The sequence below is a fragment of the Solihabitans fulvus genome, from assembly GCF_008386585.1.
Lineage (GTDB): Bacteria > Actinomycetota > Actinomycetes > Mycobacteriales > Pseudonocardiaceae > Solihabitans > Solihabitans fulvus.
In genome coordinates this window covers 285,125-341,777 of record NZ_VUOB01000022.1, presented here as the reverse complement: position 1 = coordinate 341,777, position 56,653 = coordinate 285,125, and the positions used below count along the sequence as shown (strand labels likewise).

Below are 56,653 nucleotides of genomic sequence, written 5' to 3'. Positions count from 1 at the left end.
CGGCCGCGCAGGCGGCACTCACGCGGCTGATCCCCGACCACCTGATGGGCGCCGGCTACAGCGTGGCGCGGTCCGGGCTGCGCGTGACCCAGGCCCTTGCGGCGGCAGGCGCCGGGCTCGCCGCGCAGCTCAGCCACACCGCAGGTGGGACAATCGCGGCGATCGGCGTGTTCGGGGTGCTTGTCGCGGTGCCGGTCGCGGTGGCAGTGCGTCGCGCCCGGTTCGCGGTGGCGGAGGTGTCGAACCAATGACGCCTTCAGCGCCGCAGCAAGTCGCCGCCGCCTGGTCTGCCGACGACCGGGGTCGCGTTGGTCTTCTTGCCCATGGGGAATCGCCTCCATCGATGACGGCGGGAGGACCGGAGACATGATCGAGTCGACCGGGGGTGGCCCGGCAGCCGAACACGGACCTCTCGCAGCTACGGTCGGTCGCGCTCACGGCGGACCGATGGAATCGGCCCGGCCGCTGCGAGTGGGACCGGTTTCAGTTTTGATTGGGCACAGTGTGACCTCAGTGCGCCGTGTCGCGCACTGGCTATGGTCGGGTGTCTCGCGGGGTGGTCGGGCAGTCGCGGTCGGCGCGCGCCATCCGCGCAGGTGGGAGCTGTGGTCGCAGCGGCCGATGGCCGTCGCCTACATGCTTGTTGTCGATCTCACCGTCCTGCTCGGACTGGCAGGCGCAGTCCTGTGGTCGGATCCGATCAGCGGCACGGCCTGGGCGAGCGCCGGGGTTCTGCTTGCCGCCACCGCAGGCCACATCGCGGCCTCCGCCCAGATCGAGGAGCGTCGCCGACACCGCACCGGCGACACCACGACCCACAACACTGATCTGGCGATGACGTGGCCGGTGGTTGCGGCGCTGCTGGCCCTGCCGATACCGCTGGCCCTTGCGGTCATCCTCGGAATCCGCGCCCTGCGATGGCCGAGTGCCCGCAAGAGCGCCTTCCGGTACACGTTCTCCACCATGACGTTCCTGCCGGCGGCAGTGGCCGCACGGATGCTCTGGGACCTCACCGGCCCGCACATGTGGACCGGCCTGACCGTCTGGACCTCTGCGGTGCAAGTCGTGCTGGCGATCGCCTGCGGTGAGGTGTTCGGCATCGTTCAGAACCTGATCATCACGGCCGCGAGGGCGCTCAACCTGCCGCCGGGCGAACGCCTCGACAGCTGGTCCCCGATCGGCCCGTGGCGCGACGAGGCGCTCAGCGCGGCCGGCATGGTGCTCGGCACGCTGGCCGCCGTCTCCCTGACGCACGTGCCGATCGCGGTGCTGGCCGTCGCGGCGGTCGGCGCGGGCATCCACTGGGCGCTGAGCCACCAGTCCGAGCTGGAGCAGACCCGCGCGCAGGCGCGCACCGACCCCAAGACCGGCACGCTGAACAGCTTCGGCTGGCAGGAGCAGGCCACCAGGCAGGTCGCCAGGGCCAGGGGCAACCATCGGCCGATCTCGCTGCTGATGATCGACGCGGACCACTTCAAGCTCATCAACGACGCCTGGGGCCACCCGACCGGCGACGCCGTGCTGCGGCTGATCGGCGACACGTTGCGGTCGGTGACCAGGCCGGGTGACGTGGTGGCGCGGTTCGGCGGCGAGGAGTTCGTGGTGCTGCTGCCCGACACGGGCGCGGCCGAGGCGTTCCGGGTGGCCGAGCGGATCCGCGCCACGCTCGGCGCGAGCGCGCTGCCGGCGACCGACCGGCGCGGCGGCGAGATCGTGCTGAAGGGCCGGGACGCGCCGCCGCCGCGCGGCCCCGGCGACCAGATCCTGCTGACCGCCTCGGGCGGATACGTCGACGCCGACTACCGCGCGATCAGCGCGTCGGTCGGCGTGGCGGCCAGCTGCGGGCAGACGGCCGACCTGCGGCAGCTGATGGAGCGGGCCGACGCCGCCATGTATCGGGCCAAGAAGCGGGGCCGCAACACGGTGTGGCTGGACACTGTCCGGCTCGGTAGCGCGGGCGACCCCGATCGCAGGTGATCCGGAACTCATCCGTCCCGAGACTGCTACAATAGCGTCCGGTTCGATGACTCTCAGTGATGTTTTCGCGTCACCGCTAGGCCGAACGGGTGTTGGTCGTCCTCGATCTGCGACGGCACGAACCACACCTCATCCACCCGACCTGCTGGCGTACCGTGTTGCGCGTCCCGCAGGCCCGCCCGCACCCACGAGCAACGGATCCCCGACGAGATGACCGCCGATAACAAGCGCCCCAACAGCGGTGCGCTCTCCCACTTCTTCGACCTCGCCAAGGGCGTCGTCCCCCCGATGCACCCGGCAGGACGCCCGTTCGTCCTCGGTGCGGCGGTGGTCACCTTCCTGCTGCGGCGGTTCTCCCGCCGTGCCGGGGTGCTCGGCGCGGTCGTGACGGCGTGGTGCGCCTGGTTCTACCGCGTGCCCAAGCGCGTGACGCCGACCAGGCCGGGCATCGCGGTCGCGCCGGCCGACGGCACCGTGTCGCACGTCGTCGAGGCGGCCCCGCCGGCCGAACTCGGCCTCGGCACCGAGCCGATGCTGCGGATCAGCGTCTTCCTGACGATCTTCGACGTGCACGTCCAGCGCATCCCCGCCGACGGCGAGATCAGGCAGGTCTCCTACCGGCCGGGCAAGTTCCTCTCCGCCGACCTGGACAAGGCCAGCGAGGACAACGAGCGCAACACCCTGCTGCTGCGCACCACCTCCGGCCACGAGCTGGTCGTCGTGCAGATCGCGGGCCTGATCGCCAGGCGGATCGTCTGCCACGTCAACGAGGGCGAGAAGGTCGACGCCGGCCAGACCTACGGCCTGATCCGGTTCGGCTCGCGGGTGGACCTCTACGTTCCGCTCGGCAGCCGCGCGCTGGTCGAGGCCGGACAGCGCACCATCGGCGGGGAGACAGTGCTCGCCGAACTCCCGAAGGGCTGAGCATGCCGACCACCGGGCCAGGGGTCCGACTGCTGCCGAACGCGATCACGGTCCTCGCCATGTGCGCGGGGCTGTCCGCCGTGCAGTTCGCGCTCGGCGCGCACTGGGACCTGGCGATCGCGTCGATCGGCGTCGCCGCCGTGCTGGACAGCCTCGACGGCCGCATCGCCAGGCTGCTCGACGCCACCAGCAAGATGGGCGCCGAGCTGGACTCGCTGTCCGACGCGATCTCCTTCGGCGTCGCGCCAGCCCTGGTGGTCTACGTGTGGAAGCTGCGGCTGGAGGAGAACCGCATCGGCTGGGTCGTCGCACTCGTCTTTGCGGTGTGCATGATCCTTCGCCTTGCGCGCTTCAACACGCTGCTGGAGGACACCGAGCAGCCGCCGTACGCCAAGGAGTTCTTCGTCGGCGTGCCGGCCCCGGCGGGCGGCCTGCTGATCCTGCTGCCGCTGATCATCACCGAGCAGATCGGCCGCGACGGCTGGTGGTCCTCGCCCGGCCTGCTGATGGTGTGGACCGTCGCGGTCGCGGTGCTGCTGATCAGCCGGATCCCGACGCTGTCGGTGAAGACCGTGAAGGTGCCGCCGCGCGCGGTCGCGCCGCTGCTGGTGCTCGTCGGACTGCTCGCGGCGGCCATCATCACCTTCCCGCTGGTGGCGCTCGCCACCGCGATGATCGTCTACCTCGGCCACCTGCCCTACGCGGTGCGCCGGTACCGCTGGCTGGCCAAGCACCCCGAGGCGTGGAGCGTGCCGGCCGCCGACCGCAGGGCCATCCGCAGGGCGCACGGCGTCGCGGCCCGCAGGCTCGGCCTGCGGCAGCCGTTGCGCGGCCGGGTGGCCGGCGCGGCCATGCGCGCGGTGCGGCTGCCCCGGCGCAACGGCCAGGTCAGCGACGGCGGCGGACACGTCGGCCCCGGCAGGCGACGCGGCTGGCGGCAGATCGGCCTGCGCCGCAACCAGGGCCCCAAGGAACCCCAGCCGCCGCGCCGCACGCCGTAGTCGAGGGCGGGGTCGAGCGCCGCATTAAGCTCGGGCGCTGTGATCACGCTGACGGCACGGCTGGCCTCTTCCGCCCTGGACACCAGGCGCGGCGTCGTCCGACTGCATCCCGAGGTGCTCGACGCCCTCGGCCTGCGCGCCTGGGACGCGGTGCGGCTGACCGGGGCGCGCGTCAGCGCGGCGCTGGCGGCCTCGGGTGACGGCGCTGGCTCGCCGGGCATCGTGCTGGTCGACGACGTCACGCTGTCCAACCTCGGGATCGCCGAGGGCGCGGAGATCGTGGTCGCGCCGGTGCAGGTGACCGCGGCGCGCGCCGTCACCGTCAGCGGCTCGCGGCTGGCCACCACCTCGCTCACCCCGGAGACGCTGCGGCTCGCGCTCACCGGGAAGGTGCTCACGGTCGGCGACGCCGTCTCGCTGCTGCCCCAGGACCTCAACCCCCTGCCCGGCACGGATCTCGCCGCCACCCGCAGCAGGCTCGCCGCCGCCATCGGCATGACCTGGACCAACGAACTGCTGACCGTCACCGCGACCGAGCCGCCCGGCCCTGTCGCGGTCGGGCCCTCGACCGTGGTCGGCTGGCGGGACGGCGCGCGGACCGGGGACACCGGCGGCCAGCTCGTGCCGGTCATCGCGACGCGGACCCCCGCCCCGGTCGCGCCCGCCAGGCTCGAACTGCCCGCCGCCGAGGAGCGGCCCGTGCCGCCGCTGACCGACCTGGTCGGCCACCGGGACGCGGCGCGGAAGCTGACCGAGTGGCTCGACCTGAGCTTCCGCAGGCCCGAGCTGCTGACCAGGCTCGGCGCGACGGCGCGGCTCGGCGTCCTGCTCGGCGGGCCGGAGGGCGTCGGCAAGACCACCCTGGTGCGATCGGTCGCGCGCAGCCTCGGCGCGGAGGTCGTCGAGCTGGCCGCGCCGAGCGTCGCAGTGCTTGAGGCCGGGGCCGCCGCCCAGCGGGTGGCCGACGCGGTGACGGCCGCCGCGACGCTGGCCGACCAGGACGGCCCGTGCCTGCTGCTGGTGACCGACGTCGACGCGCTGCTGCCGATGACCACTCCGCCGCCCGTCGCCACCGTCGTGCTGGAGACGCTGCGCGCGGCCGTCGGGTTCCCGCAGCTCGCGCTGGTGGTCACCAGCTCGCACCCGGAGGCCGTCGACCCGAGGCTGCGCTCCCCCGAACTGGTCGACCGCGAGCTGACCCTGGCCCCGCCGGACGGCCCCGGCCGCACCGAGCTGCTGCGGGTGCTGCTGCGCGACGTGCCGATGGAGTCCACTGTGGACCTCGGCCCGATCGCCGACCGGACTCCTGGCTTCGTCGCCGCCGACCTGGTCGCGCTGCGCCGGGAGGCGGCCGTGCGGTCGGCGCTGCGGCAACAGGACTCCGACGAGCCGCGCATCGGCCAGGAGGACCTGCTCGGCGCGCTGGACACCGTGCGGCCGACCTCGATGTCCACTTCGGACATTCTGCGCACCGGCGGCCTGACGCTGGACGACGTCGGCGCGATGGCCGAGGTGAAGCAGGCGCTCACCGAGTCGGCGCTGTGGCCGTTGCAGTACCCGGATTCCTTTGCCCGCCTCGGTGTCGCGCCGCCGCGCGGGGTGCTGCTGTACGGGCCGCCGGGGTGCGGCAAGACGTTCCTGGTGCGCGCGCTGGCCGGCACCGGGCAACTGAACGTGCTGTCGGTCAAGGGCGCCGAGCTGATGGACAAGTTCGTCGGCGAGTCGGAGCGCGCGGTGCGGGAGCTGTTCCGCCGCGCCGCCGAGGCCGCGCCGGCCATGGTGTTCCTCGACGAGGTGGACGCGTTGGCGCCGAGGCGCGGGCAGTCCTCTGACTCGGGTGTCGCGGACCGGGTGGTCGCCGCGCTGCTGACCGAGCTGGACGGCGTCGAGCCGCTGCGCGATGTGGTGGTGCTCGCCGCGACGAACCGGCCGGAGCTGGTCGACCCGGCGCTGCTGCGGCCTGGCCGCCTTGAGCGGCTGGTGTACGTGCCGCCGCCGAGCGCCACCGACCGCGCGGCGATCCTGCGGGCCGCGGCGAAGAACACGCCGCTGGCCGGGGATGTGGACGTGGACGAGCTGGCCGTGTCGCTGGAGGGCTACTCGGCGGCGGACTGCGCCGCGCTGGTCCGCGAGGCCGCGCTGACCGCCATGCGGGAGTCGCTGGACGCCGCCGAGGTCACCGCGGCGCACCTGGCCGCCGCGCGCGGGGCCGTGCGCCCGTCGCTGGATCCCGCGCAGCTGGCCGCGCTCGCCGCCTACGCCGAGACGCGCGGCTGACGAGCCGAGCCGGCGCCGTGGCCCGGCCACGGCGCCAGTGGCTCGGCTACTTCATGCCCTTGTAGTCGTTGGTGACGATGAAGATGATGCCTGGGCTGGCGGAGGCGATGCCGTCGAAGCGGGGCTCGACGCGGGCGCCGACCCTGGCCCCGAGCCGGTTGGCCGCGTCCTGCTCACTGGTGCCCGGCCGGAAGTAGACCGTGGTGGTCGGGATCTGCCCCTGCGAGTAGTTGCCGACGTCGATCACGTCCCAGCCGGCGCCGCGCAGGTCGTCGGCGGCCATGGCGGCCAGGCGCGGGATGGTGCTGTTGTTGTAGACCCGCACCGGCGATGCGGCGATGGGCGGCGGGTTCCCCGGCTGGCTCTGGTTCGCCGTCGGGGGCTGCGTGGTCGGCCCACCGGTGGTCGGCGCAGGCGCGCTCGTGGTCGGGGCCGTCGAGTCCGGGGCGCTGGTGGTCGGCGGCTGCGCCGAGGTCGGCGCCGTGCTGGCGCTCGTGCCGGGATCGGCGGACGAGGAACCCGACGCGGTGCCGGTCTGGGACGCCGGGGTGTTGTTGCCGCTCGCGACCGGGGATGGACCCCAGCCGAACAGCGAGACCACACCGATGACGGCGGCGATCGCGGCGACGGCGATCAGCGCGAGCCCGGCGACCCGCGCCGGACGGGATGGACTTGGGTCCACGGAACTCATCTCGGTTCGATGCCCAGGCGACGCGCTGACCGCGCTCGCTGCCTACCTGCCCTGAGCCTACGGAGTCTCTTGATCAACATGGGATCGGCCGCCAGGGCCTCCTGCTTGTCGATCAGGGCGTTGAGGAGCTGGTAGTACCGCGTGCCCGACATGTCGAACAGCTCGCGGATCGCCTGTTCCTTCGCGCCCGCGTACTTCCACCACTGCCGTTCGAACGCGAGGATCTCTCGCTCCCGGCTGGTCAGGCCGTCATCCGGCTCCTCGGCCGGCGCCAGGGCCTCTGCGGCGTCCATCTGGCTCCTCGCCTCGCGGTGGGGATCCCTGCGGTCGCAGGAACCACGCCCCCGTGATTCCCAGACGCTATTACATCACGTGATCATCGTCGCCGTGCCGCGATCGCCCGGCGCGTCCGTTCCCGAGTCAGATTAATCTGCCTCCCATGGCAGTTCACCCGATCCGCATCGTGGGCGACCCCGTCCTGCACAACCCGACCCGCAAGGTCGAGGCGTTCGACGACGAGCTGCGGACCCTGCTCAACGACATGTTCGAGACGATGGCCGCGGCCAACGGCGTCGGGCTCGCCGCCAACCAGATCGGCGTCGACCTGCGCGTGTTCGTCTACGACTGCCCCGACGACGAGGGCGTCCGGCACCGCGGCCTCGTGGTCAACCCGGTGCTGTCGACGTCCGAGGTGCCCGAGGGCATGCCCGACCCAGACGACGACTTCGAGGGCTGCCTCTCGGTGCCCGGCGAGACGTTCCCCACCGGCCGCGCCACCTGGGCCAAGGTCACCGGGCAGGACGAGCGGGGCGAGCCGGTCGAGGTCGAGGGCACCGGCTTCTTCGCCAGGTGCCTCCAGCACGAGACCGACCACCTCGACGGCTTCCTCTACCTCGACCGGCTGGTCGGCAGGAACAAGCGCGAGGCCAAGCGAATGCTCAGGCAGAACGAATGGGGCAAGCCGGGTCTGTCCTGGGACCCGGCGACGGCCGAGGACCCGTTCGCCGACGACGAGTAGCAGGTCGACGCAGCAGATCCGACGAGTAGTCAGGTCTCAGACCAGTCGTTCGGCGGCGGCCAGCACCGGGTCGCCGTCGTCCGGCCGCATGGCTGGGACGCGCAGGTCGACCGGGATGCCGGCGCCCTCGACGCAGTGGCCGGCACGGTCGTAGGTCAGGACCGTGCTGATGGCGAGCTGCCAGCCGGGGAACACGTCCAGGACGCGAGGCCGGCCACTGCCGCCGCCGCTGCGCTCGCCGACGACCCGCACGTGCGGCAACCCCTGCAAGCCGAGCAGGAAGTCCTCGCTGGCCGAGTAGGTGAGGGCGTCGGTGAGCACGATCAGCCGCCCCGGCCAGCGCCGTACTCCCTCGGTCGGGCGGGCGATGATCGGCACCGGCGCGGACAGCCCGCGCCCGACCGAGTACCGCACGGCGCCCATGGCCGTGCCGCCCGCGCCCCTCCCGTCGACGCGCACATCCGTGTCCCGCACACCTGTGCCCCGCACATCCGTGTCCCGCACACCTGTGCCCCGCACATCCGTGTCCCGCACACCTGTGCCCCGCACGTGTGTGTCCCACACATCTGTGCCGCCCACGTCTGTGCGGCACACATCCGCACCGCACACGTGTGTGTCCTGCACATGTGTGCGACCCATGATCGTGTCGTCCCGCACGAAGCGATCTCTGGTGGCCAGGCCGAGCAGGTAGTTCCCTCCGACGTTGCCGCGCAGGTCGAGCACGAGGGCCGGGCAACCGGCCAGGTCGGCGAGCGCCGCGTCGACCGCGTCCTCGATGCCGGCGCCCGCCAGCCAGAGCTGTATCCGCAGGTAGCCTGCCCCGGACGGCAGCCGTCGCCAGGACACCAGGTCGCCGTGCGGCAGCCCGGTCGGCGTCTCCGCCCAGTGCACCACCGCTCCGCCCGGCCCGAACGCGGTGAGCCGCCTCGACACGCCCGGCGACGAGGACAACAGGCGTCGACCGGCGGCGTACGGGCGCATGTGCGGCGGCGCGCAGGTGCGCCGGAACACGTCGGCGGGGTCGTCGGCGGCGAGCCGCCAGCCGGGCCGGACACCGGCCAGCCAGGCCCCGCTGCCCTCGGGCACCCGCAGCAACCGCGCGCGCCCGCCAGCCCCACCGCCGGCCGGCGGCCCGGCGACCTCCGCGACGTAGGGCAGCGGCACCGGCCTGGGCACCGGGTGCAGGGCGGTGTGCGCGTCCCCGAGTTCCGCGATCCACTCCTGGGCGGCGGCGAGCGGATCGGCGGCGGCCAGCACGCGCGGACCGTGCTCGGCGCAGGTCCGCGCCCAGTCCAGCCCGCGCAACTCGAAACCGGGGAAGGTGAACCCCACCTCTGCCGCGATCCTGACCACGGCGCCGGCCAGGTTCGTCGCCGGTTCGGCGCGCACGTCGGCCTTGGTGCGCAGCCAGGTGTGCCGGAGGCTGAGCGTGCCCCACAGCTCCCGGTGCGTCGCGGCGACCGACTCGATCAGCTCGCCGTCGGCGCGGATAAGCGCGGGACCGTCGTGCGCCGGGTCCAGCAGGAACACCCAGCGGTGGCCGACGCCAGGATCGGCGCGCAGCACGCGCGCCTCGACGCCGAACTCGGCTTCGATGGCGGCCCGCTCCTGGTGCAGCAGCCTGGCGTGCTGGTCGAACTCCGCCCCCTGCGGCCAGACCAGCGCCAACTCCATGGTCCAGACCCTACGAGGTGCGCCGCCACGGCAGTTCCGGCAGCCCGGCCATCGCCGCGTAGCTGGCGCACTCGGCGAGGTCCGCGTAGCGGCCGGCCAGCACGTGCGCCCTGATCCGCTGCGCCTGGCCGGTCGTGGTCAGCTCCCCGACCAGCAGGAACGGCATGGTCAGCTGCCAGCTCTGCACGATCGTCGGGCGCTGCCGGTGCGGGGCGCGCAGCACGGCCCGGCAGACCCGCAGGGCGTGTTCGTTGCCGGTCATCGCGCCGGGGTGACCGAGGTGGTCCCAGGCCCACCGGTTGGTGTCGGCGATCGTGCAGCGCACGCAGCCCAGCGGGCCAGCGCCGAGCTCCGAACCGCACTGGCCGCAGGTCAGCAGCGCGAGCGCCCAGTCGGTGCAGGTCCAGGGGTGCCGGCCGACCTCGTCGGCGAGCACCCGTTCGGCGAGCTCCCGCTCCCCCTCCGCGCCCGGCTCGACCCCCTCGGCGGCCAGCAGCGCCTGCCAGTCCGGCCGCCACAGCGCGTCGACCGCGTCGGCGCAGGACGAGCAGGCCGGATACCCCCTGCCGAGCAGGTCACCGCAGTCCGCGCACGGCAAGGCGGCGGCGGGGCGCTTGGCCCGGCGCGCGCCTGGCGGATAGGGCTGATCCTCAGCCACGCCGAGAACCGTAGCCGTATGCCGACCGGTCTGCCCTTGGCAGTCCACCGGTGGGGTGGTTATGGTCGGGCCGACAACTCAACACAACGCGGGAGCTCGCGCCATAGCGGGCTGAGAGGGCGGCTGGAGTCGAGAAGCGACCCGGTGCCGCCGACCGCCTGAACCTGACCGGGTAATGCCGGCGTAGGGAGGAATGTCGTGACGGCTCTTGACGACCGCTCTGTCCGCCCCAGTGTGACCACCGGGCCGATCTCCGGCTCGCGGAAGGTGTACCGCGACGCCGGTGACGGCGTGCGGGTCCCCTTCCGCAGGGTCGAACTGACCAACGGCGAGCACGTCGACCTATACGACACTTCCGGTCCATATACCGACGAGAGCGCGACCATCGACGTCCACAGTGGACTTCCGGCGCTGCGAGAGGACTGGATCGCGGGCCGCGAGCCGATCGGCGGCGCGGTGACCCAGCTGGCCTACGCGAAGGCCGGCGTCATCACGGCCGAGATGCGGTTCTGCGCCGAGCGCGAGGGTGTCGACCCCGAGCTGGTGCGCTCGGAGGTGGCGATCGGCCGGGCCGTGATCCCGGCCAACCGCCGCCACCCCGAGGCCGAGCCGATGGTCATCGGCAAGAAGTTCCTGGTGAAGATCAACGCCAACATCGGGAACTCGGCGGTGTCCTCCTCGATCGAGGAGGAGGTGGACAAGATGGTGTGGGCGTCCCGCTGGGGCGCGGACACGCTGATGGACCTGTCCACCGGCAAGCGGATCCACGAGACCCGCGAGTGGATCATGCGCAACGCGCCGATCCCGGTCGGCACCGTGCCGATCTACCAGGCGCTGGAGAAGGTCAACGGGGATCCGGCCGAGCTGTCCTGGGAGGTCTACCGGGACACCATCATCGAGCAGTGCGAGCAGGGCGTCGACTACATGACGGTGCACGCCGGCGTGCTGCTGCGCTACGTGCCGCTGACCGCCCGACGGGTCACCGGCATCGTGTCGCGGGGCGGCTCGATCATGGCCGCGTGGTGCCTTGCGCACCACAAGGAGAGCTTCCTCTACACGAACTTCGAGGAGCTGTGCGAGATCCTGCGCACCTACGACGTGACGTTCTCGCTCGGCGACGGGCTGCGGCCCGGGTCGATCGCGGACGCCAACGACGAGGCGCAGTTCGCGGAGCTGCGCACGTTGGGCGAGCTGACGCACATCGCCAGGGCGCACGACGTGCAGGTGATGATCGAGGGCCCCGGCCACGTGCCGATGCACAAGATCGCGGAGAACGTGCGGCTGGAGGAGGAGTGGTGCGGCGAGGCGCCGTTCTACACCCTCGGCCCGCTGGCCACGGACATCGCGCCCGCCTACGACCACATCACCTCGGCGATCGGCGCGGCGCAGATCGCCTGGCACGGCACGGCGATGCTCTGCTACGTCACGCCGAAGGAGCACCTCGGGCTGCCCAACCGGGACGACGTGAAGACGGGCGTGATCACCTACAAGATCGCGGCGCACTCGGCCGACCTGGCCAAGGGTCACCCGAGGGCGCAGGACTGGGACGACGCGTTGTCCAAGGCGCGCTTCGAGTTCCGCTGGAACGACCAGTTCAACCTGTCGCTCGACCCGGACACCGCTCGGTCCTTCCACGACGAGACGCTGCCGGTCGAGGCCGCGAAGACCGCACACTTCTGCTCGATGTGCGGGCCGAAGTTCTGCTCGATGAAGATCACGCAGGACGTCCGGAAGTACGCGGAGGAACGGGGCCTGTCGACCGTCGAGGCGATCGAGGCCGGTATGCAGGAGATGTCCACGGAGTTCGCCGACCACGGCAAGCAGGTCTATCTGCCAGTGGTGGAAAAGAGTTGAGTTGACCACAGCACCACCCGCCGTGCTCACCATCGCCGGATCCGACTCCGGCGGTGGTGCCGGCATCCAGGCCGACCTCCGCACGTTCTTCGCGTGCGGGGTGCACGGGATGACCGCGGTGACGGCCGTGACCGTGCAGAACACGTTGGGCGTCACCGGTTTCACCGAGCTGCCGCCGGAGGTGGTCGCCGCCCAGATCGAGGCGGTGGCCGCCGACATCGGTGTGCGCGCGGCGAAGACGGGCATGCTGGCCAGCGCGGGGATCATCGCCGCGGTGGCCGACGCGTGCGAGCGGGTCCACATCGGACGGTCCGGGTCGACGCCGTTCGTCGTCGACCCGGTCGCCGCGTCGATGCACGGCGACCCGCTGCTGCGTGAGGACGCGCTGGACGCGTTGCGGCGCAGGCTGTTCCCGATGGCGACGCTGGTCACGCCGAACCTCGACGAGGTCGCGCTGCTCACCGGGATCACCGTGACCGACCGGGCCAGCCAACGGAAGGCGGCCGAGGCGCTGCACGCGTTCGGGCCGCAGTGGGCGCTGGTCAAGGGCGGCCACCTGTGGACCGATCCGGAGTGCGTCGACCTGCTCTACGACGGCAGGCGGTTCGTCGAGCTGCCCGGCCCGAGGTACGACACGAAGCACACGCACGGCAGCGGCGACACCATCGCGTCGTCGATCACCTCGGCGCTGGCCAAGGGCGCGGACGTGCCGGAGGCGGTGCGGTTCGGCAAGGAGTTCGTGGTGCGGTCGGTCCGCGACGCCTATCCGCTCGGCGGCGGTGTCGGGCCGGTCTCGCCGTTCTGGCGGCTGGACGGCGCGCTGCCGGAACTGGAACTGCCGGAACTGGGGCTCTAGAGCCCTTAGAGCTCGTCGGTGCCGACGCCCAGCAGGGCGGTCAGGACTGCCGGAACTGGGGCTTTAGAGCCCTTAGAGCTCGTCGGTGCCGGCGCCCAGCAGGGCGGTCAGGGCCGTATCGAGCGCGGTCAGCAGGACGGCCTGGTCGTCCGGGTTGTAGAGCAACCGGACGGACAGGCCGTCCGACACCGCGATGAGCGCGTCGGCCACGGCGAACGGGTCGAGGTCCTGGCGGATCCGGCCGGCCGCGAGCGCCGCGCCGAGCAGCTCGGCCAGGTGGCCACGCACCTCGCGGTCGACCTCGGCGAGCACGGCTCCGAAGTCGGCGCGCAGCGCGCCACGGACCGCGAAGGCCGCCCACACCACGGCTTCGGCGCGGCGATCCTCGTCCAGCGGGAGCGTGGCCTCGACGTACCTGCGCAGCACGTCCTTCGTCGGCCCGGCGGGATCGACCCGTAGCAGCCGCTCGGTCGCCCGTTCGCCGGTCAGGTCGAGGGCGAAGCGCAGCAGCTCGTCCTTGCTGCTGAAGTACTTCTGCACCGCCCCGGCGGATCGGCCAGCCTCGGCCGCGACCGTGCGCACGCTGACCTCCTCAAGGCCCTCGCGCGCGAGCAGCCGAAGCAGGGCTGCGCCGATGTCCCTGCGCTGCTGCGCCCTGTCCACGACCTTCGGCATCGACTCACCTCGCTTTTGGGATACACTCGTATTCTAAACGGGGAGGAAGGCCATGACCGATCACGACCTGTCCGTCCGAGCCTCGGATGCAGACCGCGAGGCCGCGTGCGGGGTGCTCGGCGCCGCGCTGGCCGACGGCCGGCTCGACCTGGCCGAGTATGAGCGCAGGCTGGACCTCGCGGTGTCGGCGGGCACCACCGGCGAGCTGGTCGCGCTCACCGCCGACCTGCCGGCCACCCCGGCGCAACTGGCGGCCGAGCGCAAGCGCAGAGAGCTACGCGAGTGGGTCGACGAATGGTGGGCCTGGCTCGGCGGCGCGGTGATCATGGTCGGCATCTGGGGCGTGAGCAGCCTCGTCGCGGGCCACGCTCAGCACTTCTGGCCCGTCTGGCCGCTCGGCGCGTGGGCGCTCGTGCTGCTCGCCCTCGCGTTCGTCGACGGCGACCGGGACCGTTCCAAGGCCGCGGCCCGCCGGTAAGCCCTCGGCCGGCGGCCGACCACACCTTGGATCGGGGGACATCCGCTGCCGACGTCTCGCGGCGCGGGAACGCCGAGATCCCGGTCAGACCTCGGGATCCTCGGTGACGATCTCCTCAAGGGCCTCGAGCGCGGTGACGAGCGAGGCGAAGTGCCCAGGGTCGAGGCGCTCGATCCGGCGCTGCAACTCGTGCACGCGGGCGGACCGCACGCCGGACGCCATCCGCTCCCCCTCGGGGGTCGGCGAGGCCAGCCAGGCGCGGCCGTCCTGCGGATCGGGGTCGCGCTGCACGTAGCCGGCCTCCACCAGCGCCGCGACGATCCGCGACAGCGTCGGCGGGGCGACGCCCTCCTTGGCGGCGAGGTCGCCGAGCCGCATCGGACCACACCGCGCCAGCGTCGCCAGCGCGGACACCGCGCCGGGGCCGAGACCGGGCGAACCCGTGCGGCGCAACAACCTGGACAACCGGCCGATGGCGAGATAGAGCCGCGCGGTGGCGTCCTCGACCTCACCGGCCGTCGTGGCCGTCACGGCAGATTCGCCTCCTCCTGGGATGGAGGGGTACCGAAACCAGCACCCCGCCATCCATTGTGCAGGCTCGGCGCACCGACGGTCCGCAGTCCGGTGGCTTTGGCCCCGCAAGATGGAACGAAAGCGCTTCCCGGTGCGCCCGAACGTTCTACGGGTCGTTCTACAGGTCGTTCTACACGTCAGGATCGGGGCTGGACGCCTCGGCCCAAAAGCGCCGAGGAATCCGTCCCGCGAGCCGCGCCAGCCTGCCGGCCTCGACGCCGGCGCGCATCGCGGCGGCCATCCGCTCCGGGTCCTGCGCCCTGGTCACCGCCGTGGCCAACAACACCGCCGAGCAGCCCAGTTCCATCGCCAGTGCCGCGTCGGACGCGGTGCCGATGCCCGCGTCGAGGATCACCGGCACGGACGCGCGCGACACGATCAGCTCGATGTTGTGCGGGTTGCGGATGCCGAGCCCGGTGCCGATCGGCGAGCCGAGCGGCATCACCGCCGCGCAGCCGACCTGCTCCAGCCGCAGCGCGAGCACCGGATCGTCGTTGGTGTAGGGCAGCACGGTGAAACCGTCGTCGACCAACCGCTCCGCCGCGTCGAGGAGCTCGACGGGATCGGGCAGCAGCGTGCGGTCGTCGGCGATCACCTCCAACTTCACCCAACTGGTGCCGAGCGCCTCCCTGGCCAGCCGCGCGGTGAGCACCGCCTCGGCGGCGCCCCGACAGCCCGCGGTGTTGGGCAGCGGCTCGATCCCGAGGCGCCGCAACAACTCCAGCACGCCGGTGCCGCCCGAGCTGTCCATCCGGCGCATCGCCACCGTGGTCAGCTCGGTGCCCGAGGAGACGAGCGCGCGTTCGAGCACGGCCAGGTTCGCCGCGCCGCCGGTGCCCATCACCAGGCGCGAGCCGAACTCACGGCCGCCGATGATCAGTGGGTCGTCCATCGTGTCACCCTCCCTGCACGGCGGTCAGCACCTCGACCGCCGCGTCCTCGTGCAGCGGGGTGGTCGGCCACGCCGCGCGCGGCACGATCTCCCCGTCCACCGCGACGGCGACGCCGGACGGCGGCGCCCCGAGCTCGTCGAGGACCGCCGCCACGGTGATCCCCTCGGCCAGATCCCGGTGCTCGCCGTTGACCCGTGCCCTCATCCCGCCCCTCCTGTTCTCGTTGTCGTGGCCCGTTGTGCGAACCGTTCGGGGTCGGCCGCCGCGATCTCCTCGCACACCGGCCGGCCCGCCAGCAGGTCGAGCACCGCGTCGGCGGTGATCGGGGCGAGCAGCAGGCCGTTGCGGTGGTGGCCGGTCGCGGCGAGCACCCCGGGTTCCAACCAGCCGACCAGCGGCAGGTTGTCCGGGCTGCCGGCGCGGAACCCGGCGGCGCACTCGGCGAGCGCGTACTCCGCGACACCGGGCAGCACCAGTTCGGCGTCGGCGAGCAGGTCGCGCACCCCGCCGACGGTGACGTCCTGGTCGAAGCCGGCCTCGTACTCGGTGGCGCCGAGCACCAGCCCGTCATCCCGTGGCACCAGGTAGGCCGGCCGGCCGCGCACCAACGCGCGGACCGTGCGGGTCGGCGGCGGGAGCGCGCCGGGACGTGCCCGCAGCCGCAGGATCTCGCCCTTCACCGGGCGGATCACACCGCGCAGCGCGGGATGCAGCTCGCCGCTCCACGCGCCGGCTGTGATCACGACGACGTCACAGTCCACAATGGACTGATCGGTGAACTCGACCCGACCGGCCGACACGCGCGCGACGGGACGGATGTCGAAGCCGACGCCGTGCCACTCACACGCCACGCGCAACGCGGCGAGCAGCGCCCGGTTGTCCACGGAGACGTCCTGCGGCACCGACAGTCCACTTCGGACACTCGGACCGAGGCTCGGTTCGAGCGCGCGCACCTCCCGCCCGGTCAGGCGGGTCACCTGGCGGCCTGCCCCGGCGAGGTGCCCGGCCAACGCGTCGAGGACCTCGGCGTCCGCGCGGTCCAGCGCCACCGCGAGCGTGCCCTCCGCGCGCAGGCCCGGCGACATGCCGGAGTCCGCGCGCAGCCGGTCCGCGTAGGAGGGCCAGCCGACCTGCGCGGCGAGACCGAGCGCGAGCACCGGTTCCTCGCCGGGCCACGCCTCGGTCAGCGGGGCCAGCATGCCGCCGGCCACCCAGGACGCGCCGCCGCCGGGGTCGGGATCGAGCACCTCGACGGCGTACCCGGCCACGGCGGCACGCCACGCCACCGACAGCCCGATGACGCCGCCACCGACCACGGTGAGACGGCCACTAACACCCGCGAAAGACATCACCATCACGCTCCCTGCGCCGGCATGACCCGGATCAGGTTCGACGGTCGGGACTGGCAAGTCCCCTCTCAGCCCGGTTCCTCCAGGCTCCCGTGCGACCAGCCACCACCGTAGCGCACGAGGAGATCCACGCAATGCGCACTTTCCTTCGATCCCACGCGGCGGTTACGGTCGCCGCGTGCCGGGACTCGACGGAGATCAGATCAGGCGGCGGCTCGCCGACGCGCGGTTGTACCTGTGCACCGACGCACGGGCAGGCCGGGGCGACCTCGCAGAGTTCCTGGACGCGGCGCTGGCCGGTGGCGTCGACGTCGTCCAGCTGCGGGACAAGGCCGACGGCCCGCTCGAGGCGCGGCAGGAACTGGCGGCGCTCGAGGTGTTCGCGGAGGCGTGCGCGCGGCACGGCGCGCTGCTGTCGGTGAACGATCGTGCCGACGTGGCGCTCGCGGCCGGGGCGGACGTGCTGCACCTGGGCCAGGACGACCTGCCGGTGTCCGTCGCGCGACGGATCCTCGGCGAGGACGTGGTGATCGGCCGCTCCACGCACGACCGCGCGCAGGCGGCGGCCGCGGCCGGCGAGCCAGGCGTGGACTACTTCTGCGTCGGACCGTGCTGGCCGACGCCGACCAAGCCGGGCCGGACCGCGCCGGGACTGAGCCTGGTCCGGGACGCGGCGGCGCTCGACGGCGACCGGCCGTGGTTCGCCATCGGCGGGATCGACCACGGACGGCTGGACGAGGTGCTGGCCGCCGGGGCTGACCGGGTGGTGGTCGTCCGCGCGATCACCGAGGCGGCGGACCCGCTGGATGCGGCGCAACGGCTCGCCAAGCGTTTGCGCGGCTGAGGTTTGCGCGGCCAGTCGAGCGCGGCTAGGTCAGGCGCGGCTAGGTCAGGCGCGACTGAGTCGGGCGCTGCCGGGGCGGGCGCGACCGGGTCGGGTGCGACCGGGTCGGGCGCAGTTATCCACAAGGCGACTAGCTGTCCACAGCCCGCCGACTTTCGCGGGCCTCCGCCGATGGACGGCGATACCCTGGCCAGGGGGACAGCCCCCGAGGGAGGGTGGGCTGGCTCTTGGGGCGGGCCGGCTCCTAGGGCGGGCTGGCTCAGTGGCCTCTGTGGCGCGGTGTCCCGCGGAAGTCGTCAGCTCGCTGGCCGGGTCGGGCCCCGGTCGCGATTGGCAGTCGCGGTCAGACGTCGTAGCTGAGGTCGGTTGCGGTGAGGCTGGTGGGACGGACGCGGAGCCAGGCCGTGCCGCGGTCGGCTGGGTCGTCGTGGAGGTAGTGGCGGAACCGGGCGTCCCAGCGAGTCTCGTCGGGGCCGAGGTATCGGCTGAGTTTGCGCAGCCCCCTCGGCACGTCGAAGGGCAGCACTTCGGCGGGCCCTCGGGCGATGACCTGCCGGACGAGGCCGGTGGCCGGGTCGCAGACATCGACGGTGATGGCCAGGGCCGGGTCGGTGCGGACGCGGTCGAGCAGCTTGGCCCACGGGCCGGTGAGGATCCAGAACGCCTCGTCCTCCCACAGGTACCAGGTCGGTCGAACGGTGGGACCGTTGGTGGCGACGCGGGCGGTCAGGGGCTGGGCCAGGAAGGCGTCGATGTCGAAGTCGATCACCATGCCGATTGTGATCGACCGCGCCGGCGCGGCGTCGCCGCGCATCGGGCAACTCACACCGGAACGCCCGAACGCTCGTTGAAATCGTGCTGAACTGCTCGTACCTTTGAAGTTGAAAATTCAACCTTTGGAGGGCTCATGAGCACCTCGCTGGGCCGGATGCCCGCCCTGTACCTGGGTCACGGCGCGCCGCCGCTGGCCGACGACCCGTTGTGGACCGGGCAGCTCGCGGCCTGGTCGGCGGACCTGCCGAGGCCGAAGGCGATCCTGATCGTCTCGGCGCACTGGGAGGCCGAGCCGCTCACGCTCGGCGCGACCAGCACCGTCCCACTGGTCTACGACTTCTGGGGCTTCCCGGACCGCTTCTACCGGGTCACCTACCCCGCCCCCGGCGCGCCCGAGCTGGCCGCCACGGTCCGCAAACTGCTCAGCGGCCAGGGGCCGGTGCGGGACGAGCCCGGCCGCGGCCTCGACCACGGCGCCTACGTGCCGCTCGTGGAGATGTACCCCGATGCCGACATCCCGGTGCTCCAGATCTCCATGCCCAGCCTCGATCCGGCCGTGCTGCTTGAGGTCGGCAGGCGGCTCGCGCCGCTGCGGGACGAGGGCGTGCTGCTGATCGGCAGCGGGTTCCTGACCCACAACCTCGGCGAGATGAGCATGGCGGGCGGCGTCGACCAGCGGCCACCGTCGTGGTCGACCGAGTTCGACGACTGGGCGAACGACGCGCTGACGCGCCTGGACGTCGACGGGCTGCTGGATTTCCAGCACCGCGCGCCGGCCGCCGGACTCGCCCACCCGCGCACCGAGCACTTCGCGCCGCTGTTCGTCTCGCTCGGCGCGAGCCTGGCGCGCGAGACCGCGCCGAAGACGACCGTCGAGGGCTTCTGGTTCGGGCTGTCCAAGCGGTCCGTGCAGTTCGACTGAGCCGACCGAGCGGTCCCGCCGGCCGGATCCCGGACATGGGAGATGCCCCCGGGCCTTGGGGACGGGTGTAAGGCCCGGGGGCACCTCGTCAGGGTCTGTCCGTGGCGGAAGGGGGCCGCCTCGGACAGCCTGGGGCAGGGCCGGCAGGGAACGGCCCCGCCCGGCCAGCTAGCTCGTGACCAGGCGCAGGCCGAAGGACGACAGCGCCTTGTTGATCGGCTGGAAGAACGTCGTGCCGCCAGAGGTGCAGTTGCCGGAACCACCCGAGGTGATGCCCTGCGCCTGCGTGCCGGTGATCCAGGAGCCACCGGAGTCGCCCGGCTCGGCGCAGACGTTGGTCCTGGTCAGCCCGCGCACGGTGCGCTGCGGGTAGTTCACGGTCTGGTTCTTGGCCTGCACGGTGCCGCAGTGCCAGCCGGTGGTCGAGCCGGACCGGCAGATCGAGCCGCCGACCGCCGTCTCGGTCGAGCCCTTGACCGACACGTCCGCGCCGCCGTAGTGGTTGACCTTGCCGGTCAACGTCCACTGCGAGCTCGTGACATCGACCTTGCCGAAGTCACCGCCCGCGCCGAACGTGCTGCCGTTGATGGTGCCCTGGGCCACCTGGTTGTACCCGGAGGCCGCGCCGCCGCCCTCGGTGCAGTGACCCGCCGTGATGTAGTGCTTGCCGCCTCGGCTGTCGGTGGCGCTGAACGCCACCGAGCAGCGGAACCCCGGTCCGTACCAGGCGTCGCCGCCGCGCACGTTGTAGAGCGGCACCGGCACCGCGCCGACCTCGACGACGCTGACGGCGTCGGTCAGGGCCCGGGCGGCGTTCGCGAAGCGGTCGGCGGCCGCGTCGCGGGAGGCCGCGTTGACCTCGACCACGAGCCGGTTCGCCATCGTGTCCACGTACCAACCGGTAACCGAGGCCGGCGCCGCGAACTGGTCGAGTGCGGCCTTCGCCCCGTCGAGTGAACGCTGCGAATGCGCGACGATTTTCGCCTGCGCGCCGGCGGCGGTGACCTGGGCGACCTTCGCCGCGTCGGTGACGCCGACGACGAGCCTGTTACTGGCCGCGTCGTACCACGCGCCGCCGAAACTGCTGCTCAGCGCGCCGCTGAGCCGGGATTCCAGCTCGGTCGCGCGAGCCTGGCCCGCGACTCGGTCACGCGCCTGGTCGGCGGTGAGACCGAGGTCGCGCTGCATCGCGGCGAGGACTTCGGAGGAGGACGAATCGGATTGCGGCGAGCTTGCCGGCGCGGGGTCTGCGGTCGCCGGTACGCTTAGTGCTGTCGCGAGACCGAAGGCCAACGCAGCGGCTCCGACAAGGCGGACCGCACCTGTGCGGTTCATGAGGCGTCTCCCTCATCTTCGGGTGCAGGGAACCCGAGAGCATCGGTTGCAGGGACCCGCTCTCGGGGGAACCAGGGGGACGGGTGGTGGGGCGGCGGCAGGGGTCGCCCCACCCCTTAAATCTTCAGTTGTCGGCGTCCGAGCCCCGATGCTCTGACGGACCGTGGGTCGGTCACCCCGTTGGGTGACGTTATCTTTCTGTGATGTCACGGACGCTGTCACCAACGGCGGCCAAAGTGTGTCACAGCTCACGATTGATCAACTGCGCTGCGTAGTCGTTGACTGTTAACTCGCGCCCAAAGTAATGACAATGTCGACCCAAATCGTGTGAACGTGCACACGATTCGGGCGGACTTCGTGCTGACCGCTGTCACCCCGTAGTGGGCGACCGGTCATCGCGTCGTGGGCGGCGCCTGCCCCCGCTGCGGGGTCTGCTGGCCGGTCGGCGGCTGCGTCGTCGGCGGCTGACCGGTGGTCGGCGGCGGCGCGGTCGTGGTCACCGGTGGCGGGGTCGTGGTCGCCGGCGGGGTCGTCGTGGTCGGCGGTGTGGACGTGGCGGGCGGCTGGCCGCTGGTCGGTGGCGCGGTCGTGGTCGGCGCCGAGCCGGACGGGTGCTGTTGGTCGGCGCCCGACTCCGGCGGGGCCTTCGTGTCGCCGGTCGGGTCCTGCTGGTGCTGGGTCGGCTTTCCGCCGAGCCAGCCGACGGTGGTGCCCTGGTTGCCGCCGGACAGCGGGGAGCCGCGCAACAGCTCGATGCCGGTCACCACGCCCATGCCGAGCAGGAACGCCAGGACTGTCCCGCCGACCAGCACCTGCCAGCGCAGCCGCCGCGCCGGACGGTCACCGTCGGTCGACTCCCCCACCGGGCTGAGCAGCCGGGTCTCCTCGTCCGTGGCCGGGCGGAGCAGTCGGGTCTCTTCGTCCCCGGCAGCAAGGCCCTTGGCACCCGGCAGCGCGGGCCGGTGGAGCTTGACGGTCTCCGCGTCGCCGGCCCGCCAGCGCACGGTGCGGTGGTCGTCGCCCTGCCACCGCGCGGTCGGCGCGGGGCCGCCCTGCCGGCCGGTGGCGGGTCTCTGGCGGTGGACGGCGGGTCTCTGGAGGTCGGTGGCGCCCCGAGGACCCGCGTCGCGTTCCGGTCCGGCCGCCGCGTCGGCAGCGGGCCCGTCGGATTCGTCGGCGGATTTGACCACCCACGCCTTCGCGCCGACCTTGCGGACGCCTTCCTTGGTGCGTTCGAGCGAATGCTGGTAAAGCACGCCCCCGATGGTGCTCACGACGCTCGCCACGCCTGCGCCGACGACCGTGCCGGCCACGCCCAGCTTCGAGCCGAGGAAGGCCGCGGTCACCGCGGCAAGTGCTCCTCCCGCCACCTGCGTCGTCTTGATGTCCAGCTTGCGCGAACTCTTCTCCTGGCCCATGTCTCCCGCCGTTGCGCTGATCCCCTATGTGACTCCCAACGCGACAGACGGGCGGACAGATCCTTCGGTTGGCCAATCGTGAGCATCGACACCATTGACAGTCCACAGTGGACAGCTGTATGGAGTCTTCACACGTAAGGGAATTTCCGAACGCAGACGATCCACTTAGGACTGTGTGTGCTGCGCAGGCCGCACGTGCGTCGGCGGGCCCTCCACGCCGCAGTGCATGCACTCGCCAGGGTGCGGCCGGTCGTCCGGCGCGGCCTCCGCCTCGGGCGCCTGCTCGCCGCGCAGGGTGTTGTTGTCGACGCCGAGCGCGAGCAGCCCGCCGATCGCGGCCGCCGCGGCGCACACCAGCAGCGCCGTCCGCCAGCCCGCCGTGAGCACCGAAGGATCCTTGTACTGCGCGCCGCTCAGCCCGGCGACGGCCGGCAGGATGGCCACCGCGAGCAGGCTGCCCGTCCTCGCCACCGCGTTGTTCACCCCGGAGGCCACCCCGGCGTGTCGGTCCGGCGCGGCGGCCAGCACGGTCGCGGTGACCGGGGCGACCACGGCGGCCAGCCCGAGGCCGAACACCAGGACGCCGGGCAGCACCCCGGTCAGGTAGCTCGCGCCCGGCGCGGCCATCCGCAGCAGCAGCATGCCGGCCGCGATCAGCAGCGGGCCGACCACCAGCTGCCAGCGCGGCCCGACGCGCTGGGCCAGCCGTCCCGACCTGGCCGACAGCAGCAGCATGATGATCGTGATCGGCAGCCCGGCGAGGCCCGCCGCGGTCGGCGCGTAGCCGAGCGAGACCTGGAGCTGGAGCACGAGCAGCACCATGACCCCGCCGAGCGCCGCGTACACCAGGAACGTCAGCGCGTTGGCCAGCACGAACGTGCGATTGGCGAACAGCTCCGGCGGCACCGTCGGATCGGCGCCCTTCGCCTGGAGCAGCCCGAAGGAGATCAGCGCGAGCAGGCCGACACCGCCGGCCAGCAGCACGACGGGGTCGCCGATGCCGCGCGCGGGCGCCTCCACCAACGCGGCGGTCACCCCGGCCAGTCCGACGGCGCCGAGCACCGCGCCGAGCACGTCGGGGCGTCCGGTCATCTCCAGGTCGCGGGACTCGGGCACGTGCCGCCTGGTCAGCCACACGCAGAAGGCGGCGACCGGCAGGTTGACCAGGAACGCCAGCCGCCAGGACCACGCCTGCACCAGCAGGCCGCCGACCAGCGGGCCGATCGCGGCGGCGATGCCGGACAGCCCGGACCAGGCCCCGATGGCGCGCGCCCGGTCCTCCCTGACGAACGAGGACTGGAGGATGGCCAGCGAGCCGGGGGTGAGCAGCGCGCCGCCGACGCCCTGGAGCACGCGGGCGGCCACCAGCGTCTGCGTGTTCGGGGCGAGCCCGCACAGCAGGGACGCCGTGCCGAACCACATCACGCCGAACAGGAACACCCGTCGCCTGCCGTACCGGTCGCCGAGCGAGCCCGCGATGAGGATCAGCGACGCGAGCGACAGCAGGTAGCCGTCGAGAATCCACTGGAGTCCGGTGACCGAGGCCCCCAGCTCCGCGCCGATCCTGGGCAGCGCGACGTTGACGATCGTGCCGTCCAGCATGGCCATGCCCGAGCCGAGGATCGTCGCGGCCAGCACCCATCTGGCCCGCGGGCCGCCCCAGGGAACTACCTCGGTCACCGCTTGGTTCGCCACCCCCGCATTGTCGGTGCTCCGAGGTGAATACGCACGGACCTAGGAGGGCCGGTTGAGCGTGGCGACGAACTTGTAGCGGTCGCCCCGGTAGACCGAGCGGACCCACTCCACCGGGTTGCCCTCGGTGTCGAACGAGTGCCGGGACAGCAGCAGCATCGGCAGGCCGATGTCCGCGCCGAGCAGCTCGGCCTCCTCCGGGCTGGCCAGCGCGGTCTCGATGGTCTCCTCGGCGTGCCCCATCTCGACGCCGAAGCGCTCGCGCAGCACCTGGTAGAGCGACCCGCCAGCCACCACGTAGCGGCGCAGCCCCCGGAACCGGCCGAGCGCGAGGTGGGTGGACTCGATGGCCATCGGCTCGCCGTCGGCCAGCCGGAGCCGGTGCAGGCGGAGCACCTTGGCGCCTGCCCGCACGCCGAGCATCCTGGCCAGTTCGGCCTCGGCGGGCTGTTCGGAGGCCTCCAGCAGCCGTGAGGACGGCTGCCTGCCCTGGGCCCGCATGTCCTCGGTGTAGGAGGACAGCTGGAGCCGCTGGGCGACCTTGGGTTCGGCGGCGAAGGTGCCCTTGCCCTGCACGCGCAGTAGCCGGCCCTCCACCGTGAGTTCGGCAAGCGCTTGCCGAACGGTCGTCCGTGACACGTCGAAGTCGGCCGCGAGCGAGCGTTCCGTCGGGATCGGTGAGCCCGGCGGAAGGGCGCGCAGCAGATCGAGCAGGTGGCGCTTGAGCCCCCAGTACTTCGGCTCCCGCTGCGCGCGGGTCCTCGCGTCAACCACGCCTGCCGGCGTTGTCTCGAGCATGGCCTCCTCCTCGGGCTGCACCCATCTCCCCGGACCAGGATGCCCTGTCAGGCGCTCTTCGCGCGATCAGACCCCCCGACAAGTGGGCCGCCCAGTCATCGGATGACTTTGCAACGTCTTCGCAACCGTCTTGACAGGAGGGGTGCCGACGCCCACGCTGCTCCCCATTGGTCTACACCACTTTCACGTAATCCCGGCGATGGCGCCGGGCTGGGGAAAGGGCGAATTGCTGTGAAGGGCTGGAAGGGATTGGCAGTCGGCGTCACCGCGGTGGCGCTGGCGGTAGCCGGTTGTGGTTCAAAATCGGACTCGGGCTCCGGCAGCGGTGGGAACAAGACCCTCACCGTCTGGCTGATGACCGGGTCGGCTCCGACGACGCTGACAGACGCACTGAACAAGGAGTTCGCCGACGCCCACCCCGGCGTGAAGGTCGACTACCAGGTCCAGCAGTGGGACGGCATCCAGCAGAAGCTGACCACCGCGCTGGCCAGCAAGACCCCGCCGGACGTCATCGAGCTGGGCAACACGCAGACCGCCCAGTTCGCCGACCAGGGCACCCTGACCGACCTCTCGGGCTCGGTCAAGGACCTCAACGGCGACCAGTGGCTCGCCGGGCTCAAGGAGTCCGGCGCGTGGAAGGGCAAGCAGTACGGCTTCCCCTTCTACGCCGCCAACCGCACGGTGATCTACCGCAAGGACCTGTTCCAGGCGGCGGGCATCGCGCAGCCGCCGACGTCCAACGCCGAGTGGCTTGACGACATCGCCAAGCTCAAGGCCGCCAACGCGAGCGACCCCGAGTTCCAGTCGCTGTACCTGCCCGGTCAGTCCTGGTACTCGCTGCTGTCGTTCATCTGGGACAACGGCGGCGACGTCGCCACCAAGAGCGGCGACGCCTTCAAGGCCGCGCTGGACACCCCCGGCGCCAAGGCCGGCGTCAACTTCTACAAGCAGCTCGTCGACGCGTCGGGCACCAAGGCGCCGAAGGACACCGACGAGGCCAAGCCGCAGCAGTCCGACGTGTTCGGCAAGGGCAAGGTCGCGATGATGCTCGCGCTGCCATGGGAGGCGGCCGGCGCCATCAAGGCCGACCCGACCCTGAAGGACAAGGTCTCGGCCTTCCCGATCCCGTCCAAGGACGCCGGCAAGACCGCGCCCGTGTTCCTCGGCGGCTCGAACCTGTCGATCCCCGCGACCAGCCAGAACGCCGACCTGGCCAAGGACTACCTGAAGCTGCTCAGCAGCGCCAAGTACCAGGGCCAGCTCGCCAAGGGCGGCGCGGTGCCCGGCACCAGCACCGACGTGAGCGGCATGGACTCCGACCCGATCGCTTCGGCGATGGGCAAGGCTTCCAAGGCCGGCAAGGTCACCCCGATCACCCCGAAGTGGGGCCCGATCGAGGCCGGCCAGAACCCGCTGAAGAACATGCTCACCGCGGTGCTCACCGGCGCCAAGAGCGTGGACGACGCGCTGGCAGAGGCCAACGCGGCGATCAACAAGGCACTGAGCTGACCTCGCCGTAATGACTCGGAACACGAACACCGCGGTGCCGGCGGGGGTCTCCTCGCCGGCACCGCGTTCCGCAACGGTGGGAGGCGACACCGTCGGAAGTCGGCCTGCCGGCCCGGCCAAGCGCCGTGCCCGCAGGCCGCAGGCGTTGCCCTACCTGCTGCTCGCGCCAGCCGTGCTCGCGATCCTGGCGCTGTTGGGGTGGCCGGTCATCTCCGTGGCCATCACCAGCTTCCGCAAGCTCGACCTCGGTGAACTGGTCCGGGGCGAGGTCACCTGGGTCGGCCTGGACAACTACCGCGAGGTGCTCACCGACTCCGACTTCTGGTCCATCACGCTGCGCACCGTCGTGTTCACCGGCTGCTGTGTTGCCGGGATCGTGCTCGGCGGACTGGTCGTCTCACTGCTGATGCGGCACGTCCCGCCCGCCGTGCGGGTGGTGTTGCAGCTGAGCATGGTGCTCGCCTGGGCCATGCCGATCGTCGCGGCGACGACCGTGTTCCAGTGGATCTTCGACCAGAACTACGGGATCCTGAACAAGACCCTGGTGAAGTTCGGGTTCGACAGCTTCGCCGGCCACGCGTGGTTCACCACCGGCTTCAGCACGATGACCGTGATCGTGGTCCTGATCGCCTGGCAGGGCATCCCGTTCGCCGCGTTCACGCTGTACGCCGGCATGCTCAGCGTGCCGGGCGACCTTTACGAGGCCGCCGGGATCGACGGCGCCAACCCGTGGCAGACCTTCCGCGCGGTGACCTGGCCAGCCATCCGGCCGCTGGTGACGCTGACCAGCTTCCTGTCCCTGTTGTGGGACTTCAAGGTCTTCACGCAGGTGTGGGCGATGAAGGAGGGCGGGCCGAACGGCGAGAGCACGACGTTGCCGGTGCTCCAGTACCTCAAGGGCATCGCCGGCAACCACTTCGGCGTCGCCGCCGCGGTGAGCGTGCTGATGATCATCGTGTTGGTCCTGGTGACCGCGCAGTACCTGCGGTTGCTGCTGCGCTCGCAGGAGGTGGAGCTGTGAGGACGAAGAAGATCGTCATCTCGATCGTCGCGGTGGTGGTCGCGGTCGTGTTCGCCTTCCCCACCTACTGGATGGTGACCAGCGCGCTCAAGCCGAGCAAGGACCTGCTGTCCACCGGCTACGACCTGCTGCCGACCAGCATCACCCTCCAGCACGTGCTCGACGCGGTCGGCAAGCCGAACTTCGCCAAGATGCTCGGCAACAGCCTGTTCGTCTCGATCGGCGCTGTGCTCTGCTCGCTGGTCGCCGGGCTGCTCGCCGCGGTGCCGCTGGCGCGGTTGAAGTTCCGTGGCCGCAAGGGTTTCGTGCTGCTGTTGCTGGTCGCGCAGATGGCCCCGTTCGAGGCGCTGCTGATCCCGATGTTCCTGCTGATGCGGGATCTCGACCTGCTCGACCAGCTGCCCTCGCTGGTGCTCATCTACTTCGCGGCGACGCTGCCGTTCACCGCGTGGACGCTGCGCGGGTTCGTCCAGGGCATCCCGGTCGACCTCGAGGAGGCCGCGATGGTCGACGGCTGCGGCCGCTGGGGTGCCTTCCGCAGGGTGACGCTGCCGCTGCTCGGCCCCGGCCTGGTGGCGACCTCGATCTTCGGCTTCATCACCGCGTGGAACGAGTTCCTCTACGCCTTCACGTTCATGAAGACCGACACCAACTACACGCTGCCGGTGTGGCTGTCCTCGTTCCAGACCAACTTCGGCACCGACTGGGGCGGCACGATGGCCGCCTCGGCGCTGTTCACCGTCCCGGTGCTGATCTTCTTCCTCTTCGTGCAACGCAACCTCGTCGCCGGCGTGACCTCCGGCGCCGTGAAGGGATAACCGCATGTCCACAGTGGACGGTTCGCTGCGGCGACTGGCGGCTTCGGTGCTGCTGCCGGGCTTCGAGGGCACCACCGCTCCGGACTGGCTGCTGCGGAGAGTCGGCGACGGCCTCGGCGGCGTGGTGTTGTTCGGCCGCAACGTGGTGAACGACGAACAGGTCACCGCGCTCACCGCGAGTCTGCGCGCCGCCCGGCCCGGCGTGGTGATCGGCATCGACGAGGAGGGCGGCGACGTCACCCGCCTCGACGCCGGCCGGGGCTCGGACGTGCCGGGCAGCCACGCGCTCGGCGCGGCCGACGACGTCGACCTGACCCGCGCGGTGGCCGCGGCGATGGGCGCGCGGCTGTCGGCCTGCGGCATCACCGTCGACCTCGCGCCGTCGGCCGACCTGAACCTGACCCTGGACGACCCGGTGATCGGGGTGCGGGCCTTCGGCTCCAACCCGACGGCGGCCGCGCGGCACGTCGCCGCGTTCGTCGAGGGCCTCCAGTCCAGCGGCGTCGCGGCGTGCGCGAAGCACTTCCCCGGCCACGGCGCGTCCGCGGTGGACTCGCACCTCGCGCTGCCGGTGCTGCCGCGCACCGAGGACGAGCTGCGCGCGGTCGAGCTGGTGCCGTTCCAGGCCGCGGTGCACGCCGGGGTCCGCTCGGTGATGACCGGCCACCTGGTGGTGACGGCGTGGGGCGAGCAGCCCGCCACGCTCAACCCGCGCGCGGTGCAGGTGCTGCGCGAGGAGCTCGGCTTCACCGGCGCGATCATCACCGACGCGCTGGACATGCGGGCCGTCGCCGGCACCACCGGCATGGCCGACGGGGCCGTGCGGGCGATCGCGGCCGGTGTCGACGCGCTGTGCGTCGGCGGCGAGCCGCTCGACGAGGCCGGGGTCGACTGGCTGGTTGACGCCCTGGTCGAGGCCGTGGTCAGCGGCGAGCTGCCGGAGTCGAGGCTGGTCGAGGCGGCCGCGCGGATGGCTGCGCTCGGCGTCTCGCCCGTCGGGGCGACCGGGCACGACCACTCGCTCGGCCTGCACGCGGCGCGGCTGGCGATCCAGGTGCGCGGCGACCTCAGGCTGCCCGACGCTCCCCTGGTGCTGGACCTGATGGTGCCGCCGACGATCGCGGTCGGCGACGTGCCGTGGGGGCTCGGCCCGTACCTGACCGAGCTGCTGCCCGGCACCACCGTGCTGGCCACGAGGTCCATCACGCCGGAGGAAGTCGAGGCAATCGCGGCCGGTCGGCCTGTCGTGGTTGTCACTCGGGACGCGCACCGGCACGCTTGGGCTCGCGAGCTGGTCACCGGGTTGGCTAGGATTGGTCTAGACCTAGTGCACGTCGAGACCGGTGTGCCGGGTCCCGACCTGGGCACTCGTGCCCGCATCGACACTCACGGAGGCTCTCGGGTGTCCCTGCGCGCCGCGGCAGAGCGGATCGCGGGGGCCGTCGCCAGCCCCGTGTCGGGAGGAACGAAGTGACCAGCCAGAACGAGCCCGGCAAGCACATGAGCGCGGAGGTCTCGGCGCAGCCCGCGATCTTCGCCGGCCTGGTCGAGCGCCGCGCCGAGATCGCCGAGGTCGCCGAGCAGGTGCGGCGGCGCAAGCCCAGGTTCGTGCTGCTGGCCGCCAGGGGGTCGAGCGACCATGCCGCCCTGTACGCCAAGTACCTCACCGAGGTGCTGCTCGAACTGCCGGCCGGCCTCGTGTCGCCGTCGACCACCACGCTCTACGGCGCGCAGCCCGACCTGACCGACGTGCTGGTCGTGTCGGTCAGCCAGAGCGGCGGCTCGCCCGACCTGTTGGAGGTCACCGAGTCGGCCCGCCGCAGGGGCGCGCTGACCGTGGCCGTCACCAACACGGCGGACTCCCCGCTGAACCAGGCCGCCGAGCTGTCGGTGGACATCGGCGCGGGCGTTGAGCTGGCCGTGGCCGCCACCAAGACCTACTCGGCCACCCTGCTCGCGCTGTACCTGCTGATCGACGCCGTGCGCGGCGGCGACGGCGAGCACGTCAGGAACATCGGCGAGCTGGCCCAGGCGACGCTGGACGGATCGGTGGACGCCGTGGCCGAGGCCGTGCGCCGCTACCGGTTCGTCGAGCGGGTGATCACCACCGGTCGCGGCTACTCCTCGGCCACCGCGGCCGAGGCCGCGCTGAAGCTGGCCGAGACGAGCTACCTCGCGGCGCGCGCCTACAGCGGGGCCGACCTGCTGCACGGCCCGGTGGCCGCCGTTGACGCGGAGACGGCCGTGCTCGCGGTGACCAGCCTCGGCAAGGGCGGCGCCGCCATGAAGGACGTGCTGGACGTCGTGCACCAGCGCGGCGCGGACGTGCTGGCGGTCGGCTCCGCCGCCTCGGACGCCGCCGCCGCGCTGCGGATCCAGGTGGCCGAGAGCGCCGAGGAGGTGGCCCCGATCCTGGAGGTGCTGCCCGTGCAGCGGCTGGCCCTCGGCCTGTCGCTGGCCAGGGGCGGCGACCCGGACGCGCCGCGCGGCCTGAAGAAGGTCACCAAGACGCTCTGAGCGTTACCCGACCGGACAACCCAAACGCACTGTGGCCCGACGCGATTCGCGTTGGGCCAGAGTGCGTTTTGGCTTTGGCGCTTTGGTTGCGGTGCTTTGGATGTGGTGCGGCCTCTAGTTCGCGGCCGTTGGGACTCGGGTGAACAGTCGGCCGGCGAGGTCTACGCCGACGATCGCGCCGCTGTCGTCGCGGGTGAAGAAGCCGCGCTGCCCCGTCATGCCGCCCTCGGTGACGATGTACTCGTCGCCGTCGCCGGGCAGCAGGCCCATCGCCGCAGGCGGGTAGTCCGAGGGCATCTCGGTGTCCGACGCCGCGCGGATCTCCGGCTTGATCCCGACCCCCAGCGTCAGCCCGGCCTCGTCGGCGGCGATGACGAGCGTCATGACGTCGATGTCGTAGATCCCGGCGATTTCCTCGGCCCGCGCCGGGTCGTGCGGCAGCGGCTCGGGGTCGCGGTCGACCACGCCGAGGTAGTGCTCCAGCGCCCATCGGACGATGGCCTGGTTGACGGCGGGGCCGTGCGGGCCCGCGTTGGACATCACGGTGATGGCGAAGTTCCGCTCCGGCACGGTGAGCAGCTCGGCGAACTGGCCGTTGCCCGACCCGCCGTGCCCGACGGTGCGGACGCCGTCCACGTCGCGCAGGAACCAGCAGAGGCCGAAGGCGTCGCCGAGCGTGCTGCCCTGCAACTCGACCGTCGGCTCCTGCATCCTGGCCAGCAGGTCGGCGGGCAGCACCGTGGCGCCGCTGTCCGCGCGGCCGTCGCCGAGGTGGAACCGGGCCCAGCGGAGCTGGTCGGCCACCGTGGACACGATGCCGCCGCCGGGGTTGTTGCCCCTGGTGTCCTTCCACTGCCGCGCGACGGCCAGCTCGCCGTCCTCGTCCAGGTTGTGCCCGACGGCGAACCGCCGGGTGATGGCGTGGTCGAGCGTGTAGGTGGTGTCCGACAGCCCAAGCGGTTCGAGCGCGAGCGAGGCGACGGCCTGCTCGAAGGTCAGGCCGGTGACCTTCTCGATGATCCGACCGAGCAGGTTGTAGCCGGCCTGGCTGTAGGAGGCGCGCGCCCCGACGGGCGCGATCTGCGCCAGCTCGGCCATCCGCGCCACGTAGCCCGCCAGGGCGTCGTCGCCGTCACCGGTCTCGACGACGAGGCGAACGCCGAGGCCAGCGGTGTGGTTGAGCAGGTTCAGCACGGTCAGCTCCGCCGCGGCCCGCTCGTCGGCGAGCACCAGCTCGGGGACGTAGCGACGCACCGGCGCGTCCAGCTCGACCAGCCCGTCGGCGACCAGGCGCAGCAGCACGGTCGCCGTGAAGCTCTTCGACACCGAGCCGAGCACGAACAGCGTGTCCCTGTCGACGGGCAGCGGGTTGTCGAGGCTCGTCACGCCGTGGCAGGCGTAGCTCTCCTTGCCGTCGACCAGGATCCCCACGGCGACGCCGGGGACGCCGAACTTGACCGCGGTCTCCCGGACGAACTCGGACAGCGTGTCCTGTGACATGGGGTTCCCCTTTTTCGCGTCGTTCGCAGGCCGTCGGGCCGGCCCTGGTGGCCTGCGCAGCGACTTGCACTGTGTTCAAGTGGAACGTTAGCCCACGACTTGAACACAGTGCAAGAGGGTTCCAGAACTTAGTTCAAGACGGCCGTTATCTCCCCTCGAAGACGGCCTTGCGGCGCTCCACGAAGGACCGCACGCCCTCCTGCGCGTCGGCGGTGCGGAACAGCGGCAGCAGGTCCGGCACGAGCTGGCGCGCGGCCGCCCGCTCCCCCTCGACCACGGCCCGCCGCGCGGACACCAGCGTGGCCCTGACGCCGAGCGGCGCCTGCTCGCTGATCCGCTCGGCCAGCTCGATCGCGCGGTCCACCTGCCGGCCCGGCTCGACGACCTCCTGCACCAGTCCGAGCCGGTGCGCCTCCACCGCGTCGAACTCGTCGCCGGTCAGCAGCCAGCGCATCGCGTTGCCCCAGCCCGCCTCGCGCGGGAACCGGATCGTGGCGCCGCCGAACGGGTAGATGCCGCGCTGGATCTCGATCTGCGCGAAGCGGGTGTCGGTCGCGGCGATCCGGATGTCGGCGGCCAGCAGCAGCTCGATGCCCAGGGTCAGGCACCAGCCCTGCACCGCGACGACCACCGGCTTGGTGCGCTCGCGGCCGGCGCCACCCCACGGGTCGACGCCGTCCTCGGCGAAGTTCAGGCCGCCATCGCCGAGCTGTGGCGCGACCTCGGCGAGATCGAGGCCGGCGGTGAAGTGGTCGCCGTGCGCGAAGACCACGCCGACCCGCGCGTCCGAGTCCTCCAGCTCGCCGTAGGCGGCGGCGAGCTGCCGCAGCATGGCGACGGTGAAGGCGTTTCGCTTGGCCGGTCGGTTCAGCCCGATCAGCAACACGTGGCCGCGTCGCTCCGTCGTCACCAGTTCGCCCGTCGCCACCAGTTCGTCGGTCATCCGCACTCCTCGGCTCGACCAGAAGTTACCGGTCAGTAGCGTAGGCGCGGACGGCCGTTCCTGTCACTTGGCCTGCTGCGGCTCACTGGCCCGCTGCGGCGTACCCGTGGTTGTCGGCGTCGGCGCGGTCGAGGTCGCTCTCCGCGTCGAACACGACCCTGCCGTCGACCCATACCTTGCGCGGCACCAGGTCCGGGCCCCACCAGACCAGGTCGGCCACGGCCCCGGGAGCCAGCCTGCCGAGCCCGGACTCGCCGATGACCTCGGCGGGCACCAGCGTCGCGGAGGCCAGCGCCGCCGCCGGGTCGACCCCGACGGAGACGATGTTGCGCACCGCACGGTCCAGCGTCAGCGCGCTGCCGGCGATGGTGCCCTGCGGCGAGCGCGGCACGCCCTCCTCGGTGAGCAGCACCTCGGCCCCGCCGAGCAGATAGCGGCCCGGCGGCATGCCTGCGGCGGCCACCGCGTCGGTGACCAGCGCGACCCGCGAGCCGGCCGCATTGAAGACCAGCCGGCAGACGTCGGGGCCGACGTGCGCGAGGTCGGCGATCAGCCCGAGGGTGAAGCGGTCGTCCACCAGCGCGACACCCGGCACGCCGGGCTCGCGGTGGCCGAGCGGCCGCTGCGCGTTGAACAGGTGGGTGACCATCCGCGCGCCCGCGTCGGCGGCGGCCCTGGTCTGCTCGCCGGTCGCGTCGCTGTGCCCGACCGCGACCAGCACCCCGGCCTCGACCAGCCTGCGCACGGCGTCGAGCCCGCCGGGCTGTTCCGGCGCGAGGGTGACCATCCGCAGCGCGCGCCGGAGCACGTCGTCGGAGAGCAGCTCGTCGACCTGCGCGGGGCCCGGCTCCACCATCAGCGCCGGATCGTGCACGCCGGGGCGCTTCGGGGACAGGAACGGCCCCTCCAGGTGCACGCCGAGCGGGCGCGCGCCGACGCCGTCTGGCAGCGCGGCCGAGGCGGCGAGCACGGCCCTGGCCTGGCGCACGACCACCGGCAGCGGCGCGGTGATCAGCGTCGGCAGGAAGCGGGTGACACCGGTGCGCGGCAGGGCCTCGGCGACCGCGCGCATGCCGGCCGCGTCCACCTCGGCGAAGTCGACGCCGACCGCGCCGTTGACCTGGACGTCGACCAGGCCCGGCGTGAGGAACCCTTCGTCGAGGATCTCGACGCCCGCCAGCTTGTCGGGTTCGCCCTGGATGACCTCGACGACGCGACCGCCCCGGATGCGAACCGAGGCGGGGCCGGTGAAGGCCCGTCCGAGCAGTACTCGTGGAGCTGCGACAACGGTGTCCAAGGTCCCCTCCCGAAATGGTCCAGACCATTATGACGGTACCGACGGGGTACAGTCACGTCTAGTGAAAAGGTAACCATATGCCGGAAGAAGGCGTGAAAAACCCGCTCCACCGAGGGGGCGGGGTGAAGCGGGCAATTCCAACACTACGCCAAATGGAGTAACCCGCAAATTGCGGGTCCCCTTCGACGGACTTCGTCGCGCACGGCGGCGACTCGCTCAGCGCGCAACGACTGGCGCGGTTACGTTGCGGACAACGGCCGACCACCAGCCTGTGGAGGCGTCCACGTGACCACCCAGCAAACCCCGGGCAGCCGCTACCGGGGCCGCCTGTTCGCCGCACTCGGCATCTCGCTCGCCGTCATCGCGATCGAGCTGGTCGGCTGGCGGTGGACCGGCTCGCTCGCGCTGCTCGCCGACGCCACTCATCTCAGCGTGGACGCGCTCGGCGTGGCGCTCGCGCTGTTCGCCATCTGGCTCGCCGGCAGGCCGGCCACCGCGCGCCGCACCTTCGGCCTCCAGCGCGCCGAGGTGCTGGCCGCCGCCGTGAACGCCATCGTCGTGATCGGCATGGGCATCGTGATCCTGGTCGGCGCGGTGCAGCGGTTCGCCAACCCGCCCGAGGTCGCCACCGGCGGCATGCTGCTGATCGCGCTGATCGCGCTCGCCGGCAACGCCACGTCCGTGCTGCTGCTGCGGTCCGGCCAGAAGGAGTCGCTCAACGTCAAGGGCGCGTTCCTCGAAGTGCTCAGCGACGCGCTCGCGGCGGCGTCCACCGCAGTCGCTGCCGTGGTCATGGCGCTGACCGGCTTTCAGCGGGCCGATGCGATCGTGTCGGCGCTGATCGGCATCATGCTGGTGCCAAGGGCCATCGCCCTGCTGCGGTCCGCGGTGAACATCCTGTTGCAGGCCGCGCCGCCCGGCATCGACACCGAGCGGGTGCGCGAGCGGATGGCCAGCGCTGAAGGGGTCAGCGACGTGCACGACCTGCACGTCTACTCGGTCACCTCGGGCGTCCTGGTGGCCAGCGCGCACGTGGTCACGCCGGCTGGCGGGACGGACCCCCGGCCCGCGCTCGACGGGCTGCTGCGCGACGAGTTCGGCATCGAGCACAGCACTATTCAGGTCGAACCTGGGGCGCGGTGCTCTGCTGATGGCACGCATCGCTGAGCGTTGTGTTGATGGGGGTTACCTCGACGACACGCGAGGGTTGCTGGTCTTGCCGCATACTGGGGCGTAGACATCCGAGGTCTACGACGATGAATTCGAGGTGCCGTGGCCGTCACCGACGACGCGATCCTGCGCGTCAAGGAGATGATCGTCTCCGGAGAGCTGAAGCCCGGCGACAGGCTGCCAAGGGAGGCTGACCTGGCCGAACGCCTTGGCCTGTCCCGAAACTCGCTGCGCGAGGCCGTCAAGGCGCTGTCCCTGGTCCGGGTGCTCGACGTCCGGCAGGGCGACGGGACGTACGTGTCCAGCCTGCGCGCGGACGACCTGCTCGGCGCGCTGTCGTTCGTGCTGGAGCTGCATCGCGGCGAGGACTCCGTGCTGGAGGTCCTCCAGGTCCGGCGCATCCTCGAACCCGCTGCGGCGGCCATGGCCGCACAGCGGATCGAGTTGGAGGAGGTCGCCGCGCTGCGGGCGCTGTGCGACGCCGCCGAGTCCGCCAGGTCGGTGGAGGAACTGGTCGAACACGACCTCGATTTCCACCGGGCGATCGCCCAGGCGTCCGGCAACGCCTACCTGGCGCAGTTGCTCGACACGCTGGCCGGTCCGACCGTGCGGGTGCGCATCTGGCGTGGCATCACCCAGGCCAGTGCCGTCGATCGGACAGTCGCCGAACACCGGGCCATCGTGGACGCCCTGGCCGCGCACCAGACGGAGCTGGCTCGGTCCTGGTCCACGGTGCATGTGGCTGGTGTTGAGCAGTGGCTTTCTGATCTGGCCTGATAGGCCTGAGGGGTTTATTGGGCGGGGGCTGAGTTAGGCGGTCTTGGTTTCCCAGATGCCTAAGGGTTTGGGGGGCGAGGCGGCCAGGTTGACGATCTTGGCGTTGCCTACGGGCTCGTTGAGCTGCACCACCTCGGTGCGGATCAGGCCGGCCAGCGGTACCGCCTCGTTGCGGTGCGCCACCCGTTCGCGGACCCAGACCTGCACGCCCAGTTGGTGGCCGTCGCGGGACACCTCGACGTGGTCGACAGCGTCCGGGCGGTTGGACAGCGCGGACAGCAGTACCCGGAGATGTAGTTCGCGGTCGCTGGGTCGGGCTGGCTTGGCCAGGACCACGCCTGGGGCCGGTAGTACGCGCCAGGCAACGTCTGGGGCTATTCGGATGACGTCCGGGGTGGGTTGGATGTCGGGGGACGCGGTGCGGCGCAGCCAGCGCCGGGCCAGCGCGGAGTCCCGGACGGTGGACAAGCGCAACCGCGTCATGGCAGCCAGTCTCCGCTTGGGCGGTGGGTGTCGGTAGAGCCGTTGGGTTGCGTTTGGTGTCAAAGGTGGAGGCGGTAGGTCTTTGTTGCTGTGGTGGTGAAGATGGCGGTGCGTTCGGGTTTTGTTAGGTCTTTGGTTAGGTTCTCTGCTGCTTCTAGGACTTGTGGGTAGGTCGCGGCTAGTAGGCAGACCGGCCAGTCGGAGCCGAACATGACGCGGGTCGGGCCGAAGGCGGTGAGGACCGCTTCTACGTAGGGGCGTAGGTCGGGGATGGACCACGTTGTCCAGTCGGCCTCGGTTACCAGGCCGGATAGTTTGCAGGTGACGTTGGGTAGGGCTGCTAGCGCGCGTAGGCGGCTTGCCCAGGGTTGCAGTTCGCCGGTCCGCACCGGCGGTTTTGAGCAGTGGTCCAGGACGAATTCCACCTCGGGTAGGGCCTGGACCGTGCTCAGGGCGGCCGGTAGTTGGTGTGGGAGCGTGAGCAGCTCGTAGACCAGCCCGGCGCGGCCCACCTGGGCCAGGCCGTGTCGGACGTCCTTGCGGCACAACCACTCTGGATCCGGCTCGGCCTGCACCTGGTGTCGGATTCCGCGCAGCCACCGGCCGCCGGGGGCCTCGCGGAGGGCGGCGAGGGTGTCGGCAACGTCGGGGGCAGTCAGGTCGGTCCAGCCGACCACCGCGCCGATGAGGTCGGATTCCTCCGCCAGGGCCAGGAGTTCCGGGGTCTCCTCGGCCACGGTAACGGTCTGCACCAGCACGGTGGTGGTGATGCCGGCCTCGGCGGCCAGCGGCGCCAGGTCGGGCACGCCGAAGGTGCGACGGAGCGGGGCCAGGTCGGGGCCGGTGATCCAGGTCTGGTCGCGGGCCGCCAGGTCCCACACGTGGTGGTGCGCGTCGACGGTCATGGGGTCGGGGTCCCTGGTGGGAGCAGGCCCGACTCGCTTAGGTCGGCCCACAGTTCGGGGGGTAGGGGGGCGGCGAAGTAGTCGGCGTTCTGGCGCATCTGTTCGGGTGTGCGGGAGCCAATCACGACCGAGGCGACCGCGGGGTGGCCCAGGGGGAACTGGATGGCCGCCTGGGGCAGGGTGGTGCCGTGGCGGGTGCAGACTTCGGCGATGCGGCCAGCTCGGTCCACCAGTTCGGCCGGGGCGTCGGTGTAGTTGTACTTCGCGTGTTCGGGGACCTGCGGCCTGGACAGCAGGCCCGAGTTGAAGACTCCGGCCGCTACTACCGACACGCCGCGTTCCGCACAGAGTGGGAGGAACTCGGCCAGCGCGGACTGTTCTAGGAGGGTGTAACGGCCGGCGAGCATCACCACGTCGATGTCGGTCTCGCGGACGAACCTGGCCGGCAGTTCCCACTGGTTCATGCCAACGCCGATCGCGCCGATCACGCCCTCGTCGCGCAGGGCGGCTAGGGCGGGGACGCCCTGGGTCGCGGCCTGCGCCCAGTGGTCGTCGGGGTCGTGCAGGTAAACGACGTCGATTCGGTCCAGGTTGAGTCTGTCCAAGGAGGATTCGATGGATCGTTTTACTCCGTCGGCGGTGAAGTCCCAGACGCGGCGGTGGGTTGCTGGTACTGCGAAGCCGCCGGCTTCCAGGTCGGTTCCGCTGGTGGTGGAGGGCTCCAGTAGGCGGCCTACCTTGGTGGAGAGGGTGTATTCCGCGCGGGGGCGGTTCGCTAGGGCCGCGCCTAGGCGGCGTTCGGCCAGGCCAAGGCCGTAGTGGGGGGCGGTGTCGAAGTAGCGGACCCCGGTGTCCCAGGCGGTGTCCACGGCAGCCTGGGCCTGTTCGTCGGACACCTCGCGGTAGAGGTTGCCGATGGGCGCGGCTCCGAAGCCTAGGGCGGTCACGGTGACGCCCGTGTCGCCGAGGCGGCTCACGGGAGTGTCCAGACGAGCTTCACCTCGGGCTCGGCGCCCGAGTAGTCGTCGGCGACCTCCAACAGCTCGGCCATCCTGGCCTGCCACGGGATGTTCGCCGGGTGGTCACGCAGGTGCCCGCGCATCGCCTGGTAGTCCTCGCACTCCACCAGGTGGAACAGGTCCCGGCCGCTGCGCCAGATCCGCCACGCGTGCACGCCTGCCGCGCGCAGCGCCTCGTCCAGCTCGGCCGGGATCTCCGCGTGCACCCGGTCGTAGTCGGCCTCCTTGCCCGGCCTGAGCCGGGTGTGCAGGGCGACGGTCTCCATGGGTCTCCTTAGGCGGCAGTCAGTCCTGTAGCGGAGTCAGTCCTGGGCCTTGCCGCTGGTTATGCGGGACAGCATCAGCGCCACCAGGATGATCGCGCCGTTGATGGCCTGGTACCAGTACGAGGACACGTGGGCCAGCGTCAGGATGTTCTGCACCAGCCCGAGCACCAGCACACCGCACAGCGCGCCGAACAGGGTGCCCTTGCCGCCGTTGAGACTCACGCCGCCGATCACTGCCGCGGCGAACACCGTAAAGATCATGTTCTGGCCCTGCGACGCGGCCACCGAGCCGAGCCTGCCAGCCATCAGCAGGCCGGCGAGCGCGGCCAGCAGGCCGCCGATGACCAGCACCGTCCAGATCACCCTGTCGGTGCGGATGCCGGCCGCGCGGGCGGCGTCGGAGTTGCCGCCGATCGCGTACAGCGAGCGGCCCTGCCGGAAGTAGCCGAGCGCGACGATACCCACGGCGAACGCCGCCGCGAAGATCCACACCGAGGCCGGCAGGCCGAGCCATTCGGCCGTGCCCAGGTAGGTGAACGACAGCGGCAGGTCGAACAGGTTCTGGCCGGTGGTGAAGCCGAGTTGCAGGCCGCGCACCACGATCAGCACGCCGAGCGTGACCACGAACCCGGACAGCCGCAGCTTCAGGATCAGGAACCCGTTGAACAGCCCGACGAGCGCGCCGATCAGCAGGCACACCGGGATCCCGGTCCACTCCGGCAGGCCGAGACCAAGGCCGTGGCTGGCCTTGGGGATGATCAGCGCGATGGCCAGCGCCGGCGCGAAGCCGACGGTCGACTCCAGCGACAGGTCGATCTTGCCGGAGACCAGGATCAACGCCTCGGCGAGCACCAGCAGGCCGAGTTCCGTCTGCTGCTGCAACACGTTGATCAGGTTCCCGGTGGACAGGAACGCGGGCGCGACGAGCGCGCCGACGACCAGCAGCACGATGATCGCCGGCACCAGGGCGAAGTCGCGCAACCGCGCGATGGCCAGCTTCGGCCGCGCGGCGGCGACTCCGGTGGCCCGGGTCGAGGTCTCAGTCACCACTGCTTTCCCCAATTCCTTCGATTGCGCTGACGAGCTCGTTGTCGGTCCAGCCGCTGCGCACCTCCCGGATGACCGTGCCGTGGAACATCACCAGCACCCGGTCGCAGGTCCGCAGGTCGTCGAGCTCGTCGGAGATCATCAGCACCGCGGTGCCCCGCTCGGCGGTCTGGTCGACCACGTCGAGCAGCGTCTGTTTGGAGCGCACGTCGACCCCGGCGGTCGGGTCGATCAGCACCAGCGCGTCCGGCTCGTTGGACAGCGCCCGCGCCATCACGACTTTCTGCTGGTTGCCGCCGGACAGCCCGGACACGAGTTGGTCGGGGCCGTCCGCCTTGATGGCCAGCGAGGTGATCATGCCGTTGGCCAGTTCGCGGCGCCTGCGCGGTGAGATCGAGCCGAACCGGCCGAGCCGGTGCGCGATCGGCATGGTCGCGTTCTCCGCGATGCTCAGGTCGGCGACCAGCCCTTCCTTGTGCCGGTCCTGGGGCACGAAGCCGATGCCGGCGGCCAGCGCGGCCGGCACGCTGCCGGCCCGGACCGGGCGGCCGGTCACCTGCACGCTGCCGCTGTCCGGCTTGCGCAGCCCGACGATGGCCTCGGCGAGCGCGACCTTGCCGCTGCTGGCCGAGCCGGCCACGCCGACGACTTCTCCTTGGCGCACCTGGAGGTTCACGTCGTCGAACGCGCCGGCGACGCCGAGCCCGTCGACGTCGAGCACCACGGGCGCCTGGTCGGTCATGGCCGGCCGGGTGTTGCCGTCGCGGAGCCCGGTCGCCTCGCCGGTCATCGCCTCGACCAGGCCGTCCTTGGACAGCGCGGCGACGGGACTGGTGAGGATGTGCCGCGCGTCCCGGAACACCGTGACGGCCTGGCAGATCTCGAAGATCTCCTGGAGGTGGTGCGAGATGAACAGGAACGTCACCCCGGAGTCCTGCAACGACCGCATCCGCTCGAACAGTCGCTCGATCGCCGGGCCGTCCAGCTGCGCGGTCGGCTCGTCCAGGATGATGAACCTGGCGCCGAAGGACAGCGCCCTGGCGATCTCCACCAGCTGGCGCTGCTCGACGGTGAGGTCCTCGGCCGCCCGCGCCGGATCGACGTCGACGCCGAACTCGCCGAGCACGTCCGCCGCGCGCCTGCGCAGCTTCGGCCAGCTGATCAGCGAGCCTGTGCCGAGCGCCTGCCGGTTGATGAACAGGTTCTCCGCGACCGTCAGGGTCGGGATGATCGTGGACTTCTGGTAGACGCAGGCGACCCTGCGCCGCCAGGCGTCCCGGTCCGCCAGCGCGGGGGCCGCCTCGCCGCCGAAGCTGACCTCGCCGGAGTCCGGAGGTTGCAGGCCGGTCAGGATCGACACCAGGGTCGACTTCCCGGCGCCGTTGCGGCCGACCAGGGCGTGCGACTCGCCGTCGGCGATCCGGATGCCGACCTCGTTGAGCGCCACGGTCTTCCCGTAGCGCTTGGAGATCTGCCGCGCCTCGGCGGCCGGCGAACCGGCCGCCGAGGACGTGTCGGTCACGGCGCTCATTACTTGCCGACCTGGTTTCCCCAGAGCTTGCTGTCGTCCACGTTCTGCTTGGTCACCAGCGGGGCCGGCAGCTGGTCCTCCAGCTGCCCGTTGCCGACGTCGATGATCTTGCTGTCGTGGTCGGTCGCGCCCGGCTGGAACGTCTTGCCCTGCACGGCGGCCTTCGCGTAGAACAGCGCCCACTTCGAGTAGAGGTCGGCGGGCTGCGAGACGGTCGCGTCGATGTCACCCTTGCGGATGGCGTCGAACTCCTGCGGGATCCCGTCGTTGGAGACGATCGTGATGTGCTTGGGATCGCCAGCGGGGAACAGGTGGTTGGTCGTCTTGAGCAGCTGGATCGTCGGCGCGAGGAACACGCCGCCCGCCTGCATGTAGATCCCGTTGATGTCGGGGTTCTGGGTCAGGTCGGTCTGGAGCGCGGCGGACGCCTTGGCGCCCTCCCAGTCGGTCGGCTCGGCGAACACCGTGATGCCGGGGTAGTTCTTCTGCATGCAGGAGGCGAACGCCTCGGACCGGTCCCTGCCGTTGATCGAGGACAGCGCGCCCTCGAACTCGACCACCTTGCCCTTGCCCTTGAGCTGGTCACCGAGGAACTTGCAGGCCTGCTCGCCGTACGCCTTGTTGTCCGCGCGGACCACCATGTACGCCTTGCCCTTGTCCGGGCGGGTGTCGACGGTGACCACCGGGATCTTCTTCTGCTCCAACTGTTGCAGCGTGTTCGCGATCGCCCCGGTGTCCTGCGGGGCCATCACGATCGCCTTGGCGCCCTGGCTGGTCAGCGCCTGCACGTTGGCCACGAGCTTGGCGACGTCGTTCTGCGAGTTGGTCGGCGACATCAGGTCGACGCCGAGATCCTTGGCGTACTGGGGAATGTACTTGTTGTAGGAGTTCCAGAAGTCCGAGTCCGCGCGGGGGAAGTCGACGCCGATGGGCCCGGCGCCGCCACTGTTACCCGCGCTGTTGGACGCGCCGCCACCGCAGGCGGCGAGTGTGCCGGTGAGCGCGAGGCAGACCGCGGCGGTGAGGATGCTGCGACGCTTCATCTGTTCCTCGATTCGTTGTGCTGCTTACGTGTCACGTGGTGGCTGGCCGCATGCGCAGCCCGTACATGCCGCCGTCCACCGCGAGCACGGTGCCGGCGGTCGAGCCGGACAACGGGCTGGCCAGGTAGGCGATTGCGTTGGCGACCTCATCCGAGGAGACGAGCCTGCCGATCGGCTGCCGCGCCTCCAGTGCCGCTCGCTCGGCCGCCGGGTCCTCGGCGGAGTCGAGCAGCCGACCGATCCAGGGCGTGTCGGCCGTGCCGGGGGCGACGGCGTTCACCCTGATGCCCTCGCGGACGTGGTCGGCCGCCATCGCCAGCGTCAGCCCGTACACGGCGCCCTTGCTCGCCGAGTACAGCGCACGCTGCGGCAGACCTGCCCAGGCCGCGATCGAGCACGTGTTGACGATCGCGGCGGCCGGCGACTCGCGCAGGTGCGGCAGCGCCGCCCTGGCGACCCTGGCCATGCCGACGACGTTGACGTCGAGGACCCGGTGCCACTCCTCGTCGGAGTTGGCCGCGACGTCGCCCTGCGCGCCGATGCCCGCGTTGTTCACCACCACGTCGAGCCGGCCGAACCGCTCGACCACGGCGGCGACGGCGGCTCGGACGCTGGTGTCGTCGCCGACGTCGCAGCGGACCCCGAAATGCGGGTCGGGCACGGTGTCGGCGTTGAGGTCAAGGCAGGCGACCGTGGCGCCGCGCGCGGCGAGCAGGGTCGCGGTGGCCAGGCCGAGGCCGGAGGCGCCGCCGGTGACGGCGGCGACCAGGCCGTCGAAGTCGTTGGTCACGAAGCCTCCTTGGCGATGGCCGTCCACACGGGACCGTCCGGGTAGCGGTAGTTGGCGAGTGTGTCGTCCTTGAGGCGCGCGGAGAAGCCCGGCTCGCTCGGCGCAAGGTACCGGCCGTCCCGCACGATCGCGGGGTCGGTGAAGTGCTCGTGCAGGTGGTCGACCCATTCGATGACCCGGCCGTCCATGGAGCCCGACACCGCGACGAAGTCGAACATGGACAGGTGCCTGACCAGCTCGCACAGGCCGACGCCGCCGGCGTGCGGGCACACCGGCACGCCGAACTTCCTGGCCAGCAACAGGATCGCCACGTTCTCGTTGACGCCGGCGACGCGGCAGGCGTCCAGCTGGAGCACGTCGATCGCGCCGGCCTGGAGCAGCTGCTTGAACACCACCCGGTTCTGCACGTGCTCGCCGGTCGCCACCCTGATCGGCGCGAGCGCGTCGGCGATGGCCCGGTGCGCGAGCACGTCGTCGGGCGAGGTCGGCTCCTCGATCCAGTACGGGTCGTAGGGCGCCAGCTCCCGCATCCACCGCACGGCGGTGTCCACGTCCCAGCGCTGGTTGGCGTCCACCGCGACGCGCGCCGACTCGCCGACGACCTCCCTGGCCAGCTTCATCCTGCGCACGTCGTCGTCGAGGTCGCCGCCGACCTTCAGCTTGATCATGTCGAAGCCGTCGGCGAGCGCCTGGCGGGCGAGCGAGGCCAGCTTCTCGTCCGAGTAGCCGAGCCAGCCCGGCGACGTGGTGTAGGCGGGAAAGCCTTGCTGCACCAGGGTTTCCGCGCGCTCGGACCGGCCGGGTTCGACCTCGCGCAGCAGCTCGAGCGCCTCGGCGGGGGTCAGCGCGTCGGACAGGTAGCGGAAGTCGACCAGCCCGACGATCTCCTCGGGGGTCATCGCCGCGAGGAACCGCCACAGCGGCAGCCCGGCGGCGCGCGCGGCGAGATCCCACGCGGCGTTGACCACCGCGCCGATCGCCATGTGCACGACGCCCTTCTCCGGGCCGAGCCAGCGCAGCTGCGAGTCGCCAACCAGCTCGAAGTACAGCGCGGACAGCGCGGCGGCGTCGCGCGGGGCGTCGCGGCCGACCAGGTGCGGTTCGAGCGCGTGGATGGCGGCGGCCTGCACGTCGTTGCCCCGGCCGATGGTGAACGCCAGCCCGTAGCCGTCGGGGCCCTCGTCGGTGCGCAGCACCACGTAGGCGGCCGAGTAGTCCGGGTCGGGGTTCATCGCGTCCGAGCCGTCCAGCTCCCTGGAGGTCGGGAAGCGGACGTCCAGCACGTCCATGCCGATGATGCGGGCCATCTAGGCCTGCCCAAGGGTCTGGCGCTGCCGGCCAAGTCCGTCGATCTCCAACTCCACCACGTCCCCCGCTCGCAGGTACGGCTTCGGCTCGGGTTGGCCAAGCGCCACCCCGGCCGGCGTGCCGGTGTTGATGAGGTCGCCGGGCCGCAGCACCATGAACTGGCTCAGGTAGCGGATCACCTCGGCGACCCCGAAGATCATGTGCTCGGTGCTGGAGTCCTGGCGCAGCACGCCGTTCACCCAGAGGCGCAGGCCGAGCCGCTGCGGGTCCGGCACCTCGTCGGCTGGCACCAGGTACGGGCCGAGAGGGTTGAACGTCTCGCAGTTCTTGCCCTTGTCCCACTGGCCGCCGCGCTCGATCTGGAACTCGCGCTCGGACACGTCGTGCGAGAGGACGTAGCCCGCGACGCAGGCCAGCGCGTCCTCGGCCGAGTCGAGGTAGCGGGCGGTGCGGCCGATCACGACGCCGAGTTCGACCTCCCAGTCGGTCTTCACCGACCGGCGCGGCACCAGCACCTCGTCGTACGGGCCGACGACGGTGTCCGGGGTCTTGAGGAACACGACGGGCTCGGCGGGCAGCGCGGCGCCGGTCTCGGCGGCGTGGTCGCGGTAGTTCAGCCCGATGCAGACGATCTTGCCGGGGCTCGCGACGGGCGCGCCGAGCCGTTGACCGCTACCGTCGGCTGGGTCGTCCAGCGTCGGCAGGCTGCCCTCGGCCAGCGCGGCGCGCACCCGGTCGATGCCACCATCGGCGAGAAACGCGCCGTCGATGTCCGTCGTCAACGGGCCGAGTTCGTACCCGGTCCCGTCGGCGGTGCGGACGGCGGGGCGTTCCGACCCGGGCGCTCCGATGCGCAGCAACTGCACGATGTCTCCTCCTCGACCACCAGCGTCAACGCGGTCACGCGGAAATACATCGGATGTATAGCCCGCATGAGTGGGTTACGTCTAGAGGTCGGCAGGTTTCAACCTGGTCAAGTCATCCGACGACTGCGCTCCGTGTCCGATTCGTGGCTGGTCGGTGTTCGGCCGGTGGGCGGTGGGTGGCAGATCGCTGGTCGAGGCTTGGCCGGTGCTGTCGCGACACGCCCACTACCGGCAGAACGGCCGGGGGTGGGCCCACCGGCGGTGGCAGGGTTGGGCCGCGCTCGTGCGCCCGAGCGTCCGCAGGCCTCCCCGAGGGAATGACTTTGAGACACCATCGTGCCGTCGTGGCCGTCCTGGCCGCCGCGCTCACCACGGCGGGGCCGGTCGGGCCTGCCGGCGCCGCGCCGGCCGCCGACGATCCGCTCGCCGAGTCGCTGCCGCCGGTCACCGGGCCCGTAGCGCCGGCCGGGCCGGTCGGCGACCCGGAGGGCGGGGTGTCGGCTCCGCTGGCCGGGGCGGTCGGGACGGTCACCGCGTTCGTCGAGCTCGCCGCGCCGGCGGCCGTCGACAGCTACGCGGAGGCCAGGCAGGGCGGGCGCAGCGCGACCGACGCGGCTCGGGCGGCCACGCAGGCCCGGCAGCGCAGTGCCGGCCTCGCCGATCGGGTGCTCGACGCGCTGCGCGGCAGGGACTCGGCGGCCAAGGTCGTGTCTCGCACCGCCAACGCGATCGCCGGGCTGACCGTGACGGCCGACGCGGCGCGGATCCGCGAGCTGTCCCGGCTGCCCGAGGTGCGGTCCATCGCGCTCTCGGTGCCCAAGTCGCCGCAGAACGCCGGATCCGCCGAGCTGACCAGGGCGTTGACCGTGTGGCAGCAGACCGGCCACTACGGCGACGGCGTGCGCGTCGGGATCATCGACACCGGCATCGACTACACCCACGCCGACTTCGGCGGGCCAGGCACGGTCGCGGCCTACCGGGCCGTCGACAGCACCAGGATCGATCCCGCGTACTTCCCCACCGACAAGGTCGTCGGCGGCTACGACTTCGCCGGCAACGACTACGACGCCAGGAAGACGGAGACCTCGACCCCGCACCCCGACCCGAACCCGCTGGACTGCGCGTCCGGGGCCGATCCGGGCCACGGCACGCACGTGGCCGGCACTGCGGCCGGGTACGGCGTGACCGAGGCAGGCGGCACGTTCGCCGGGGACTACTCGACGCTGACGCCACAGTCCCTGGAGGCCATGCGGATCGCGCCAGGGAGCGCGCCGAAGGCGAAGCTGTACGCGTTGAAGGTGTTCGGCTGCGAGGGCACCACGAACCTGGACACCGAGGCGATGGACTGGGCGCTGGATCCGAACGGGGACGGGGACTTCTCCGACCACCTGGATGTGGTGAACCTGTCGCTCGGGAGTTCCTACGGCGCGCCGGACGATCCGAGCAGCCGGTTCGTGCGGAAGCTGGTGGCGAACGGGGTCCTGGTGGTCACCTCGGCGGGCAATGGCGGCGACCTGTACGACGTTGGCGGGTCGCCGGGCGACGTGGTGGAGTCGCTCGACGTGGCCAACTCGCGGGACTCGTACGCGGTGCTCGACGGTGTCGAGGTCGGCGGAGGGTCAAGGGAACCCGGGCAGTACAGCCAGGCCTACCAGGGTTACGAGGGGCTCGATCTGACCCGTGGGGTGGTCGCGGCCGGATCGGGCAACCCGGACGGGTGCGCCCCGTTCTCGGCGGAGGACCGGGCGGCGGTGGCCGGGAAGTTCGTCTGGCTGGAGTGGGACGACAACGACAAAACGCGGAAGTGCGGTTCGGCCGTGCGGAGCACCAACGCGCACGACGCCGGGGCCGCCGGCGCGCTGCTGTCGTCGAGCCTGGACACCTTCGCCGCGGGAATCGCTGGCAGCAAGGACATTCCGGTGTTCCAGTTCACCGGGACCGCGACGACACAGGTGCGGGCCGCGCTGAAGGCCGGGACGTTGACGGTGCGGATGACGGGCGCGCTGCGCACGGCACTGCCGACCAGGAACGCGGCGATCCAGGACACCATCTCGCCGTCGTCCTCGCGCGGCTACCGGGGCACGGCGCCGAAACCCGACCTTGCGGCCCCCGGCACCACGATCCTGTCGGCCGGGGTGGGCAGCGGGTCGCGCGGCACGACGAAGACCGGGACGTCGATGGCCGCGCCGCACGTGTCCGGCATCGCCGCGCTCGTGCGTCAGGTGCACCCGGACTGGACGCCGGAGGAGGTCAAGGCCGCGCTGATGGACACGGCGGCCGGGGACGTTCGGTCCGGCGACGACGCGGCGACCGGCGTCGTGGAGACCCCGATGCGGGTCGGCAGCGGGCGGATCGACGCGCGGGCCGCGGTGCAGACGCCGGTGCTGGCGATGGTCCAGGACACGCCGGGCGCGGTCGGGGTCTCGTTCGGCGTGGTCGAGGCGGCGCGGCGGGTGTCGTTGAGCCGGACCGTGAAGATCGAGAACAAGGGGCCGAGCCCGGTGCGGCTGGCCGCGTCGTTCGCGCCGGCCAGTTCGGTGCCCGGGGTGGCCTTCGAGCTGTCCGATCGGGTTGTCGCGGTGCCGGCCGGTGGCGTCGCCCGGATCCAGGTGAAGGTGCGGGTCGATCCGGCGGACCTGCGGCGGACGGCCGACCCGACCGTCGAGAAGACGCAGCAGGGGCAGGCCCGGCAGTTCCTCGCCGAGGCGTCCGGGCGGCTGGTGCTCGCGCCGGACGGTGGCGGGGTCTCCCTGCGCGTACCGGTGTACGCCGCGCCGAAGCCGGTCGCCGAAGTCACCGCCAGTGATCACGTGAGTTTCCAGCCCGGTGCCGACCGGGCCGTGCTGCGGCTGCGCGGCAAGGGGCTCAGCCAGGGCAGCGGCGACCAGGCGTACCGGGCGCTGGTGAGCGTGTTCGAGTTGCAGGCGGTGAGCGATCGGCTGCCCGACTGCGGGGCCGGGGCCGTGGCGGACTGCGCGGTGAACGAGACGGCGAAGGGCGGGGACCTGCGGTACGTCGGCGTCACCTCCACGGCGCCGGAGGCAAGGGCGCAGGGCAGGGCGGGCGACGCGCTGCTCGCGTTCGGGATCGCCACCTGGCACAACTGGGCGAACCTCGGCAGCAACACCTGGCCGGTGGTGACGATCTCCGCGCACGGCAACGACTTCACCGTCCGGGTGCGCAAGCCGAAGGACGCGAACGGGAACACCAGCGCGGACCTGTTGCTGGTCGAGACGACGTCGGCGGACGGGGTCGTGGTCGACCAGCGGCCGGTCAACGGGCGGTACGGGGACGTGGACACCAATGTGTTCGACAGCAATGTGGTGGTGCTGCCGGTGTTGCTGAGCGCGTTGGGCATCGACCCGAGCGACTCGTCCGCGCGGCTGAGCTACCGGGTCGGGATCCAGGGGTACTACACCGCGCCGGGCAATGCGGACGGATTCATCGATCGGATCGGGTCGCCGATGTCGTTCGATCCGTTGCGTCCCGGGTTGTGGGTGCGGGGCGACGGCGACCCCGCGTTGAGCTATCTGGCTCGGCCGGGCAGCTCGTTGGTGGTCGGGCGGGATGCTGGGGCGTTGGCGGAGGATCGGGCGGACAGCCTGCTGGTGCTCGAGCATCACGACGCCAGCGATCGGCGGGCGCAGGTGGTGAGCGTCAGGTAGGCCCGATTTCGCCGCTTCAGACCTGACGTGGGACGGGTGCATTGGCGATACTCGTCGGATGACTGTTCCTGGCAGCGGAGTCGTGGTTGGCCTTGATGCCGGCGGAACGGCCACGAGAGCGTTGGTGTTCGGGCTGGACGGCAGTCGGCTGGCCGCAGGCTTGGCCGGCGGCGGGAATCCCAATTCGCATGCGCCCGCGACGGCCGCCGAGCAGATCGGGACGGCGCTGCGAACGGCGTTGGAGGGCATGGACGCCGGGCAGGTGCGCGCTGGGGTTCTCGGCATGGCCGGGGCGAGCAAGGTGGCCTCGGACAGTTCCGTCGCCGCGCTGTTCGAGGCCGCGTGGAAGGGCGCGGGGTTGCGCTGCCCGATGCGGGTGGTGACCGATTCGGAGGCGGCGTTCGCGTCGGGGACCGCCGAGCCGGACGGGACGGTGTTGGTGGCGGGGACCGGCTCGATCGCGGCGCGGATCGTGGACAGGAAGCTGGTCGCGACGTCAGGTGGGTACGGGTGGCTGCTCGGGGACGAGGGGTCGGCGTACTGGCTCGGGCGGGAGGCGGTGCGCGGCACGCTGCGCGCGTTGGAGAGCGCGACCGGGTCGGCTGCGTCGGAGGGCCTGCCGGCGGCGGTGTTGGCACAGGCGTTGCAGTGGCGCGGGCCGGTGGTCGAGGAGCAACGCAGGACGTTGCGGCAGCGGCTCATCACGGCGGTGAACGCGGCGACGCCGATTCAGCTGGCGCGGTTCGCGCCGCTGGTGAGCGCGAGCATGAAGGCCGGGGACGGCTCGGCCGCGCGGATCGTAGCCAAGGCTGCGCAGTTGCTGGCCGACACCGCGTTGATGATCAGGGGCGCGGAGGAGCGGACGCCGATGGTGTTGGTCGGCAGCCTGCTCGGGCCGGGAAGTCCGGTGGGCACGCGGCTGCGGGCGGAGTTGGCCGAGCGGACCGAGGCACGGGTGCGGGTTGCGACGGAGGGAGCCGCCGGGGCGGCGTGGTTGGCCGCGTTGGAGGTGTTGGGGCCCTCGGCTCCTCGGCCCAGTTATCTAGGGGCGTAGGAGTCCTACTCGGTGGTCCAGAAGGCGAGCTGTTCGGCGATCCGAGTGGTCCAGGCGTGGTCGAGGCCGAAGATGGCGATCGATTCGTGGCGGAGCGCGCGGAACTCGGTGACGGCCTCGGCCGGGTGGCCGTACTTGGCCCGATAGATGGCCGCGTGCAGGCGCCAGCCGATGCTCTTGTCAGAGTCGCGGCCGGCGATTGCCCGGCCGGCCTCGGCCAGGCGGTCGATTCGGTGCTGTGTCGTGGTGGTGGCCGGTGAGGTTTCCTCGCCCCAGAATAATGCGTTGTCCAGCAGGCTGATCGTCACCCAGTGGGTCGCGCCAAGCGCTCGCTCGCTGATCGGGATCAGTTCGTCGAACTGGCCGCGCGCCCAGGTCACGTCTCCCGTCTTGGCCGCCGATATCGCCGCCTGGAGCCGGACGTCCAGGGTGTGTTCGTGGTCAGGGCCGTTCAGTTCGGCGTGGATGCGGGCCAGCTGCTGGAATTCGTCCCTCGCGCGGTCGGGGTGGCCGGTCTCCGCCGACCAGTAGGCGAGGTTGTGCCGCAGGGCCAGCGTGTCCGGGTCGGTCGAGCCAAGGTGTCGGATGGTGTTGCCCAGCAGCGGCTCCAGCACGCGCAGCGCGCCGTGCGGGTCCCCGGACTTGGCCAGCCACATCCCGTGCCTGGCTCCGGCCAGCAGGGTCAGGCGGTGCGTTGGGCCCAGTTCCGCGGCCGACCGCCTGCGCCAGGCCGCCCAGGCCTCGCGGTTGGCCACCGGCACCGGGGACGAGCGGAGGTCGACGGCGCGTAACGCGTCGGCGAAGCGACCCGCGCGCCAGAGGTGTTCGGCCTCGGCCACCTCCGCATACTCGTGTTCGACGCCGGTGCGGTCGGCTTCGGTTGCTGGCGCCAGCGCGGCTATCGCCTCGGCGATCGCCTGGTGCGCCTCGATTTCCGAGGCGGTGACGGGACTCGCGGCGGTCGGCGGGTCGGCGGCCGCCAAGGCGTCGGCGGTGGCCTGGTCGCGTAGGCCAACGCGCTCCGCGTCGGTGCCCGGTTGGCCGCGCAGCAACAGGCCGCCCAGCTGGGTCAGCAGGTCGCGGATGGGGCGGTGCGCGCCAAGGCGGGACGCGGCATGCGCGAGCAGCCGCACGGGCAGTGCCGAGCAGTCGTGGGCGGCGGCCAGGACCGTGAGCACGGTGCGAAGATCCCGACTGTCCTGTGTGGACGGTGTGTTCAGGATGTTGGACAGGAGGGTGCGGGTTGGGTCGCCGATCGAGACCGGGCCGTCGATCGCGCCGGCCTGCACGACCGTTCCGTGCACGTCGCCCACGATGACGTTCAGCGTCACCGGCTGCTGCTGGTGGTGGCCGGTGGTCGCCGCCGCGACGGCCGTCGTCACGGCACCCCAGGCGGGCGCGGTGGCCGGCAGCGGGCTCGCGACTCCGGCGGCGCGCAGGTAGCCGGCGATGGTCGGTTCGTCCGGGGGCCTGATCGGGACGGGCACCGTTCCCGTCGGCAGGCCCCGCTCGTCCCTGGTGGTCAGCAACACCTGCACTCGCAGGGGAAGTTCGACCAGGCGGCGTAGGGCGTCGCCCAGCCTTGGCGGCAGTCGGCCGTCCAGGTCGACCGCGACGCGGATGGTTCTGATCGGCGAGTCGATGCGGTTCAGCGGACCGAGGAGGCTGCGGTCGAACTCGTCCGCGCGGGCCAGCGTGCCGGCGTCGGTCGTCGCGGTGAACGCCTCGCGCGCGGCGGCGAAGCCGGGGACCGTGGTCGTCAGGTGATCGGCCAGTTCGGCCGCCACCTGGCCCGGGGTGCGGCGGTCGGCCTGCCAGGCGACGGCGTGCAGGAACGCCGCAGGGACGGAGTCGCTCGCGATGGCGGGGTGGATCAGGGCGGCCAGGACCGTGGACTTGCCGCTGCCAGCCGGACCGTGGATCGCCACGCACGGTGCGCGGCCGAGGGCCGCCGCCACCACCGCGTCGACGGTGTCCGTCGGGGTGTAGTGCCTGGTGAGGCGCTCCGCCGTGTCGGCAACACCGGTGCCGGCGAAGGGCGAACCCTGCCAGCAGCTCGCGGGGTTGCGGGCCAGCCACAGGCCCTCGTCGCCGGTGACGACGGTTCGCCTGCCGTCGAAGGACAGGTGCACGGTGGCCGAGCGGTCGCAGGCCCGCGCCACGACGGCGCGCAGGTCGGGGAGGCGGAGGTAGCCGCCGAGGGTCGGCGAGCCGGAGCGGAGCGTGCTCGCCACGGTTCTGGTGAGACAGCCGTCGGTGCCGGGTCCCTCGTTGGCGGCGGCCAGGAGTTCGAAGCGGCGGCCGGCCCGGCCGAGTGCGGTGATCCACTCGGTTTCCGGGCTGTCGCCCGCGTGCCGTCGGCAGGTGTCCAGGAGCAGCACCAGACCGTCGAGATCGTGGTGCGTGGTCAGGAGTTCGGAAATACGGTTCGCCAGGTGGAACTCCGAGGGCGGGACGCGCGGGTCGCCGGTGCCGTACTCGCCGTGGCCGAGCACGGCCAACAGGAGGGTGGCCTGGTCGGCGGAGGCGCGTTCGAACGCGGTGTCGAGGGCGTTGTTCAGCTCGACGGTCGTCGGGTTCAGCAGCACCGGGGTGCCGGCCAGTGCCGGAACGCAGGCGCCTCGGTCCTCGTCAAGGAGGGTATCCGCGACGTCCCAGGCGGTGTCCGGGAGCGAGGACAGCAGGTTCGGTTGCTCACACTGCGAGCCGACGACGAGTGCTCTGCGTTCCCCCACCCGGTAAGGGTCCGCAGGATCGTCCTTGCGGACAAGTCAGTTGGACAAGTCAGTTGGGCGCGTCAGTTGGCACGTCGGCCGGGAGTCTCGCGTGGCGGAGGCCCGGGTGGTCGGCCGGGAGGGAACGGCGGATCAGCCACCAGCTGACGGCCAGGCAGGCGGCCTGGAGGGGCCAGGTCAGGGCCACCCTGGCGACGGCGAGGGCGACGGTCTGGCCGGCAAGCCAGAGCGCACCGTAGACCGCGACGCGCAGGACGTACTGGCCCACCCACGCCCAGCTCGCGACGCCGTACGCGCGGAGCAGGTCCGGGTCGCGGCGCCAACGGGTCTTCTGGCCGACGACCACGCCGACGACGACGCCGAGCAGCGGCCAGCGAATGACAATGCTGGCCGCCCACAGCAGGGCGCTCGCCACGTTGGAGAGGAGTTGGACGAGGAAGAAGTCCGCTGCCCGGCCGGTGTGCAGGGCCACCAGGGCCGCCGCGACGACCAGGGTGACGCTGACGACCACGGCTCGCGGGCGTTCGCCTCGGATCAGGCGCACCACGCCAACCAGGACGCCGACGCCGATGGCGGCGGCGGAGCCGATGCCGATGGAGTTGCCGCCCAGCAGCCAGCCGACCGCGAACGCGGCGGGCGGCAGGGTGGCGTCCACCGCGCCACCCCGGCCGCCGAGCAGGTGGGCCAGGGATTCCTCCCGGCCTGCTGGGGCCACGTCGGCTCGCTGCGGCTGCTCGGTCATGCCTCCACCATGCCTTAGGCGAACCTAACCAGGAACACCACTCCTCGATAACGGACCGGTATCCCCGACCGAACTGGTCCAACCAGTGCATTGACCTCGGTGACGGCGGTCACTACGGTGTGCGGAAATCGTCTGGAAAGTTAACAGACAAAGTTCACACGGCAGGAGAGACATGCGAGCCGGGAGTCCACGACTGCTGCGCGAGATCAACGACCGCGCCGCGATCGAGGCGCTGCTGCGCAACGGGCCGTTGACGCGGTCCGAGCTGGAGGACCTGATCGGCCTGTCCAAGCCGGCGACCGCCCAGCTGCTGACGCGGCTCGAGAAGGCGGACACGGTGCAGCGCAACGGGCTTCGCGGCGGCGGTCGCGGCCCACGGGCCCAGCTGTGGTCGGTCAACGGCGCCCTCGCGCACGTCGCGGCCGTCGACCTCACCCCGCAGTCGGTCGACGTCGCCATCGCCGACATCTCCGGCGCGCTGCTCACCGAGCACCGCGCGCCCATGCCGAGGGGCGGCAGCGCCGAGGTGCTCGACGCGTTCTGCGGCGCGGTCAGCAAGGCGACCAGCCAGGCCGGGCTGGGGCCGAGGGCCCTGCGGCACGTCGTGGTCGGCAGCCCCGGCGCGGTGGATCCCGCCACCGGCGAGCTGGGGTTCGCCCCGCATCTTCCCGGGTGGGAGGGCTTCGACATGCCCGGCCGCCTGCGCGAGCTGCTGGACACCCCGGTCACCGTGGAGAACGACGTCAACCTGGTCGCGCTGGAGGAGATGATCGCGGGGCGCGCCATGAACGTGCGCGACTTCGTGCTGATCTGGCCGGCCGACGCGATCGGCGCCGCGGTGGTCATCAACGGCGTGCTGTTGCGCGGCGCCACCGGTGGTGCCGGCGAGATCGACGGGCTTCAGGTGCCGGACCGGGCCATCGCGGACACCGGGACCGACCGAACCGGGGGCCGCTTCGGCGATCTGCTGAGTTCGGCCGCGATCGTCAAGCTCGCCAGGGCGCACGGGTTGTCCGCGCGGAGCGGGCACTTCGCGGTGCGCAAGGCGCTGAGCGCCGGCACCGCGGGGCGCGAGTTCCTCGTGGACCTGGCCAGGCGCATCGCCGCGGGTGTCGCGAGCGTGGTGAGCGTGCTCGACCCGGAACTCGTGTTGCTCTCCGGCGAGATCTCGCAGGCCGGCGGCACCGTCCTGGCCGACCTCGTCGGCGCCGAGCTGCGCAAGCTCGTCATTCCACGAACTCCGGTGCAGCTCGCGCTGGTCACCGGCAAGCCAGTGCGCTCAGGCGCCCTGCACTCGGCGCTCGCGGTTGTCCGGGAACAGGTCTTCGGCCTGCCCGCCGCCACGACCGAACCGTTCCGCGGCCCGCAGCGCCCAGCGGCGGCCGCCAACCCGTCCCACACCCACGCTGATCTGGAGGGCCGATGAGAGCACGGCTGCGCCCCGCTCTGATCCTTGTCGCCGCAGGTGTTCTGGCGACTGCCGCATGCACCGCAGGTGGTGGCGGTTCCACCGAACCGGCCGCCGCGCCGGACTCGAGCAAGCCCGTCACCGTCACGGTGTGGAGCAACTTCGCCGACCGCGAGCTCGGCGTGCTCAAGAGCACCCTGGACGCCTACCACGGCAAGCACGTCAACGTCACCATCGACAACCAGGGCAGCCAGGACGACGACAAGATCACCCAGGCGATCCGCGGCGGCAACCCACCGGACGTGGCGATCTCCTTCACCACCGACAACATCGGCCAGTTCTGTTCGCAGGGCTCCTGGCAGGACCTCCAGCCCTACATCGACCGGGACAAGGTCAACCTGGACGACATTCCCCAGGCGGTGCGGGACTACACCCAGTTCAACGGCAAGCGCTGCTCGCTGCCGATGCTGGCCGACGTCTACGGCCTGTACTACAACAAGGATCTGTTCGCCGCCGCCGGCATCAGCTCGCCGCCGAAGTCCACCGACGAGATGTTGGAGGACGCCAAGAAGCTCACGGTGAAGAACCCGGACGGCTCGATCAAGGTCGCGGGTTTCCTGCCGCAGTGGGCTTTCTACGCGTACAAGCCGCAGATCGTCGCGCCCTCCTTCGGCGCGCAGTGGCTGGACAAGGACGGCAAGTCCGGTCTCGGCAAGGACCAGGGCTGGCAGGACCTGTTCGGCTGGCAGAAGAAGCTCGTCGACTTCTATGGGCAGGACAACCTCCAGAAGTTCACCGCGGGGCTCGGCCAGGAGTACTCCGCCGACATGGGTTTCCAGGCCGGCAAGGTGGCCATGGCGATCGACGGTGAGTTCCGCACGGCGTTCATCGCCGACCAGGTGCCCACGCTGAACTACGGCACCGCGCCGGCCCCGACCTCGAGGCCCGAGCTCTACGGCGGCGGCTACACCACCGGCACGATCATCGGCATCCCCAAGGGCGCCAAGAACCCCGGCGCGGCCTGGGATCTGATCAAGTACCTGGCCACCGACACCGACGCGCTGGTCACCCTGGCCAACGGCCTGCACAACGTGCCGAGCACCAAGTCCTCGCTGAGCAGCCCCAACCTGAAGCTCGGCGACCAGTTCAAGCCGTTCCTGGACATCTTCGCGAACAAGAACCTCGCGTCGAACCCGGCGAGCACCATCGGCGACCAGTACCTCAAGTTCGTCAGCGACTTCGGCACGTCCTGGGAGAACGGCCAGGTGACCGACCTGCCCGGCGGCCTCGCCAAGCTGGACAAGCAGATCGACGATGCCAAGGCGCTCGGCGGCAAGTGAGGCCACGACCGTGACCGCGACGTTGCACAGCCCCGCGCGCGAACAGCGGACCAGCCCCGCCCCCGGAAAGGGGCGGGGTCGGATCCGCAACCGCAATCGCCTGTGGCTGCTGGTGTTCCTCTCTCCATGGGCGATCGGGCTCGTGGTGTTCTTCATCTACCCGCTGTTGGCCACCGCGTACTTCTCGCTGACCAACTACAACGGCCTGGACAGCGCGA

Annotated in this window: 51 protein-coding genes, 1 pseudogene and 1 riboswitch (2 of these 53 cut by a window edge); of the genes and pseudogenes, 23 read left to right on the top strand and 29 right to left on the bottom strand. The window is 71.6% G+C overall.

The features are described from left to right. From F0L68_RS14300 to F0L68_RS14280, 5 genes are all read left to right on the top strand, one after another. Positions 1-251 carry the end of an MFS transporter gene (locus tag F0L68_RS14300; RefSeq protein WP_188316565.1) on the top strand. 988 nt of this gene lie to the left of the window's left edge, so 251 of the gene's 1,239 nt are visible here — the last part of the coding sequence; its start codon lies off the left edge, out of view; it ends in the stop codon at positions 249-251. A 385-nt stretch (positions 252-636) separates the two neighbouring features. Continuing rightward, positions 637-1,977: a GGDEF domain-containing protein gene (locus tag F0L68_RS44550; RefSeq protein ID WP_276313855.1), complete on the top strand. Its 1,341-nt coding sequence runs from the start codon at positions 637-639 to the stop codon at positions 1,975-1,977. A gap of 210 nt (positions 1,978-2,187) precedes the next feature. Then, positions 2,188-2,901, top strand: coding sequence for a phosphatidylserine decarboxylase (locus tag F0L68_RS14290; protein ID WP_149850008.1), 714 nt, complete (start codon positions 2,188-2,190; stop codon positions 2,899-2,901). Between the two features lie 2 nt (positions 2,902-2,903). Next, on the top strand, positions 2,904-3,902 hold the full coding sequence (gene pssA / locus F0L68_RS14285) for a CDP-diacylglycerol--serine O-phosphatidyltransferase (RefSeq protein WP_149850007.1): 999 nt from the start codon (positions 2,904-2,906) through the stop codon (positions 3,900-3,902). Positions 3,903-3,941: 39 nt separating this feature from the next. Further along, positions 3,942-6,179, top strand: a complete 2,238-nt coding sequence (locus tag F0L68_RS14280) for an AAA family ATPase (protein ID WP_149850006.1) — start codon at positions 3,942-3,944, stop codon at positions 6,177-6,179. 46 nt (positions 6,180-6,225) lie between these two features. On the opposite strand, the gene F0L68_RS14275 is transcribed toward F0L68_RS14280, so the two are convergent. Further along, a complete protein-coding gene (locus F0L68_RS14275; RefSeq protein ID WP_149850005.1) occupies positions 6,226-6,870 on the bottom strand; it encodes a LytR C-terminal domain-containing protein in 645 nt (214 codons plus the stop codon). Then, positions 6,867-7,166 (bottom strand): annotated as a pseudogene (gene napA / locus F0L68_RS14270) (nucleoid-associated protein NapA); the annotation flags it as partial. The gene F0L68_RS14275 and the pseudogene napA, both read right to left, overlap by 4 nt. Positions 7,167-7,309: 143 nt before the next feature. Here napA and F0L68_RS14265 point away from each other — a divergent pair. Then, positions 7,310-7,888 carry a peptide deformylase gene (locus F0L68_RS14265; RefSeq protein WP_149850003.1) on the top strand — a complete coding sequence of 193 codons (579 nt, stop codon included), beginning with the start codon at positions 7,310-7,312 and terminating at the stop codon, positions 7,886-7,888. 36 nt (positions 7,889-7,924) lie between these two features. On the opposite strand, the gene F0L68_RS14260 is transcribed toward F0L68_RS14265, so the two are convergent. Then, the gene (locus F0L68_RS14260; RefSeq protein WP_149850002.1) at positions 7,925-9,562 is read right to left on the bottom strand and encodes a S41 family peptidase; all 1,638 of its coding nucleotides are present in this window, start codon (positions 9,560-9,562) and stop codon (positions 7,925-7,927) included. Between the two features lie 10 nt (positions 9,563-9,572). Next, entirely contained in the window at positions 9,573-10,220 is a 648-nt protein-coding gene (locus tag F0L68_RS14255) for a hypothetical protein (protein WP_149850001.1), read from the bottom strand. Between the two features lie 198 nt (positions 10,221-10,418). Here F0L68_RS14255 and thiC point away from each other — a divergent pair, with 198 nt between their 5' ends. Both thiC and thiD read left to right on the top strand, forming a co-directional pair. Continuing rightward, positions 10,419-12,074 carry a phosphomethylpyrimidine synthase ThiC gene (thiC, locus tag F0L68_RS14250; protein ID WP_149850000.1) on the top strand — a complete coding sequence of 552 codons (1,656 nt, stop codon included), beginning with the start codon at positions 10,419-10,421 and terminating at the stop codon, positions 12,072-12,074. A gap of 1 nt (position 12,075) precedes the next feature. Then, positions 12,076-12,930 carry a bifunctional hydroxymethylpyrimidine kinase/phosphomethylpyrimidine kinase gene (gene thiD, locus F0L68_RS14245; RefSeq protein WP_188316564.1) on the top strand — a complete coding sequence of 285 codons (855 nt, stop codon included), beginning with the start codon at positions 12,076-12,078 and terminating at the stop codon, positions 12,928-12,930. Between the two features lie 72 nt (positions 12,931-13,002). Here thiD and F0L68_RS14240 read toward each other — a convergent pair whose 3' ends face one another. Further along, complete coding sequence (locus F0L68_RS14240; protein ID WP_149849998.1) at positions 13,003-13,605, bottom strand: TetR/AcrR family transcriptional regulator; 603 nt, start codon at positions 13,603-13,605, stop codon at positions 13,003-13,005. A gap of 52 nt (positions 13,606-13,657) precedes the next feature. Here F0L68_RS14240 and F0L68_RS14235 point away from each other — a divergent pair, with 52 nt between their 5' ends. Beyond that, on the top strand, positions 13,658-14,083 hold the full coding sequence (locus F0L68_RS14235; RefSeq protein WP_149849997.1) for a DUF1707 SHOCT-like domain-containing protein: 426 nt from the start codon (positions 13,658-13,660) through the stop codon (positions 14,081-14,083). A gap of 84 nt (positions 14,084-14,167) precedes the next feature. On the opposite strand, the gene F0L68_RS14230 is transcribed toward F0L68_RS14235, so the two are convergent. The 4 genes from F0L68_RS14230 to thiO all read right to left on the bottom strand — a co-directional run bounded on the left by F0L68_RS14230 (position 14,168) and on the right by thiO (position 16,904). Further along, positions 14,168-14,614, bottom strand: coding sequence for a MarR family winged helix-turn-helix transcriptional regulator (locus tag F0L68_RS14230; RefSeq protein WP_223198775.1), 447 nt, complete (start codon positions 14,612-14,614; stop codon positions 14,168-14,170). Between the two features lie 172 nt (positions 14,615-14,786). Beyond that, positions 14,787-15,548, bottom strand: coding sequence for a thiazole synthase (locus tag F0L68_RS14225; RefSeq protein ID WP_149849995.1), 762 nt, complete (start codon positions 15,546-15,548; stop codon positions 14,787-14,789). 4 nt (positions 15,549-15,552) lie between these two features. Then, positions 15,553-15,753, bottom strand: a complete 201-nt coding sequence (gene thiS, locus F0L68_RS14220; RefSeq protein ID WP_149849994.1) for a sulfur carrier protein ThiS — start codon at positions 15,751-15,753, stop codon at positions 15,553-15,555. Beyond that, the gene (thiO, locus tag F0L68_RS14215; protein ID WP_188316563.1) at positions 15,750-16,904 is read right to left on the bottom strand and encodes a glycine oxidase ThiO; all 1,155 of its coding nucleotides are present in this window, start codon (positions 16,902-16,904) and stop codon (positions 15,750-15,752) included. Before thiO ends, thiS begins: the two co-directional genes overlap by 4 nt. Further along, positions 16,893-17,002: riboswitch (TPP riboswitch) on the bottom strand. Its footprint overlaps the gene before it by 12 nt. Positions 17,003-17,076: 74 nt before the next feature. Between thiO and thiE the strand changes: the two genes are divergently transcribed. Further along, positions 17,077-17,742, top strand: coding sequence for a thiamine phosphate synthase (gene thiE / locus F0L68_RS14210; RefSeq protein ID WP_149849993.1), 666 nt, complete (start codon positions 17,077-17,079; stop codon positions 17,740-17,742). Positions 17,743-18,085: 343 nt separating this feature from the next. Here thiE and F0L68_RS14205 read toward each other — a convergent pair whose 3' ends face one another. Next, entirely contained in the window at positions 18,086-18,556 is a 471-nt protein-coding gene (locus tag F0L68_RS14205) for a pyridoxamine 5'-phosphate oxidase family protein (protein WP_223198774.1), read from the bottom strand. Positions 18,557-18,649: 93 nt separating this feature from the next. Here F0L68_RS14205 and F0L68_RS14200 point away from each other — a divergent pair, with 93 nt between their 5' ends. Next, positions 18,650-19,438 carry a dioxygenase family protein gene (locus tag F0L68_RS14200; protein WP_149849992.1) on the top strand — a complete coding sequence of 263 codons (789 nt, stop codon included), beginning with the start codon at positions 18,650-18,652 and terminating at the stop codon, positions 19,436-19,438. A 168-nt stretch (positions 19,439-19,606) separates the two neighbouring features. Here the strand turns inward: F0L68_RS14200 and F0L68_RS14195 are convergent, their stop codons facing one another. The 4 genes from F0L68_RS14195 to F0L68_RS14180 form a co-directional block, all read right to left on the bottom strand. Beyond that, on the bottom strand, positions 19,607-20,626 hold the full coding sequence (locus F0L68_RS14195; protein WP_306463151.1) for a S1 family peptidase: 1,020 nt from the start codon (positions 20,624-20,626) through the stop codon (positions 19,607-19,609). A 539-nt stretch (positions 20,627-21,165) separates the two neighbouring features. Continuing rightward, a complete protein-coding gene (locus F0L68_RS14190) occupies positions 21,166-22,191 on the bottom strand; it encodes a hypothetical protein (protein ID WP_149849990.1) in 1,026 nt (341 codons plus the stop codon). A 165-nt stretch (positions 22,192-22,356) separates the two neighbouring features. Continuing rightward, positions 22,357-23,799: an MFS transporter gene (locus F0L68_RS14185; RefSeq protein ID WP_240542970.1), complete on the bottom strand. Its 1,443-nt coding sequence runs from the start codon at positions 23,797-23,799 to the stop codon at positions 22,357-22,359. A gap of 126 nt (positions 23,800-23,925) precedes the next feature. Next, positions 23,926-24,681 (bottom strand): GntR family transcriptional regulator, encoded by a 756-nt coding sequence (locus F0L68_RS14180; RefSeq protein WP_149849989.1) that lies wholly within the window; start codon positions 24,679-24,681, stop codon positions 23,926-23,928. Positions 24,682-24,912: 231 nt separating this feature from the next. Here F0L68_RS14180 and F0L68_RS14175 point away from each other — a divergent pair, with 231 nt between their 5' ends. Genes F0L68_RS14175 through F0L68_RS14155 form a run of 5 tightly spaced genes read left to right on the top strand, consistent with a single transcriptional unit; the run spans position 24,913 to position 30,546 of the window. Beyond that, on the top strand, positions 24,913-26,190 hold the full coding sequence (locus F0L68_RS14175) for a sugar ABC transporter substrate-binding protein (RefSeq protein ID WP_149849988.1): 1,278 nt from the start codon (positions 24,913-24,915) through the stop codon (positions 26,188-26,190). A 10-nt stretch (positions 26,191-26,200) separates the two neighbouring features. Beyond that, positions 26,201-27,211 carry a carbohydrate ABC transporter permease gene (locus F0L68_RS14170; RefSeq protein WP_149849987.1) on the top strand — a complete coding sequence of 337 codons (1,011 nt, stop codon included), beginning with the start codon at positions 26,201-26,203 and terminating at the stop codon, positions 27,209-27,211. Beyond that, positions 27,208-28,029: a carbohydrate ABC transporter permease gene (locus F0L68_RS14165; RefSeq protein WP_223198773.1), complete on the top strand. Its 822-nt coding sequence runs from the start codon at positions 27,208-27,210 to the stop codon at positions 28,027-28,029. Before F0L68_RS14170 ends, F0L68_RS14165 begins: the two co-directional genes overlap by 4 nt. 4 nt (positions 28,030-28,033) lie before the next feature. Then, the gene (locus F0L68_RS14160) at positions 28,034-29,503 is read left to right on the top strand and encodes a glycoside hydrolase family 3 N-terminal domain-containing protein (RefSeq protein ID WP_149849986.1); all 1,470 of its coding nucleotides are present in this window, start codon (positions 28,034-28,036) and stop codon (positions 29,501-29,503) included. Positions 29,504-29,529: 26 nt separating this feature from the next. Further along, the gene (locus F0L68_RS14155; protein ID WP_188316575.1) at positions 29,530-30,546 is read left to right on the top strand and encodes an SIS domain-containing protein; all 1,017 of its coding nucleotides are present in this window, start codon (positions 29,530-29,532) and stop codon (positions 30,544-30,546) included. A gap of 114 nt (positions 30,547-30,660) precedes the next feature. Here the strand turns inward: F0L68_RS14155 and F0L68_RS14150 are convergent, their stop codons facing one another. From F0L68_RS14150 to nagA, 3 genes are all read right to left on the bottom strand, one after another. Continuing rightward, positions 30,661-32,046: a serine hydrolase domain-containing protein gene (locus tag F0L68_RS14150; RefSeq protein WP_149849984.1), complete on the bottom strand. Its 1,386-nt coding sequence runs from the start codon at positions 32,044-32,046 to the stop codon at positions 30,661-30,663. Positions 32,047-32,191: 145 nt separating this feature from the next. Further along, positions 32,192-32,989 (bottom strand): crotonase/enoyl-CoA hydratase family protein, encoded by a 798-nt coding sequence (locus tag F0L68_RS14145; RefSeq protein WP_149849983.1) that lies wholly within the window; start codon positions 32,987-32,989, stop codon positions 32,192-32,194. A gap of 82 nt (positions 32,990-33,071) precedes the next feature. Continuing rightward, positions 33,072-34,286 carry an N-acetylglucosamine-6-phosphate deacetylase gene (gene nagA / locus F0L68_RS14140; RefSeq protein WP_149849982.1) on the bottom strand — a complete coding sequence of 405 codons (1,215 nt, stop codon included), beginning with the start codon at positions 34,284-34,286 and terminating at the stop codon, positions 33,072-33,074. Between the two features lie 285 nt (positions 34,287-34,571). Here nagA and F0L68_RS14135 point away from each other — a divergent pair, with 285 nt between their 5' ends. Next, the gene (locus F0L68_RS14135; protein WP_149849981.1) at positions 34,572-35,453 is read left to right on the top strand and encodes a cation diffusion facilitator family transporter; all 882 of its coding nucleotides are present in this window, start codon (positions 34,572-34,574) and stop codon (positions 35,451-35,453) included. A 105-nt stretch (positions 35,454-35,558) separates the two neighbouring features. Then, on the top strand, positions 35,559-36,233 hold the full coding sequence (locus F0L68_RS14130) for a FadR/GntR family transcriptional regulator (protein WP_149849980.1): 675 nt from the start codon (positions 35,559-35,561) through the stop codon (positions 36,231-36,233). Positions 36,234-36,266: 33 nt separating this feature from the next. On the opposite strand, the gene F0L68_RS14125 is transcribed toward F0L68_RS14130, so the two are convergent. From F0L68_RS14125 to F0L68_RS14080, 10 genes are read right to left on the bottom strand one after another with little or no spacing between them, the layout of a single operon-like run. After that, on the bottom strand, positions 36,267-36,716 hold the full coding sequence (locus F0L68_RS14125) for a hypothetical protein (RefSeq protein WP_149849979.1): 450 nt from the start codon (positions 36,714-36,716) through the stop codon (positions 36,267-36,269). Between the two features lie 59 nt (positions 36,717-36,775). After that, entirely contained in the window at positions 36,776-37,621 is an 846-nt protein-coding gene (locus tag F0L68_RS14120) for an amidohydrolase family protein (protein WP_149849978.1), read from the bottom strand. Beyond that, positions 37,618-38,598, bottom strand: coding sequence for an aldo/keto reductase (locus F0L68_RS14115; protein ID WP_149849977.1), 981 nt, complete (start codon positions 38,596-38,598; stop codon positions 37,618-37,620). The genes F0L68_RS14120 and F0L68_RS14115 overlap by 4 nt, the downstream gene beginning before the upstream one ends. After that, on the bottom strand, positions 38,595-38,906 hold the full coding sequence (locus tag F0L68_RS14110; RefSeq protein WP_149849976.1) for an L-rhamnose mutarotase: 312 nt from the start codon (positions 38,904-38,906) through the stop codon (positions 38,595-38,597). Before F0L68_RS14110 ends, F0L68_RS14115 begins: the two co-directional genes overlap by 4 nt. Positions 38,907-38,942: 36 nt before the next feature. Further along, on the bottom strand, positions 38,943-39,953 hold the full coding sequence (locus tag F0L68_RS14105) for an ABC transporter permease (protein ID WP_149849975.1): 1,011 nt from the start codon (positions 39,951-39,953) through the stop codon (positions 38,943-38,945). After that, a complete protein-coding gene (locus F0L68_RS14100) occupies positions 39,946-41,484 on the bottom strand; it encodes a sugar ABC transporter ATP-binding protein (RefSeq protein ID WP_149849974.1) in 1,539 nt (512 codons plus the stop codon). Before F0L68_RS14100 ends, F0L68_RS14105 begins: the two co-directional genes overlap by 8 nt. Further along, entirely contained in the window at positions 41,484-42,527 is a 1,044-nt protein-coding gene (locus F0L68_RS14095) for a sugar ABC transporter substrate-binding protein (protein ID WP_149849973.1), read from the bottom strand. The genes F0L68_RS14100 and F0L68_RS14095 overlap by 1 nt, the downstream gene beginning before the upstream one ends. Before the next feature lie 31 nt (positions 42,528-42,558). After that, a complete protein-coding gene (locus tag F0L68_RS14090; protein ID WP_188316578.1) occupies positions 42,559-43,317 on the bottom strand; it encodes an SDR family NAD(P)-dependent oxidoreductase in 759 nt (252 codons plus the stop codon). Continuing rightward, positions 43,314-44,624, bottom strand: a complete 1,311-nt coding sequence (locus tag F0L68_RS14085; protein ID WP_149849971.1) for an enolase C-terminal domain-like protein — start codon at positions 44,622-44,624, stop codon at positions 43,314-43,316. Before F0L68_RS14085 ends, F0L68_RS14090 begins: the two co-directional genes overlap by 4 nt. Beyond that, positions 44,625-45,491: a fumarylacetoacetate hydrolase family protein gene (locus F0L68_RS14080; protein ID WP_149849970.1), complete on the bottom strand. Its 867-nt coding sequence runs from the start codon at positions 45,489-45,491 to the stop codon at positions 44,625-44,627. It abuts the gene before it with no gap. A 344-nt stretch (positions 45,492-45,835) separates the two neighbouring features. On the opposite strand from F0L68_RS14080, the gene F0L68_RS14075 reads away from it, so the two are divergent. Further along, positions 45,836-49,156 carry a S8 family serine peptidase gene (locus tag F0L68_RS14075; protein ID WP_276313852.1) on the top strand — a complete coding sequence of 1,107 codons (3,321 nt, stop codon included), beginning with the start codon at positions 45,836-45,838 and terminating at the stop codon, positions 49,154-49,156. A 58-nt stretch (positions 49,157-49,214) separates the two neighbouring features. Continuing rightward, positions 49,215-50,210 carry an N-acetylglucosamine kinase gene (locus F0L68_RS14070; RefSeq protein WP_149849968.1) on the top strand — a complete coding sequence of 332 codons (996 nt, stop codon included), beginning with the start codon at positions 49,215-49,217 and terminating at the stop codon, positions 50,208-50,210. A gap of 5 nt (positions 50,211-50,215) precedes the next feature. Here the strand turns inward: F0L68_RS14070 and F0L68_RS14065 are convergent, their stop codons facing one another. Together F0L68_RS14065 and F0L68_RS14060 are read right to left on the bottom strand one after the other, a co-directional pair. After that, entirely contained in the window at positions 50,216-52,945 is a 2,730-nt protein-coding gene (locus tag F0L68_RS14065; RefSeq protein ID WP_149849967.1) for an ATP-binding protein, read from the bottom strand. A gap of 49 nt (positions 52,946-52,994) precedes the next feature. Then, positions 52,995-53,687 (bottom strand): DUF3159 domain-containing protein, encoded by a 693-nt coding sequence (locus tag F0L68_RS14060; RefSeq protein WP_149849966.1) that lies wholly within the window; start codon positions 53,685-53,687, stop codon positions 52,995-52,997. A 172-nt stretch (positions 53,688-53,859) separates the two neighbouring features. Here F0L68_RS14060 and F0L68_RS14055 point away from each other — a divergent pair, with 172 nt between their 5' ends. The 3 genes in view from F0L68_RS14055 to F0L68_RS14045 are tightly spaced (at most 10 nt apart) and all read left to right on the top strand, a layout consistent with a single transcriptional unit that may run on beyond the window. Next, the gene (locus F0L68_RS14055; RefSeq protein ID WP_149849965.1) at positions 53,860-55,113 is read left to right on the top strand and encodes an ROK family transcriptional regulator; all 1,254 of its coding nucleotides are present in this window, start codon (positions 53,860-53,862) and stop codon (positions 55,111-55,113) included. Then, a complete protein-coding gene (locus F0L68_RS14050; RefSeq protein WP_149849964.1) occupies positions 55,110-56,435 on the top strand; it encodes an extracellular solute-binding protein in 1,326 nt (441 codons plus the stop codon). The genes F0L68_RS14055 and F0L68_RS14050 overlap by 4 nt, the downstream gene beginning before the upstream one ends. Positions 56,436-56,445: 10 nt before the next feature. After that, on the top strand, positions 56,446-56,653 hold the beginning of the coding sequence (locus F0L68_RS14045; RefSeq protein WP_438672280.1) for a carbohydrate ABC transporter permease. The gene runs 791 nt beyond the window's last position; 208 of the gene's 999 nt are visible here — the first part of the coding sequence; it begins with the start codon at positions 56,446-56,448; its stop codon lies off the right edge, out of view.

What these genes read in the sequence shown, in the direction of transcription:
- F0L68_RS44550 (WP_276313855.1), top strand. Translation starts at nt 637, where the DNA reads ATGCTTGTTGTCGATCTCACCGTCCTGCTCGGACTGGCAGGCGCAGTC.
- F0L68_RS14290 (WP_149850008.1), top strand. Translation starts at nt 2,188, where the DNA reads ATGACCGCCGATAACAAGCGCCCCAACAGCGGTGCGCTCTCCCACTTC.
- pssA (WP_149850007.1), top strand. Translation starts at nt 2,904, where the DNA reads ATGCCGACCACCGGGCCAGGGGTCCGACTGCTGCCGAACGCGATCACG.
- F0L68_RS14275 (WP_149850005.1), bottom strand. Translation starts at nt 6,870, where the DNA reads ATGAGTTCCGTGGACCCAAGTCCATCCCGTCCGGCGCGGGTCGCCGGG.
- F0L68_RS14265 (WP_149850003.1), top strand. Translation starts at nt 7,310, where the DNA reads ATGGCAGTTCACCCGATCCGCATCGTGGGCGACCCCGTCCTGCACAAC.
- F0L68_RS14260 (WP_149850002.1), bottom strand. Translation starts at nt 9,562, where the DNA reads ATGGAGTTGGCGCTGGTCTGGCCGCAGGGGGCGGAGTTCGACCAGCAC.
- F0L68_RS14240 (WP_149849998.1), bottom strand. Translation starts at nt 13,605, where the DNA reads ATGCCGAAGGTCGTGGACAGGGCGCAGCAGCGCAGGGACATCGGCGCA.
- F0L68_RS14235 (WP_149849997.1), top strand. Translation starts at nt 13,658, where the DNA reads ATGACCGATCACGACCTGTCCGTCCGAGCCTCGGATGCAGACCGCGAG.
- F0L68_RS14225 (WP_149849995.1), bottom strand. Translation starts at nt 15,548, where the DNA reads ATGGACGACCCACTGATCATCGGCGGCCGTGAGTTCGGCTCGCGCCTG.
- thiS (WP_149849994.1), bottom strand. Translation starts at nt 15,753, where the DNA reads ATGAGGGCACGGGTCAACGGCGAGCACCGGGATCTGGCCGAGGGGATC.
- thiO (WP_188316563.1), bottom strand. Translation starts at nt 16,904, where the DNA reads ATGGTGATGTCTTTCGCGGGTGTTAGTGGCCGTCTCACCGTGGTCGGT.
- F0L68_RS14205 (WP_223198774.1), bottom strand. Translation starts at nt 18,556, where the DNA reads ATGCGCGGCGACGCCGCGCCGGCGCGGTCGATCACAATCGGCATGGTG.
- F0L68_RS14200 (WP_149849992.1), top strand. Translation starts at nt 18,650, where the DNA reads ATGAGCACCTCGCTGGGCCGGATGCCCGCCCTGTACCTGGGTCACGGC.
- F0L68_RS14195 (WP_306463151.1), bottom strand. Translation starts at nt 20,626, where the DNA reads ATGCAGCGCGACCTCGGTCTCACCGCCGACCAGGCGCGTGACCGAGTC.
- F0L68_RS14190 (WP_149849990.1), bottom strand. Translation starts at nt 22,191, where the DNA reads ATGGGCCAGGAGAAGAGTTCGCGCAAGCTGGACATCAAGACGACGCAG.
- F0L68_RS14185 (WP_240542970.1), bottom strand. Translation starts at nt 23,799, where the DNA reads ATGGCCATGCTGGACGGCACGATCGTCAACGTCGCGCTGCCCAGGATC.
- F0L68_RS14180 (WP_149849989.1), bottom strand. Translation starts at nt 24,681, where the DNA reads ATGCTCGAGACAACGCCGGCAGGCGTGGTTGACGCGAGGACCCGCGCG.
- F0L68_RS14170 (WP_149849987.1), top strand. Translation starts at nt 26,201, where the DNA reads ATGACTCGGAACACGAACACCGCGGTGCCGGCGGGGGTCTCCTCGCCG.
- F0L68_RS14160 (WP_149849986.1), top strand. Translation starts at nt 28,034, where the DNA reads ATGTCCACAGTGGACGGTTCGCTGCGGCGACTGGCGGCTTCGGTGCTG.
- F0L68_RS14155 (WP_188316575.1), top strand. Translation starts at nt 29,530, where the DNA reads ATGAGCGCGGAGGTCTCGGCGCAGCCCGCGATCTTCGCCGGCCTGGTC.
- F0L68_RS14150 (WP_149849984.1), bottom strand. Translation starts at nt 32,046, where the DNA reads ATGTCACAGGACACGCTGTCCGAGTTCGTCCGGGAGACCGCGGTCAAG.
- F0L68_RS14145 (WP_149849983.1), bottom strand. Translation starts at nt 32,989, where the DNA reads ATGACCGACGAACTGGTGGCGACGGGCGAACTGGTGACGACGGAGCGA.
- F0L68_RS14125 (WP_149849979.1), bottom strand. Translation starts at nt 36,716, where the DNA reads ATGACGCGGTTGCGCTTGTCCACCGTCCGGGACTCCGCGCTGGCCCGG.
- F0L68_RS14120 (WP_149849978.1), bottom strand. Translation starts at nt 37,621, where the DNA reads ATGACCGTCGACGCGCACCACCACGTGTGGGACCTGGCGGCCCGCGAC.
- F0L68_RS14110 (WP_149849976.1), bottom strand. Translation starts at nt 38,906, where the DNA reads ATGGAGACCGTCGCCCTGCACACCCGGCTCAGGCCGGGCAAGGAGGCC.
- F0L68_RS14100 (WP_149849974.1), bottom strand. Translation starts at nt 41,484, where the DNA reads ATGAGCGCCGTGACCGACACGTCCTCGGCGGCCGGTTCGCCGGCCGCC.
- F0L68_RS14095 (WP_149849973.1), bottom strand. Translation starts at nt 42,527, where the DNA reads ATGAAGCGTCGCAGCATCCTCACCGCCGCGGTCTGCCTCGCGCTCACC.
- F0L68_RS14085 (WP_149849971.1), bottom strand. Translation starts at nt 44,624, where the DNA reads ATGGCCCGCATCATCGGCATGGACGTGCTGGACGTCCGCTTCCCGACC.
- F0L68_RS14070 (WP_149849968.1), top strand. Translation starts at nt 49,215, where the DNA reads ATGACTGTTCCTGGCAGCGGAGTCGTGGTTGGCCTTGATGCCGGCGGA.
- F0L68_RS14060 (WP_149849966.1), bottom strand. Translation starts at nt 53,687, where the DNA reads ATGACCGAGCAGCCGCAGCGAGCCGACGTGGCCCCAGCAGGCCGGGAG.
- F0L68_RS14055 (WP_149849965.1), top strand. Translation starts at nt 53,860, where the DNA reads ATGCGAGCCGGGAGTCCACGACTGCTGCGCGAGATCAACGACCGCGCC.
- F0L68_RS14050 (WP_149849964.1), top strand. Translation starts at nt 55,110, where the DNA reads ATGAGAGCACGGCTGCGCCCCGCTCTGATCCTTGTCGCCGCAGGTGTT.